This is a genomic window from Streptomyces sp. NPDC059695 (assembly GCF_042733785.1).
In the GTDB taxonomy this organism is placed as follows: domain Bacteria; phylum Actinomycetota; class Actinomycetes; order Streptomycetales; family Streptomycetaceae; genus Streptomyces.
The window spans coordinates 55,608-97,904 of record NZ_JBHWFF010000007.1; the positions used below are offsets into that span (position 1 = coordinate 55,608).

37 protein-coding genes, 1 tRNA gene and 1 pseudogene are annotated in these 42,297 nt (G+C 71.6%); 22 read left to right on the forward strand and 17 right to left on the reverse strand.

Annotated features, from left to right (window positions below):
* Window positions 1-107: 107 nt before the first annotated feature.
* Together fabI and ACFV2S_RS11030 are read right to left on the reverse strand one after the other, a co-directional pair.
* The gene (gene fabI / locus ACFV2S_RS11025; RefSeq protein WP_385556347.1) at window positions 108-887 is read right to left on the reverse strand and encodes an enoyl-ACP reductase FabI; all 780 of its coding nucleotides are present in this window, start codon (window positions 885-887) and stop codon (window positions 108-110) included.
* Window positions 884-1,774, reverse strand: a complete 891-nt coding sequence (locus ACFV2S_RS11030; protein ID WP_385556349.1) for an alpha/beta fold hydrolase — start codon at window positions 1,772-1,774, stop codon at window positions 884-886. Before ACFV2S_RS11030 ends, fabI begins: the two co-directional genes overlap by 4 nt.
* A 109-nt stretch (window positions 1,775-1,883) precedes the next feature.
* On the opposite strand from ACFV2S_RS11030, the gene ACFV2S_RS11035 reads away from it, so the two are divergent.
* The 14 genes from ACFV2S_RS11035 (at window position 1,884) to ACFV2S_RS11100 (ending at window position 12,503) form a co-directional block, all read left to right on the forward strand.
* On the forward strand, window positions 1,884-2,342 hold the full coding sequence (locus ACFV2S_RS11035) for a hypothetical protein (protein WP_385556351.1): 459 nt from the start codon (window positions 1,884-1,886) through the stop codon (window positions 2,340-2,342).
* Window positions 2,343-2,402: 60 nt separating this feature from the next.
* Window positions 2,403-2,588, forward strand: a complete 186-nt coding sequence (locus ACFV2S_RS11040; RefSeq protein ID WP_385556353.1) for a hypothetical protein — start codon at window positions 2,403-2,405, stop codon at window positions 2,586-2,588.
* Window positions 2,589-2,612: 24 nt separating this feature from the next.
* The gene (locus tag ACFV2S_RS11045; RefSeq protein ID WP_385556355.1) at window positions 2,613-3,251 is read left to right on the forward strand and encodes a TIGR03086 family metal-binding protein; all 639 of its coding nucleotides are present in this window, start codon (window positions 2,613-2,615) and stop codon (window positions 3,249-3,251) included.
* Entirely contained in the window at window positions 3,241-3,504 is a 264-nt protein-coding gene (locus tag ACFV2S_RS11050) for a hypothetical protein (protein WP_385556357.1), read from the forward strand. The genes ACFV2S_RS11045 and ACFV2S_RS11050 overlap by 11 nt, the downstream gene beginning before the upstream one ends.
* Before the next feature lie 17 nt (window positions 3,505-3,521).
* Complete coding sequence (locus tag ACFV2S_RS11055) at window positions 3,522-4,496, forward strand: ferritin-like domain-containing protein (protein ID WP_385556358.1); 975 nt, start codon at window positions 3,522-3,524, stop codon at window positions 4,494-4,496.
* Window positions 4,486-4,836, forward strand: a complete 351-nt coding sequence (locus ACFV2S_RS11060; protein ID WP_385556360.1) for a holo-ACP synthase — start codon at window positions 4,486-4,488, stop codon at window positions 4,834-4,836. Before ACFV2S_RS11055 ends, ACFV2S_RS11060 begins: the two co-directional genes overlap by 11 nt.
* Window positions 4,833-5,279 carry an acyl-CoA thioesterase gene (locus ACFV2S_RS11065; protein WP_385556362.1) on the forward strand — a complete coding sequence of 149 codons (447 nt, stop codon included), beginning with the start codon at window positions 4,833-4,835 and terminating at the stop codon, window positions 5,277-5,279. The genes ACFV2S_RS11060 and ACFV2S_RS11065 overlap by 4 nt, the downstream gene beginning before the upstream one ends.
* Window positions 5,276-6,787 (forward strand): AMP-binding protein, encoded by a 1,512-nt coding sequence (locus ACFV2S_RS11070; protein WP_385556364.1) that lies wholly within the window; start codon window positions 5,276-5,278, stop codon window positions 6,785-6,787. The genes ACFV2S_RS11065 and ACFV2S_RS11070 overlap by 4 nt, the downstream gene beginning before the upstream one ends.
* Window positions 6,784-7,701, forward strand: a complete 918-nt coding sequence (locus ACFV2S_RS11075; RefSeq protein WP_385556366.1) for a hypothetical protein — start codon at window positions 6,784-6,786, stop codon at window positions 7,699-7,701. The genes ACFV2S_RS11070 and ACFV2S_RS11075 overlap by 4 nt, the downstream gene beginning before the upstream one ends.
* 711 nt (window positions 7,702-8,412) lie before the next feature.
* Complete coding sequence (locus ACFV2S_RS11080; RefSeq protein ID WP_385556368.1) at window positions 8,413-10,434, forward strand: sensor histidine kinase; 2,022 nt, start codon at window positions 8,413-8,415, stop codon at window positions 10,432-10,434.
* Window positions 10,435-10,440: 6 nt separating this feature from the next.
* Window positions 10,441-10,875, forward strand: coding sequence for a roadblock/LC7 domain-containing protein (locus ACFV2S_RS11085; protein WP_041132185.1), 435 nt, complete (start codon window positions 10,441-10,443; stop codon window positions 10,873-10,875).
* A gap of 2 nt (window positions 10,876-10,877) precedes the next feature.
* Entirely contained in the window at window positions 10,878-11,249 is a 372-nt protein-coding gene (locus ACFV2S_RS11090; protein WP_385556369.1) for a DUF742 domain-containing protein, read from the forward strand.
* Window positions 11,227-11,850, forward strand: coding sequence for an ATP/GTP-binding protein (locus ACFV2S_RS11095; RefSeq protein ID WP_383797384.1), 624 nt, complete (start codon window positions 11,227-11,229; stop codon window positions 11,848-11,850). Before ACFV2S_RS11090 ends, ACFV2S_RS11095 begins: the two co-directional genes overlap by 23 nt.
* The gene (locus ACFV2S_RS11100; RefSeq protein ID WP_385556371.1) at window positions 11,847-12,503 is read left to right on the forward strand and encodes a GAF domain-containing protein; all 657 of its coding nucleotides are present in this window, start codon (window positions 11,847-11,849) and stop codon (window positions 12,501-12,503) included. The genes ACFV2S_RS11095 and ACFV2S_RS11100 overlap by 4 nt, the downstream gene beginning before the upstream one ends.
* On the opposite strand, the pseudogene ACFV2S_RS11105 reads toward ACFV2S_RS11100, so the two are convergent.
* Window positions 12,485-13,552: pseudogene (locus ACFV2S_RS11105) on the reverse strand (acyl-CoA dehydrogenase family protein); the annotation flags it as partial. The gene ACFV2S_RS11100 and the pseudogene ACFV2S_RS11105 overlap by 19 nt on opposite strands.
* 571 nt (window positions 13,553-14,123) lie before the next feature.
* On the opposite strand from ACFV2S_RS11105, the gene ACFV2S_RS11110 reads away from it, so the two are divergent.
* Window positions 14,124-14,200, forward strand: a tRNA-Pro gene (locus ACFV2S_RS11110).
* A gap of 125 nt (window positions 14,201-14,325) precedes the next feature.
* Window positions 14,326-15,984 carry a serine protease gene (locus ACFV2S_RS11115; protein ID WP_385556373.1) on the forward strand — a complete coding sequence of 553 codons (1,659 nt, stop codon included), beginning with the start codon at window positions 14,326-14,328 and terminating at the stop codon, window positions 15,982-15,984.
* A gap of 787 nt (window positions 15,985-16,771) precedes the next feature.
* Here ACFV2S_RS11115 and ACFV2S_RS11120 read toward each other — a convergent pair.
* From ACFV2S_RS11120 to ACFV2S_RS11145, 6 genes are all read right to left on the reverse strand, one after another.
* On the reverse strand, window positions 16,772-17,620 hold the full coding sequence (locus ACFV2S_RS11120; RefSeq protein WP_385556375.1) for an IS5 family transposase: 849 nt from the start codon (window positions 17,618-17,620) through the stop codon (window positions 16,772-16,774).
* A gap of 16 nt (window positions 17,621-17,636) precedes the next feature.
* Window positions 17,637-18,023, reverse strand: a complete 387-nt coding sequence (locus ACFV2S_RS11125) for a hypothetical protein (protein WP_385556377.1) — start codon at window positions 18,021-18,023, stop codon at window positions 17,637-17,639.
* A gap of 44 nt (window positions 18,024-18,067) precedes the next feature.
* Window positions 18,068-18,919: a DUF6192 family protein gene (locus ACFV2S_RS11130; RefSeq protein WP_385556379.1), complete on the reverse strand. Its 852-nt coding sequence runs from the start codon at window positions 18,917-18,919 to the stop codon at window positions 18,068-18,070.
* Window positions 18,920-19,706: 787 nt separating this feature from the next.
* Window positions 19,707-22,304, reverse strand: coding sequence for a class IV lanthionine synthetase LanL (lanL, locus tag ACFV2S_RS11135; protein WP_385556381.1), 2,598 nt, complete (start codon window positions 22,302-22,304; stop codon window positions 19,707-19,709).
* Between the two features lie 2 nt (window positions 22,305-22,306).
* Window positions 22,307-22,489 (reverse strand): SflA family class IV lanthipeptide, encoded by a 183-nt coding sequence (locus ACFV2S_RS11140; RefSeq protein ID WP_383797478.1) that lies wholly within the window; start codon window positions 22,487-22,489, stop codon window positions 22,307-22,309.
* A gap of 151 nt (window positions 22,490-22,640) precedes the next feature.
* Entirely contained in the window at window positions 22,641-23,588 is a 948-nt protein-coding gene (locus ACFV2S_RS11145; RefSeq protein ID WP_385556383.1) for a glycoside hydrolase family 16 protein, read from the reverse strand.
* Between the two features lie 351 nt (window positions 23,589-23,939).
* Between ACFV2S_RS11145 and ACFV2S_RS11150 the strand changes: the two genes are divergently transcribed.
* The 3 genes from ACFV2S_RS11150 to ACFV2S_RS11160 all read left to right on the forward strand — a co-directional run bounded on the left by ACFV2S_RS11150 (window position 23,940) and on the right by ACFV2S_RS11160 (window position 27,743).
* The gene (locus ACFV2S_RS11150; RefSeq protein ID WP_385556385.1) at window positions 23,940-24,176 is read left to right on the forward strand and encodes a hypothetical protein; all 237 of its coding nucleotides are present in this window, start codon (window positions 23,940-23,942) and stop codon (window positions 24,174-24,176) included.
* A gap of 235 nt (window positions 24,177-24,411) precedes the next feature.
* Entirely contained in the window at window positions 24,412-26,487 is a 2,076-nt protein-coding gene (locus tag ACFV2S_RS11155; protein WP_383797482.1) for a bifunctional polysaccharide deacetylase/glycosyltransferase family 2 protein, read from the forward strand.
* A gap of 2 nt (window positions 26,488-26,489) precedes the next feature.
* The gene (locus ACFV2S_RS11160) at window positions 26,490-27,743 is read left to right on the forward strand and encodes an acyltransferase (protein ID WP_385556387.1); all 1,254 of its coding nucleotides are present in this window, start codon (window positions 26,490-26,492) and stop codon (window positions 27,741-27,743) included.
* Between the two features lie 69 nt (window positions 27,744-27,812).
* On the opposite strand, the gene ACFV2S_RS11165 is transcribed toward ACFV2S_RS11160, so the two are convergent.
* Both ACFV2S_RS11165 and ACFV2S_RS11170 read right to left on the reverse strand, forming a co-directional pair.
* Entirely contained in the window at window positions 27,813-29,558 is a 1,746-nt protein-coding gene (locus ACFV2S_RS11165) for a glycoside hydrolase domain-containing protein (RefSeq protein ID WP_385556389.1), read from the reverse strand.
* A 142-nt stretch (window positions 29,559-29,700) separates the two neighbouring features.
* Window positions 29,701-30,435 carry a D-Ala-D-Ala carboxypeptidase family metallohydrolase gene (locus ACFV2S_RS11170; protein WP_385556391.1) on the reverse strand — a complete coding sequence of 245 codons (735 nt, stop codon included), beginning with the start codon at window positions 30,433-30,435 and terminating at the stop codon, window positions 29,701-29,703.
* A gap of 511 nt (window positions 30,436-30,946) precedes the next feature.
* Here ACFV2S_RS11170 and ACFV2S_RS11175 point away from each other — a divergent pair.
* A complete protein-coding gene (locus ACFV2S_RS11175; protein WP_385556392.1) occupies window positions 30,947-32,194 on the forward strand; it encodes an MFS transporter in 1,248 nt (415 codons plus the stop codon).
* Here ACFV2S_RS11175 and ACFV2S_RS11180 read toward each other — a convergent pair.
* Window positions 32,181-33,059 (reverse strand): EamA family transporter, encoded by an 879-nt coding sequence (locus tag ACFV2S_RS11180; protein WP_385556393.1) that lies wholly within the window; start codon window positions 33,057-33,059, stop codon window positions 32,181-32,183. The two genes, ACFV2S_RS11175 and ACFV2S_RS11180, sit on opposite strands and share 14 nt — an antisense overlap.
* Window positions 33,060-33,109: 50 nt before the next feature.
* Between ACFV2S_RS11180 and ACFV2S_RS11185 the strand changes: the two genes are divergently transcribed.
* Complete coding sequence (locus tag ACFV2S_RS11185) at window positions 33,110-33,958, forward strand: MurR/RpiR family transcriptional regulator (protein ID WP_385556395.1); 849 nt, start codon at window positions 33,110-33,112, stop codon at window positions 33,956-33,958.
* A 30-nt stretch (window positions 33,959-33,988) separates the two neighbouring features.
* On the opposite strand, the gene ACFV2S_RS11190 is transcribed toward ACFV2S_RS11185, so the two are convergent.
* The 4 genes from ACFV2S_RS11190 to ACFV2S_RS11205 form a co-directional block, all read right to left on the reverse strand.
* Window positions 33,989-35,686, reverse strand: a complete 1,698-nt coding sequence (locus tag ACFV2S_RS11190; protein ID WP_385556397.1) for an ABC transporter family substrate-binding protein — start codon at window positions 35,684-35,686, stop codon at window positions 33,989-33,991.
* Window positions 35,687-35,765: 79 nt separating this feature from the next.
* The gene (locus ACFV2S_RS11195; RefSeq protein WP_385556399.1) at window positions 35,766-37,856 is read right to left on the reverse strand and encodes a dipeptide ABC transporter ATP-binding protein; all 2,091 of its coding nucleotides are present in this window, start codon (window positions 37,854-37,856) and stop codon (window positions 35,766-35,768) included.
* Window positions 37,853-38,752: an ABC transporter permease gene (locus tag ACFV2S_RS11200; RefSeq protein ID WP_385556401.1), complete on the reverse strand. Its 900-nt coding sequence runs from the start codon at window positions 38,750-38,752 to the stop codon at window positions 37,853-37,855. Before ACFV2S_RS11200 ends, ACFV2S_RS11195 begins: the two co-directional genes overlap by 4 nt.
* A 1-nt stretch (window position 38,753) precedes the next feature.
* Complete coding sequence (locus tag ACFV2S_RS11205) at window positions 38,754-39,737, reverse strand: ABC transporter permease (protein WP_385556403.1); 984 nt, start codon at window positions 39,735-39,737, stop codon at window positions 38,754-38,756.
* Window positions 39,738-40,143: 406 nt separating this feature from the next.
* Here ACFV2S_RS11205 and ACFV2S_RS11210 point away from each other — a divergent pair, with 406 nt between their 5' ends.
* Window positions 40,144-41,313 carry an extracellular solute-binding protein gene (locus ACFV2S_RS11210; protein WP_385556405.1) on the forward strand — a complete coding sequence of 390 codons (1,170 nt, stop codon included), beginning with the start codon at window positions 40,144-40,146 and terminating at the stop codon, window positions 41,311-41,313.
* A gap of 30 nt (window positions 41,314-41,343) precedes the next feature.
* On the opposite strand, the gene ACFV2S_RS11215 is transcribed toward ACFV2S_RS11210, so the two are convergent.
* On the reverse strand, window positions 41,344-42,084 hold the full coding sequence (locus tag ACFV2S_RS11215; protein WP_385556407.1) for a FadR/GntR family transcriptional regulator: 741 nt from the start codon (window positions 42,082-42,084) through the stop codon (window positions 41,344-41,346).
* Window positions 42,085-42,297: the final 213 nt, after the last annotated feature.

The following is a 42,297-nucleotide window of genomic DNA, read 5'->3' on the forward strand; positions in this document are numbered from 1 at the left end:
CACCCCCCCGCAGGCCGTGGGGGCGGTTTTCTCCGCGGCGGGCTACGCCACGATGTTGGGCGGGGGCGCGGAGCCGCCCCCCTCCCCACTTCGCTCCTCGTCGTCGCTCAGGCGCCTATGGCGTGGACTCCGCCGTCGACGTGCACGATCTCTCCCGTGGTCTTGGGGAACCACGGCGAGAGCAGGGCGACCACCGCGCGCGCCGTGGGCTCGGGATCGGAGAGGTCCCAGCCCAGCGGGGCACGCTGGGTCCACACGTCGCGGAAGGTCTCGAAGCCGGGGATGGACTTGGCCGCCATCGTCTTGATCGGCCCGGCCGCGACCAGGTTGCAGCGGATGTCGTGCGGACCGAGGTCCCGGGCGAGGTAGCGCGAGGCGGACTCCAGCGCCGCCTTGGCCACCCCCATCCAGTCGTACGCGGGCCAGGCCACCTTGGCGTCGAAGTCCAGGCCGACGATGGAGCCGCCGTTCTCCTCCATGAGCGGAAGGCAGGCCATGGCGAGGGACTTGAGGGAGTACGCGGAGACCTCGACCGCGGTCGCCACGGACTCCCAGCCGGCCGTCAGGAAGTGACCGCCCAGGGCGTCCTGCGGAGCGAAGGCGATGGAGTGCACCACCCCGTCGAGCCGCGCGTCACCGCCGACCTCCTGCCTGATCCGGTCGGCGAGGCTCGCCAGCTGGTCCGGGTTCTGTACGTCGAGTTCGAGCACCGGAGCCTTCTCCGGCAGCCGCTTGGCGATCCGTTCCACCAGGCCGAGGCGGCCGTAGCCGGTGAGCACGACCTCGGCGCCCTGCTCCTGGGCGAGCCTGGCCGTGTGGAAGGCGATCGAGGACTCCATCAGGACTCCGGTCACCAGAATGCGCCGGCCCGCGAGGATGCCGCTCACTTCGCCGCCTCCGTCCCGAGCCCGTTCGCCTGCCGGCCGGCGTCGACGGACACGAAGTCCACGACCTCGCGGACGACCTGGGGCGCGCCGATGATCCGGCGGTGCCCCAGCCGCGCCGTGGTCACCAGCCGCGCGTGGTCGCCGAAGGCGGCCAGGACCCGGCGGGCGTGCGGGGGGTCGACCATGTCGTCGTCATCGTCGTGGATCACCAGGATCGGAACGCTCACCTCTTCGGCCCCGGCGAACACGGAGAACCGGTGCCAGATGTCCTCCTCGTCCGGGAACATCTCGCGCTCGATGCGCCCGCGCAGCTCGTCCTTGAGCTTGTCGCGCAGGCCCAGCTGCTCGCAGAACTTGTCGACCAGGTAGGCGAATTCCGGTACGGGACTGATCGCGGCGATCCGCCCCGTGCGCAGCCCGTGCTGCATCGAGAGGAACGTCGCGGTGACGCCGAGGGAATGGGCGACGACCGCCTCGAAGTCCCCGTGTTCCCGGTGCAGCCGGGTGAGGATCTTCAGGTACTCGGCGATGTTGGTGGTGCGGCCCGTGGAATCGCCGTGACCGGGCGCGTCGAAGCTGACCGGGCTGTACCCCAGCTCGACCAGTTCGCCGATGATCTTCGCGAAGCGCGAGGCGCGCGACTCCCAGCCGTGCACGACGAGTACCTTGCGCTTCCCGTCGCCCCACTCGTACGTCACCACGGCCGTGTCGTTGACCTGGATCTCACCGCGCCGGGCGGTGTCGAACACCGGGGCCTCGTCGGGCCTGGGCCTGCTGCGGCCCTTGGGCATCCGGAAGAGGTTGAACGCCCCTTTGCCGGCCAGCTTGCCCGAAGCGTAGGACGTGCTGTTCAGGGCTGCACGTACAACTGCCGTAGAGCGTTCCATGTCACGCGCCCTTCTGGTTCTGCCGGAGATGCGGGAGAATCTAGCACGATCGTTCGCGTATATTCATCCCGTGAAACCGTTCCAGGCCACGACCAGGAGGCATCGAGCCGTGTCCCGCCCCATCTGGAGCTCGCCCTGGCAGCCCGGTCCCGTGGTGGTGCCGTCCGACGGCGCGGGTCCGGTGACGGTGAACATCACCGAGTTCACGGCCCACCGCCCGCTGGACGCGGCCAAGGTCTTCGTCGCGGGGGTCATGCTCCGCCGGAGCTGGCCCCGGACCGGCGGCGCGATCGGCATGTGGCTCTGGATGGAGTCCGGTTCGCTGCGTCCGCGCTCGGGCTCGGTCTCCCTCTGGAGCGACCGCGCGCGGCTCCAGGACTTCGTCGTCCGCCCGGACCACCTGCGGATCGTGCGGGCCTTCCGGGGCAAGGGCGCGTTGCGCTCCGTCACCTGGAGTTCGTCCGAATCCCGCCCGGACGCGGTCTGGGGTCCGGTGCACCGGATCCTCTCCGGGCAGGATCCCTGGCCCCTCGGGCCGGACGCCCCGGAGGGGTCCGTCGGACCATGAAAGTAAACGTACGGTCGTGCTACTGTCTGATCGGTCTGTACTCCCGTTCTGGAGGATGACGTGTCTCTCTCGCCCGTGGCCGGAGCCGAAGACCGCTACCCCGGCCCCAACCAGCGATTCAAGGACGACCTCGACCGTCTGATCGACGAGTGCCTGATGCCGTCCGTCCCCGGCCCCGCGCAGGGCCCGTCCCATGGACCCGCCCCACTCTCCGCAGCCCAGGCCGACGAACAGGTCAACGGCTGAGGAAGCCGACCGAGAAGGAGTCGCATGGACATCCTGGACCTCGACCGCACGGCCGTCCTGGAGACGGTCCGTCTCCTGGAGCACGCACAGCCCGAGGACTGGGAACGCCCCACCCCGTGCGACGGCTGGAACCTCCGCCGGCTGGTGGCCCACATGGCGGGTCAGCACCACGGATTCGCGGCCGCTGCCTCCGGGGGCGGCGCGGACCTCGCCGTCTGGCAGGACCGGTCCCTCGGCCACGACGGCCTGGCCGTCTACCGGGAGTCGGCCGATCTGGTCCTCGGACAGTTCGCCGAACCGGGCATCCTGACGCGGGAGTTCTCCCTCCCGGAGATCAGCACCGACCTCAGGTTCCCCGCCACCGTCGCCATCGGATTCCACTTCCTGGACTACGTCGTCCACGCCTGGGACGTGGCCAGGACCCTCGGCATCGAGCCGGACCTCACCGAGGAGACCGCGGAGGCCGCCCTGCTCTTCGCGCTGAGGGTCCCCGACGACGAACGGCGCCTGCGCCCCGAGGCGCAGTTCGCACCCGCCCTGCCCACCGGCCCCGGGACGGGCTCGCTCGACCTCGTCCTCGCCACGCTCGGCAGATCACCCGACTGGCCCGCCGGGGCCGCACCGACCGACCGAACCCTCCAGGAGGATCTCCGTGACCGCTGACCTCAGGGCGAATATCGCCCGCCGGCTGGAACTGACCGAGGACGAGGTGTTCGACGGCCGTCCGCTGTCCGCCGTCCTCGTCGCCTCACCGGTGGCCATCAACTCCATCGACCTGCTCGACGCGTTCGCGGGCGCCCTCGCCGACGTCGGCCTCGACGACGACGTGGAGCTGCCGACGATGACGCTGGACCACACCGCCGGCGACGTCGTGGCAGCCCTGACCGGCCAGCTCGACTCCGCCACCTCGTCCTGAACGGAAGGCGTGAACCCGTGCTGATCATGACCGACATCGTCAGTGAGCTCCGCGCCGGAGCGACCATCAGCGATGTGCTGCGCGCCCAGCAGAGCTATCACGAGTACCGCCGCTGGTCGTCCGACGAGCTCTTCGACGGCCGCCGGCTCGACCGCCCGGCCCCCGAGGACAGGGCCGCCCTGTGGCACGCGGCCCGGGCCGAGCTGACCACCCAGCCCGCCGGGATCCGGCTGGCCGTCGACGGAGTGAAGCTCGCCCACGAGATCCGCGAGTCGAACCCGCTCGGCGCCGACGTCCTGCACATCGCCGCCGCCTGGTCGGCCCGCTACTGGCTGGAGGAGGAGGCCCACCACGAGGTCTCCTTCGGCCGCCTCATGGAGATGGCGGGGGTCGACCCCATAGGCCACGACGAGGTCGTCGACCACCGGGGACCGTTCCCCACCGACAACTACGCCCGGGTCTGCGTCCTCCAGGCCTGCGTGGAGATCGAGGCCTGCGTCTCGTACGGGTTCGTCTCCCGCACCACCGAGGACGGGCTGGTCCGAGACGTCTTCCACACGGTGATGAAGGACGAGGTGCAGCACCGGCAGTACTTCGTGTCCTTCGCCAAGGCCCTCGTGGAATCCGGGGTCTACCCCATCAAGGACGTCCTCTCGATGGCGTACACCTGGATCCGCCCCGACGGGGGCGAGACCTACGGCTCCTCCCGCGAGGCCCAGACCGACCGGCAGGGGTACGTCAACTGGTGGGAGCACCTGCGCGGCGGCGAGGAGGAGTTCGGTCTCGGCGACGTCGCGCTGCACGAGGGTTCGGTGCATTCCAGGAAGCTCAGCAGTGTCTTCGCGCTGGTGCGCGAGGCCACCGGGATCGCCGTCACATCGTATGAGGACCTCAAGCGTGCCTACTTCGCCAGCCTTCGGACGAACGATGTCGACAGGATTCGATCTGCAGTCCGTCGAGGAGCTGAGAAGGAAGCCGCACTTGCTCGATAGCGGTGCGCTGTTCACCGCCGCCGAACGGGCCTACGTCCGGGCCCGGCCCGACCCGTACGCCTCCCTGGCCGGGCTGTTCTCGGCCAAGGAGGCCTGCGTGAAGGCGCTGAGCGCCATGGGTGGAGCACCGGACCACACCTTTCCCGACATCGAAGTGGTGCACGGCCCCGCGGGCCAGCCCCGGATCCGGCCCCACGGCCGCCTCGCCGCGTGGGCGCGGGAGCGCCACCTCGCCGTCGAACTGTCGATCAGCCACACCGGCGGCATGGCGGGCGCCGTCGTCGTACTCCTCTCCGCTCCGCCGGAGGAGCGAGGGAGAGAAGGGAGGGCCGCGTCGTGACGAGTGACGCGACGGCGGGCACCGCCGCACCGCCCGGACCGGTGGAGCACACCGTCGAAGTGGGTCTGCGTCCCAACGACTTCGACTGGGCCGGGCACCTGAACAACAGCGTCTTCCCCCAGCTCCTGGAGACCGGACGCTGGGAGTGGGGACTCGCCAACAAGGTCGACCTGCGGGACAGCACCCTGGTCGCGGTGGTGCTCCAGCTCCGCCTCGACTACCTGAAGGCGGTCGACTGGGACCCGGTGGGCCGCCTCTTCGTGCGCACCTCGCTCGCCGGGCAGACCCCGTACAGCTTCACCCTCGCCCAGGACGTGCTCCTGGCCGACGGGACCGTGGCGGCCCGGGGCCAGGTGCGCCTCGGGCTGGTCGACCGGGTGACCAAGGCCATTCACCGGGTCGACCTGCGGGCCCTGCCGGACCTCGGGGGAGGGGCCTCATGACCGCGCGCACCCTGGGCGAGGCCGTCGCCGCACAGGCCGGCCGCTCGGACGCGCACGTCGTCTTCGGAACCTCCGTGAGACGGGAGACGATCGGCTACGCCGAGTTCGGCGAGCAGATCGCGGCGGCCGCGGGCGGCTTCGCCGAGCAGGGCGTACGGCCGTCGGACCGGGTGATGATCCGGATCGAGAGCACCCGCGAGGCGGTGGTCGCGCTCCTGGGCCTGGTCCACCTCGGGGCGGTGCCCGTCTCGGTGAAGCCGAAGGTCCCCGGCGCCATCACGCGTCAGTACCTGGCCATGGTGGCGCGGCAGCAGGGCATCCGGCACACGTTCAGGATCCCCGGACAGGGGCTGCGCGAACTGGACCTCGTCCTGCGCCGGGGCGTGGTCCGCGAGCCGGCCGCCGCGGCTCCGGAGGACCTCGCGTTCGTCCAGTACACCAGTGGCTCCACCGGCATGCCCCGGCCGATCCCGCTCAGCCACCGGGCGCTGCTCGGCAACATCGAGGCCATCCGCGGCGTCTCCGGGATGAAGCGCGGGCACGCCGGGCTCATCGCCCTGCCGCTCCACCACGACATGGGCCTGGTCGGCGTGCTGACCTCGCTGGTGTACGGCATCGACCTCGTCGTCGAGAGTTCCGGCACGTTCCTGCGCCGGCCCATGGCGGCGCTGCAGCTGCTGCGGGACACGGAGAGCGTCCACAGCGCCCTGCCCGACTTCATGCTGAGGTACCTCGCGGCACGGATCGGCGAGGCGGCCCGGCAGGGCGCCCCCGACCCGGAGCTGTTCGGCGCGTGGCGCACCGTGTTCTGCGGGGCGGAGCCGATCCGGAGGCGGACGGTCGACACCTTCCTGGACGCGGTCCGCCCCTGGGGGTTCGACCCGACCTCGCTGGTGTTCTGCTACGGGCTCGCCGAAGCGACACTGATGGCCACCTCGCACCGCTACGTGGACGCCTCCACCAGCTTCTCGGCCGTCGGGGCCGTCGACGCGGCCTGCCTCGGCGTGCCCGTCCCCGGCCTCGACCTGCGGATCGTCGACGAGTCGGGGCGGGGCTGCGCGCCGGGCGCGACCGGCGCGGTGCAGCTGCGCGGGCCCACCCTCTTCGACGGCTACGACGGGGCGACCGATCACCGCACCTCCTGGTTCGACACCGGCGACCTGGGACACGTGCGCTCCGGCCGGCTCTATCTGAGCGGCCGGCACGGTGACCGGATCTCCGTGAACGGCGTGAACGTGTTCGCGACCGACATCGAGCAGGTGGTGGCGGCCCTGGAACCGGTGGCCGAGGCCGTGGTCCTGCCGCACGGGGAGTCCTTCGCCGTCCTCGTCGTGCCCGAGCGGGCACGGGTCGTCGACACCGCGAGCGTCGCGGCCGGGATCGCCGCCGACTTCGGAGTCGCGCCCCACTCCGTGATCGAGGTCCCGCGGAGCGCCATCACCCGTACGGCCAGCGGCAAACCGGCCCGCACCCACATGACCGAACAGTTCGAGAAGGGACTGCTATGACCGCCACCGGCACGGGGGCGCGCATCGGAATCGCCATCGCCTCCGGAATGCTCAAGGGCGTGTTCGGGCACGGCGTGCTGTCCGCGTTCGAGGAGCGCGGACTGCGGGCCCAGGCGTACGGCACGGCCTCGTCCGCCGTTCTCTCCGGCGGGCTCGCCGCGGTGGGCCAGGCCCGTGCGACGGGCGTGGACTACTGGCACAAGGCCGCCGCGGGAGCCGCGGGCAAGGGCATGAGCCATGTCGTGTTGAGCAGCATCGAGGAGTACGGCCCGACGCTGCGGGCGGGTCTCTTCCGTGCGGGAGCCCCCGAGTTCCTCCTGGCCACCAGCAAGGTCACCACCCCCGAGGCGGCCGAGATCACCCAGGGGCCGGGGGCGAAGGAGCTGGGCAGGCAGTTGCTGCGGAACATCTTCACCGGGGACCGCGGCTGGGTCGTGGAGAACCTGTCGGCCGAGGTGTTCTCCTCGCACGCCGAAGGCCACGGAGGGCGGCCGAAGCTGACGCCGGAGAACTTCGACGCCGTGTCCTACGCCTCCACCCGCATGATGCATGCCTGGGCCGTACCGGCCGAAGTGGACGGCGAGGCCTACGTCGACGCCTCGTACACCTGCGCCTGCCCGGCACGCGAGGTCGCGGCCACGGGCGTCACGGAGCTGATCGTGATCGGAGCGGACCCCTTCCCGGTCTTCCGCGACATCTACGCCTCCGAGGAGATCGTCGACGGATCCGTCCTCGACGGGGCCACGGTGCACGTGGTCAAGCCGGACGAGGACCTCAAGGGCCTGGGCGTCGACTACGCGTCGGCCTCTCCCGAAGGCCTCAGCGGCGCCTACGAGCTCGGGCGTGCCGCGGGTCTCCGCTTCGTGGATCTGAACCCGGCCCTCCTCGACGCGGCCGGGATCCCGGGACGCTAGGACCGACCGGCCAGCAGCCCGGGAGCCCGCCGACACCGCAGTCGGCGGGCTCCCGGCCGTCGGCGGGCCTCCGGGGCCTCCGGCCGGAGGGAGGTGCCCCGGGCCGGCCGCCAGGGCTGTCGTCCCGGCTGGGGCGGAGCCGGCGCCGGCGACCCCGCCGCACCCACTTGTCCGCGCCCGGCGGCACCGTGAATCTCACGGAACGTCACCGGCCCGTTGCGGGTGCGATGGGCGGGGTGCCGGATCCGGCGGCCCGGGACGGTGCGGTTCGGTGGGGTGGAGCCGTAGGGGGCGGGCGCCGGCCGGGGTTCGCCCGGTACCGCACGCATCCCCCCCAGAAGCGAGTGGACCGGACGTTCCGCCCCTCCTTCGGGGATTCCGGTCAGGACGGTTTCCGCAGAGCGCGGGGGCGCGCAGGCGCCTCCGCCCTCTTCCGTTCCGCCCGCCACGGACCTTTCCGCGCCAGGAGATCGACTTTCGGCCGATCATTCTCGGCCTGTCGCGCGAGGGGAGATACCAGAGGGGCCCGGTCTGCGGGTAAGTTTGCCAACTGCGCACCGCACATGAACGGTTGACGACTACAGTGTGTGGTTGATGATCATCGATAGGCTGATCGAACGTCTGTAGAACACCTCCCCCGTAGGCCCCCGTAGACCCCCTGAAGAACACCCCCGCAGTACGCCGATTCCTGGGCACGTACCAAGGACACTCATGTCTCAACTTCGCGCACCCGCCTCGCGGTCCGATCGACGCGAGGGCGGGCGGCACGGCCGGCCAGGCGCCCGCTCCGCCACCGGTACCCACAGCGATCCCCCGGCGCAGGCCTCCGCGCCGCTCTCCACGGAAGCCCGCATACGCCCCCAACTCCTGCGCACCTCCGTGCTCCCCGCCGTCGCGGTGGCCCTCGGCGGCGCGGCCGCCGTCCTCTTCACCATCCGCTCCACGGGCGCCAGCCCCGGCCCCGGGCTCTGGGCCGCGCTCACCGGAGCCGCCGCCCTCACCGTCGCCTCCGTGACGGCCGCCGCGCTCGGCGCGGACCGGGCCTCCAAGGCCGTGCTCGACCGCTGCAACGCCCTGCGCCGCGCCAGCGCGCGCGACCAGAGCGAACTTCGCACGGTCGTCGAACAGTTGCGCAAGGGAGAAGGCCCCCCGCCTCGCCCCCCGCTGCCGACCACCACTGCCGCAGGTGACGAATTCGACCTGCTCTCGCAGGAACTGACGCGCTCCCACGAGGCCGCCGTGGCCGCCGTCGTGCAGGCCTCCCGGCTCTCCAGCAGCGTCGGCAACGAACAGAAGGTCGAGGTCTTCGTCAACCTCGCCCGGCGCCTGCAGTCCCTCGTCCACCGTGAGATCCAGCTCCTCGACGAGCTGGAGAACGAGGTCGAGGACCCGGAGCTGCTCAAGGGCCTGTTCCACGTCGACCACCTGGCCACCCGCATCCGCCGCCACGCCGAGAACCTCGCGGTGCTCGGCGGCGCCATCTCCCGCCGCCAGTGGTCGAACCCGGTCACCATGACCGAGGTGCTGCGCTCCTCCATCGCCGAGGTCGAGCAGTACCCGCGGGTGAAGCTCGTCCCCCCGATCGACGGTACCCTCCGGGGCCATGCCGTGGCCGACGTCATCCACCTCCTCGCCGAACTCGTCGAGAACGCGACGCTGTTCTCCGCGCCGCACACCACGGTGCTGCTGCGCGCCCAGTACGTCACGGCCGGACTCGCGATCGAGGTCGAGGACCGGGGCCTCGGCATGCCCGTCACCGAGCAGAACAAGATGAACGCCCTGCTCGCCGACCCCGACCAGGTCAACGTCGCCCACCTGCTCCAGGACGGCCGCATCGGACTCTTCGTCGTCTCGGCGCTCGCCCGCCGGCACGGCATCGCCGTACGCCTCCAGTCCAACATCTACGGCGGCGTCCAGGCCGTCCTGGTGCTCCCGCAGGGCCTCCTCGGCTCCGACCCCGAGGGCCTCGCCCAGCACGAGCGCCAGGCCGCCGCGACCGCCGGCTCCGCGGCGATCCCGCCCGGCCAGGTGCAGATGCAGCCCCAGCCCGCGGTCGCGCCCCCCATGACGACCCCGAGCCACGCCCCCGCCCCGGCCCCCGTGCCGAGCCAGGCACCGGCCCCGGTCGCGGCGCACACCCCGGGCCACCTCACCGGCCACCCGCAGCCGACCCCGCAGGCGCCCGCGCCGACGCCCCTCGGCGGAAGCGCCCTGGGCGGAACGGGCGCCATGGCCGGAGCGGGCGCCCTCGGCGGAACGAACTCCATGGCCGGAGCGGGCACCCTCGGCGGTGCGAACGCCATGAGCGGTCCGTCCGTCACCGCCCCCGTACCGCCGTCCGTGCCCTCGCCGTCCCCGGAGCGGGCCCCCGCCCGTCACGAGGACACGCAGGTGCTCGGCGTCTACAACGGCGGGTACGGGAACCCCGGCCACGCCCCCGCGGCACCGGCCCAGCCGTCCGGCGCCGCCCACGCGAGCCCGCCCGAGCACCTGCTCTCGCCGCTCCCCCCGGCCCCCCGTGCCGAGGCCGACGGCCGGCCCCTGCTCCCCAAGCGGCGCGCGCAGGAGCACATCGTCCCGCAGCTGCGCGACGAGCCCGCGACCCGCAAGACGGAGGAGCACGCCCTGCACGACCCGGGCCTGATGGCCGCGTTCCAGCGCGGTATCGGCCTCGCCGAATCCCAGCCCGCCCCCCATGAATCGCTGCGTCCCGGTGACGCGCACAAGGAGTAGATCACCATGGCGAGCAATGTGCCGACCGGCCATTCCTCGGACCTCGACTGGCTGCTCAGCGGCCTGGTCCAGCGGGTCCCGTACACCCGCAACGCCGTCCTGCTCTCCTCCGACGGTCTCGTGAAATCCGTCCACGGCCTCGACCCCGACGCCGCCGACCACATGGCGGCCCTCGCCTCCGGGCTCTACTCGCTCGGCCGCAGCGCGGGCGCCCGGTTCGGCGACGGCGGCGAGGTCCGCCAGGTGGTCGTGGAGCTCGACTCCACCCTCCTCTTCGTCTCCACCGCGGGCTCCGGCACCTGCCTGGCCGTCCTCGCGGGGCGCGAGGCGGACGCCGCCGTCCTCGGCTACGAGATGGCGATGCTCGTCAAGAGCGTCAGGCCCTATCTGGTCACCCCCGCCCGGCAGGCCGCCGGCGCGGTGGGCGGCCTCGGGCAGTAGACGTGACGTCTCATCAGGAAGGACCCTGGCTCGACGACGCGGCCGGGCGGCTGATCCGCCCGTACACCGTGAGCGGCGGCCGGACCAAGCCCACCACCGCGCTGGACCTGCTCTCCATGGTGATGGCGACCGGATCCACCCCCCAGGCGCACATGGGTCCCGAGCACAGCCTGGCCCTCGGGCTGTGCGACGGGCCGACCTCGGTGGCCGAGATCTCGGCGCACTTACGGCTCCCGGCCGTCGTCACCAAGGTCCTGCTCTCCGACCTCGTGGACTGCGGGGCGCTGACCGCCCGCGCACCCCGCTTCCACGCCAATCCCACCGACCGTTCCTTGCTGGAGGCAGTGCTCGATGGCCTACGACAACGGCTCTGAGCGCCACGACAGTTTCGCGTCCGACCCGTTCCCCACCGCGCTCAAGATCCTGGTGGCGGGCGGATTCGGCGTGGGCAAGACGACCCTCGTGGGCGCGGTCAGCGAGATCGAACCGCTGAGCACCGAGGAGCTCCTCACCTCGGTCAGCGCGGCCACCGACAGCCTGGAGGGCGTGGAGTCCAAGACCACGACCACCGTGGCCATGGACTTCGGCCGCATCACGCTCGACGACCGCCACGTCCTGTACCTCTTCGGAACCCCGGGCCAGGAGCGCTTCTGGTTCATGTGGGACGAGCTCTCCGAGGGAGCGCTCGGAGCGGTCGTCCTCGCCGACACCCGCAGGCTCCAGGAGTGCTTCTCCGCCGTCGACTTCTTCGAGCGGCGGGGCATCCAGTTCGTCGTGGCGGTCAACGAGTTCGACGGCGCCTACCGCTACGAACCGGACGAGATCCGCTCCGCCCTCGACCTCAGGCCGGAGGTGCCGGTCGTCCTCTGCGACGCCCGGATCTCCAGCTCCGGCATCCGCACCCTGCTGACCCTCGTCCAGCATCTGCTCACCACCATCCCGGACACCGTGCCGAGCTACGGAGCCACGCCATGACCTACGACCCGACCGGTCACCTCCTGCTGACCCCCATCGACAAGGAGGCGCCGGCCCGTGTGCAGCGGCTGCGCGAACTCGGTCTCGGGGAGCGGCCGGACCCGGCGTTCGACGACTTCGCCCACCGGCTCGCCGAGGTGACCGGCGCGCCGTTCTCGATGGTGAACTTCATCGACGAGAACCGGCAGTTCTTCGCGGGGCTGCACACTCCCGAGGGCACCCACTCCGGCAGCGACCTGGGCGCCACCGCCGCGGGCGCCGGCGGCGTCGGCCGCTTCATGGCCCGTGACCACGGCTACTGCCCGCACGTGGTCGTGCGGCGCAAGGCGCTCGTCCTGGAGGACGTCTGCGACTACCCGCGCTTCGCCGGGAACCCGGTGGTGGACGAGATCGGCATCCGCTCCTACATGGGGGCGCCGCTGATCGACCGTACCGGGGTCGCCCTGGGCACCATCTGCGTGGTCGACACCGACGTCCGGCCGTGGGGGTGGGGTCAGACGTGCGCGGGCACCGGCTCCGGCGTACGGACCAGCTCGGACAGCCGCTCCGACCAGCTGCCCTTGTCCTGGCCGAGAGCGACCTCCGCCAGCCGCAGGAGCTGGACGTCGGAGGTGCCGGCCGGGGCGAAGATGTGGTGGGCGTCCCGGAGGTAGCGCTCGATGGCCCGGTCCGTGAAGAGGCCGGCGGCGGCGTGGATCTCCATGGCGTTGCGGCCGGAGTCGATCGCCGACTCGACGTTGACGAGCTTGGCGTTCATCAGCTCGGTGTCGCAGGAGAGGCCCTGGTCGAGCAGGTGCACGGCGTGGTACGCGGCGAGCCGGGCGGTCATCAGCCGGGACTGCATCTGTCCGAGCTTCAGCTTCACCGTGGGTAGGTCGTGGAGCGGCTTTCCGTAGCGGATGCGCTCGGAGGCGAAGCGGGTGGTCTCCTCCAGGATCGCCTGGTGGATGCCGAGCGAGACGGCGGTGAGGTTGGCCCGTCCGTACAGCACGCTGGAGGAGTACGCGACGGCGAGGCCGTCGCCCTCGTCGCCGAGGCGGTTGGTGGCCGGAACCCGGCAGTTCTCGAAGATCAGCTCGCCGAAGCTGAAGCCGTGGAGGCCCATGGCCTCCTGCTGCGGACCGGTCCTGAAGCCCGGACGATCGGATTCGACCAGGAAGGCGGTGAGTCCCTTCGACCCCGGACCGGTCCTGACCACGACACCGTGCAGATCGCCGACGTGGCTGTTGCCGACGTAGACCTTGCTGCCGTTGAGGATGTAGTCGTCGCCGTCCCGGACCGCGCTGGCGCTCATGCCGAGGACGTGACCGCCGGACTCGGGCTCGGTGACCGCGATCGTCGGCAGGCAGGCGCCGGCGGCGATCTCCGGGAGCCAGGTCTTGCGCTGATCGTCGCTGCCGAAGTGGACGATCTTGGCGGTGCCCAGCTGGGAGGCCTGGACCATGGCGCCCATGGCGCCGCTGACGCGGGAGAGCTCCTCGATGATGATGGTCTTGGCCAGATGGCCGGCGCCCATACCGCCGTATTCCTGGCTGATTGTCGCGCCCAGCCAGCCCTGCTCGGCGATCCTGCGGGACAGCTCGTGGTGGACCGTCCGGGAGGCCTCCATCTCGGCTATCCGTGGCCGAACCTCACGCTCCGCGAAGTCGCGGACCGTTTCGCGGAGCTCATGATGCAGCCGGCTGCTGAAGTAGCTGTCCATGCGAGTCCTCACCTGCGAGACGCCTGTCCGGTGGGTTGTCCGGACAGGTGGTGCGTCGGCAGTGGTCCCGTCCCGAACAGGCCGACCACTTCATGGTGTTGATCTTTACGGAACGGATCAATATCGCCACCAAATTTGTCCGAAACCGGAATGGTTGACGTTTGTTTCCGACTGTGTTTCGCGAGGTCTTGGCCTGCTCGACCCGATTCGCAGTCCTTTCCCCATGGTCAACTTTCTGCCACATGCCAACGGCAAGAAAGCGATCGGCATATGGCGATGAGCTGCCCTGTATCGGCATATCAGGCCCTTCCTCCCCAGAAGGGCCGTATTCCCGAAGCCCGCCACCTGCCTTCCTGCCCGTACGGCACCCGCCTGCAGTCCCCGGAGGCACTCATTCCGGCCCGCTGGAGCGGGCGCGCGGGCGCACTCCGGGGCGCTGGGGCGCGTCACGGAGCGTGAGGGCGCGGGCACGGCGTACGGGTGCCAGGAAACGCGTGCGTGACCACCGGGGAAAGTGCGGTATTGTTCTCATGCGCGTTCGGCCAGGGGAAACCCCAGGTCAGACGGGTATCGGGACGTGGCGCAGCTTGGTAGCGCACTTGACTGGGGGTCAAGGGGTCGCAGGTTCAAATCCTGTCGTCCCGACCACGCGGAAACGCAGGTCGGAGGCCGTTCTCTCATCCATGAGAGGGCGGCCTTTCGTGCGTCCCGGGAGGCGCACGGGTGTGACCCGGCTCACGGGAACCCGGGGGCGGGCCGGTCCAGTGCTGATCATGAACCTCCACTCGAACCACGCTTCTTCGTCCGCCCCGTCCGACCCCGCTCGGACGACGACGCGCCGGTCCGTGCTGCGCGGGCTCGGCGCCGCCACGGCCGCGGGCACCGCCGCGGTCTGCCTCCCGGCCGCCACGGCCCACGCCGCGTCCGCCGGGCCGCGGACCTCCGCAGCCTCCGGCACGTACGCCCTGACCCTCGTCCACCTGGGACGCGACGGCGCACCGACCACCGACTACCGCACCCTGCTGACCGCGCTGTCCGGCCCCGACGCCGGCAGCGGCCGGGAAGTGAAGGGGTCACCCAGTACAGTCACCCTCCAGGTGCCCGGCGGGCGGTACATGCTCGACGCCACCCTCTCCACCAGGCCGGTGGGGGAGGGGAACTGGGGGAACGACTGGCTCGTCCAGCCCCGGCTGGACGTCGACCGCGACATGACCCTGGTCCTCGACGCCCGGGTCGCGCGCCCGGTCGACATCCGGCCGCCGGTCGACGACGCCGGGTACGAGCAGACCGGGGTGTTCGCCGAGGTGACGTACGAGGGGGTCACCGGGGTCGCGAACCTCCTGTCGATGTCGCTGGACCTGCGCACCGCGCACCTGGGGCCGGCCGCCGAGCCGGGCTCGGTGCGGACCTGGGTCGACACGTACTGGCGCCGTCCGTCCGGCGTCTGCGCCCTCGGCTACGCCTTCCGGGGCGAGCGCGCCCTGGACGGCCTGGTCCGGCACCCCGCCCTCGCCGACCTGGCCACCCTGGAGGTGCGCGCCGGGGCGCCCGCGTCCGGCGCCGGAACGGCCCTCGTCGAGTTCTCGCCCTCGGTGGGAGCCTCCCCGGCGCTGGGGTTGCCGGTGCCGTCGAGGGGCACCGGGACGTTCCTCCTCACGCCCGAGCGCGGCACCTGGGACCTCGTGTACGGCATGCACTCCGAGGCGGAGGGGCCCGCCAACCACTACTTCGTCCTCGGGCGCTCGTTCACGCCCGGCTCCACCACGGTGCACACCTTCGACCTCCCGGTCTTCGGCCCGGCCCTGGACTCCTCGCCCGGCGCCCGGCCCGTCGCGCAGCGCACCGGCGACACCATGGACCTGACGGTGCCTCTGCTCGCCGACGGCGACGGCCACGTGCCGTCCTCCCCCCTCTTCACCGCGTCGACCGTCACGCTCCACCGCAACGGCACGCTGATCGGGACCCGCCGAGGCGAGAAGCCGGGGCACGCCTCGTTCACGGTGCCCGCGGGGCGCGCCGCCTACCGGCTGACCGCGAGCGCGACGCGGCCGCGCGGGAGCGTCACGGCGGCGTGGACCTTCACCTCCGCCGCGACGGCCACCGCCACCGACCTGCCGCTGAGCGCCGTACGCTTCGGTCCCGACCTCGCGCTCGACGGCACCGCGCCGGCGCGCACCGCGAGCCGGGTGGCGGTGTCGGTGGAGGGTGCGGCCCGGCGGTCGGGAGTGCGGTCGCTGACCGTGTCCGTGTCGACGGACCGGGGCGTCACCTGGACGCCGGCGGCGGTGACCGGCGGACGGATCGCGGTGACGACACCGGAGCCCGGCAAGGCGGTGTCGCTGCGCGCGGAACTGACGGACGTGCACGGCAACACCCTCACCCAGACGCACATCGACGCGTACGTCACGCGCGCCGCCACCGGGGCGCGCTGAGTGCCTGATTGGAATCCCTGGTCGTAGGGCTTGAGGGTCGCGATGCTGGCTGTATGGGCTCGTGTGGGGCGGTGCGGCGGCATTGCCCGGAGTGCGGGGTGCCGCTGGCGACGACGAAGACGGCGGCGGCGGTGTTCTGTTCGGGTAGGTGCAGGTCAAGACGTTGGCGGGCCTTGCAGCACGCCCGCCGGCGGGTAGCGGAGATGCAGCGGGGGCGAAGAACCCTCTGGGTCTGAGGGCGCGAGTGGACGGTTGGGGTCCGGCTGGGCCGCTCGGCCGTGTTCTGCTCGTCGCTGCGCGGAAGCTTCTGGTCTGTATGCCTTTGCACCGAGGCAGGCATCACATCTGCTGGGCGGATCTTGAATCCCGTGCGGAGTCACTGATGGAATCGGGCATTCCACCGAGGGGGAGAGATGGGATATCTGATAGCGGCGATCGCCGCGGGCATACTGTGGGTCGTCATTCACCGAGCGAGCCGGGATGGTGCCGCGTGGGGCGCCGTGGCCGACTGGGCACGCGCCCAGCGATGAGTGGCTGTTTGAGGCCCGGCTCGTTGATGGTCCGTGGGTGTGCGGGGGCATGCTTTTGCGGGGGGGGGGGGGGGGCCGGATGGGGCCCCGCGCCGGGGGGCTGTGAGGGGGGGGGTGGTGGGGGGGGGGGAGGGGGTGGGGGGGGGTGTGGCGTGTGCGCGCGGGGCCGCCGGCGGCCCCCCCCCCCCCCCCCGCGCCGGGGATGAAGCTCAGGGTGAGGACTGCCGGGGGCTCAAGGTGAGGTGAGAGTCGGCCGGTCAGGTCTTCTTCGACCAGCTGGCGTGAGGGCTTTTGCGCGTGAGCCGGCGGGTCATCAAAGTGATAAGTGCCCAGGTCAGATGTGCCTCTGAGTGCTGTGGGAGGCGTTCGTAGTCGCGGACGTTTCGGCGGGCTTTCATGATCCAGCCCAGAGTTCGTTCGACTTTCCAGCGACGTGGCAGGACGACGAAGCCTTTGGCTCCGCGGGGGCGGGAGACCGTTTTGAGGGTCGTGTTGAGGAAAGCGCCCGACCAGTTGATGAGCTGGCCGCCGTAGGCGGAGTCGGCCCAGACCTGGGTGATCTGCGGTTGCATGACCCGCAGCCGCCAGAGGAGTTCGCGGGCCGCGTCGCGGTCGGTGGTATCGGCGGGCGTCACCGTGATCATCACTGGAAGCCCGAGGGTGTCGACGGCGATGTGTCTCTTGCGGCCGTTGACCTTCTTCCCCGCGTCGAACCCGCGGGTGGCCTTGGAGACCGTCTCGGCTCCCTTGACCGACTGCGAGTCGACGATCAACGTCACGGGCCAGGGGCATCGTCCCTGGCCCGTGCGGATCTGCCGCCTCAGTTGATCACGGAGAAAGCCGATGACGCCGCGGCGGTGCCAGGCGGCGAAGTGGTAGTAGACGGTCTGCCAGGGTGGATAGTCCGCGGGCAGGGCCCGCCACTTGACCCCGTTGTCGACGAGATAGCGGATGGCGTCGACGATGTCGCGCCGTGGCCACTTCTCCGGCCGGCCGCCCGTCTTGGTCTGGCAGGCCGGCCGGGGAAGCAGCGGTTCGATCACCGCCCATTCCGCAACCGTGGTGTCGGAGGGGTAGCGGCGCCGGCGGGTCGTTAAAGCTGGCATGGGAGGGGGTCCGGGGTCATTTGGAGAGCTGGGCGAGGGTGGCGCGGGCGCCGGTGAGCTGGGCGGATGCGAGCTGGGCCCACTCGTCGTCGGGGTGTCGCGTGAGGTGCGGGTCGAGCGTCCCCGTGATCAACCGGGTCAGGCGCCCCAGGACGAGGCGGAACTGCTTTTTCTCGTATTCGATCCAGTCGGCTGGCTCTTCGGAGAAGAGGTAGCCGTCCTTGCGTCGCCAGATGATCGGCGTCAGGTGCTCCGAGGCTCCGACATCGCGCAGGTGACGGACCCCGCGGGCGACCTGCGAGGGAGAGAGGCGGGTGGCGGCGACCAGCTGCTTGGCCTGGAGTCCTGCGGGTCTGGCTTCCATGAGCGCGACGCGGACCAGGTCGCCGTAGTGCTCGGACAACGGCCGGGCCTGGCCGGCGCCCCGGGGGCGGCGGGACACCGCTGTCACTCGCCCTTGAGGAGCTGGGCGAGCTGCTCGTCCAGGGTGAACGTGCCGGTCTCCAGCGCGGCCTCCAGCCAGTCGGCAGCTCCCCGGACCTTGGCGATCGAACGCCGGACCGTCTCGCATTCGTCGTCGCTGAACTCCTGGTCCCGCAGCCGCGGAACGAGCCGGCCCAGCGTCGCCACGTACTGGTGGGCGGAGCCGACCAGGTCGAGGTATTCCATGGTGTGCTCGATCCTGCGGACCGCTGGCATGCGCTCGCGGATCTGCTCGCGGGCCTGCTCGGAGTTGTCGAACTGGGCCCGGTTGACGGTGAAGCGGACGTCGTCGTTGCGCATCGCCTGCCGGGCGACGCGAGGACGTTGCAGCAGTACGGAGGTGACCGAGGTGGCGACGTCGTCGTCGCGGGTGAGTTCCTTGACGACCCTGATCCGCTCGGCGGCCGGCATGCTCTTTGCGGTCTCGGGACGGGAGAGCAGGGACGCGGCCACGTGGACGGCGACGTCATCATCGCGGGTCAGGTCCTTGACTGCCCGGACCTTCTCCTCGACCGAGACCGGATTGTCGACCTGGTGCCCGACCAGGCGTTTCGCTCCGTCCGTGGTCCACTGCTTGCGGCCCGCACGCGGGTTGAAGGGGGCGTCCTCGACCGACACCCACCGCTCTTCCTCGTCCGTGATGGAGGCGAGGATCTTGTGGACCGTGTGGGAGACGTCGTCCTTGCGCTTTTCCTTCGGCCAGCGCGAGGACACCCACCGCCAGTCCTCGACGGTCTTGCGTGAGACACCAATGTCGTCGGCGAACATCTGCAACGCCTCCTCGACCGTGAACAGGTCGTCCGTCCTCTTGGCCACCGACCCTCCCACCGGTCGCATTGGCTCGATGAGCAGGGCCTTGTCACCCAGTGCGAACTGGGCCTTCGTGACTTGAGCGATCAGCTCGCGCGCTTCCGCAACGAGCTCTTCGTAACGCGTCCGTGAGACGTTCCCGACCCGATCCGACATGACGTCACCGCCCTCGTGCCCCCGGGCCGGGCCGAACACCGGCGGTGTTCGGCTCAACGCCGTATCAGCCCAGGTCACGACCAGAATGAAGCCCCGCGACCTGCTCATGACAGGCGCGAACGGGGAGCGTGCGGGGCGCACCGACAGCCGTCCGCACCCCTCTGTGAAAGTCGTGCGACAGGCGGTTCACCTGCGGCGTTCGGCTATGGCGTCACCGTGACGGAATCCGGTGACGCCTTCGCCCGCCAAGCCCTCGTCCGACACCGCGACGAGCAGAACACCGCCGAGCGGCGCAGCTCGACCCCAACCGTCCACTGACGCCCGCAGACCGGGCAGAACGCTCTCTGCCCCCGCTGCATCTCCGCCACCCGCCGGCGGGCCTGTTGTAGGGCTCGCCAACGTCTTGACCTGCACCTACCCGAACAGAACACCGCTGCCGACGACTTCGTCGTCGCCAGCGGCACCCCACACTCCGGGCAATACCGCCGCACCACCCCACACGAGCCCATACAGCCAGCATCACGGCCCTCAAGCCCCACGACCAGGGATTCCAATCAGACACTGACGCCGCGGCAGGCCTCGGCCCGGCCGTCGAGGCGGCGGTGCCGTGTACGGGTCGGCGGCGGGGTGGCCGTGGTCAGGCGGGGAGTCCGAGGCGCGGGCCCCCGCGGGCGTGCAGGCGTCTGAAGAAGGACAGGACGCCCGCGGAGCCGCCGGCCCAGGTGGCGCTCGGGCGGGTGAGGCCGGTGTCCGGGAACACGGGGCGGGACCAGGTGCCGCCGCTGCGGCTCAGGACGAGCAGGGCGACGGTCTCGGCCGCGTCCCAGAACTCCTCGGACGCGGACGCCTCCGCGACGTCCACCATCAGGTCGCCCACGCCGGCCAGTCCGCAGCACTGGGTGACCAGGGGCATCCGCGGTGCCAGTGCGGCGCACGAGCGCGCGGCCCGCCGGGCGAGGTCCAGGTACCCGGGCTCGTCGAGGTCCCGGGCGGCCCGGACCAGCACGGTACCGATGCCGGCCAGCCCCCGGCACCACGAACCGTACCGGCGGGTCGCCCCGGGCCCGGCGGCCGCCGCGATGACGTCCGGTGTCACGGCGGCCAGGCGAGCGGCGGCCTTCTCGGCACGGCTGATCGCGTCCGGGTCACCGGTCGCCCCCGCGTGGGCGAGCAGGAAGCACACGACGCCTGCCTCGCCGTGCGCCATGCCCTCGCGAAGCGCCGCGCTGCCGTGCGTGTCCTGATCGGGGGTCAGGCGAGCGGTGCCCGAGGCCAGCATCCGGTCGCAGTCGGCGGCGACGGCGAGGTGCCGGTCCGCGACGCCTCGGTGACCGGACCGGAGGGCGTGCCGGGCGAGCAGCAGCCGGCCGAGGCCGATCCCGGCGGCGCCCGCGATCAGGTCCGCCTCCGGAGGACCGCCGTCCGGTGCGCGCTCCGGAAGGACGGGGTGACCGGGTGCCACGCCGGTGTCCCCGCCCGGTCCCGCGGCCGGCTTCCCGCCCGGCTTCCCGCTGGGTTCCGCGCCCTGGCCCGCTTCCGCGAGGAAGAGTTCGACACCGGTGCGCCCCGTGTAGAAGCCGGGCGGCAGGTTCCGGGACTGGGCCGCCGTCCACCGCGCCAGCGCGTCGACCGCGGAGCGCACGGGGGGCCGGTGCGCGTGGTGGAGGAGTTCGAGGCCGAGTCCCGAACTGCCGCCGTAGACGTCGATCGAGGTGGGGACGTTCAGCTGTGCGGCCCGGACCGGGTCCGCCATCGCGAGCGCCTCGCCGGCGCAGTACGCGGTCGTGTGCTCGATGATCTCGTCCAGCAGGTCGCGGTCGACGCGCGGCCGTGCCGGCCGGTGTGCGGGTCCGGTCCGGCCGGTGCGCAGGCGGTCCGCCGCGGCGGTCCGCTCGGCCGGGTCGAAGCTCATCAGACCGGCGATCGCCGCCCGGACCTCCCGGTGGGCACGCCCGGGCAGCGCCCACGCCAGGCAGGACAGCGTCCTGTCCCGGTGGATCCGGCGGTCGGTGCCGACGACCACGGGGTCCATGCCGGTGGAGGCGAAGAAGAGGGTCGCGCCGAGGGCGTAGTGGTCGTCGGCGGGGGAGGCCGGTCCGGTCGCTCGCAGGACCGGCTCGCTGTATCCCGGGGTCGCCCCTCCCGGGCCGGTGCCGTTCCGTTCGCTGATCCCGAAGTCGATCACGTGGCAGTGGCCGGGGCCCGAGCCGTCGAGTACGACGTTGTCGGGCTTGAGGTCGCGGACGACCACGTTCCGCTCGTGGACCGCGTCCAGGACGCTCAGGAGACGGGAGGCGAGCGCGGACAGCGCGCGCGGGGGCCGGGATGCGACGTCCCGGGAGTCGTCGTCCCGGTAGGGGCCGTGCCGCAGCACCTCTCCGCGCAGGTCCCGGTCGCCGCAGCTGCTCATCACCAGGTACTCGTCCGACCGGTGGGCGAAGTAGTCCAGGGCGCGGGGCACGCCCGTGACGCCGTCGAGCGCGGTGAGGACCGTGTGCTCGTTGCGGAGACGGTGGCGGGCGTCCGTACCGGAGTCGTCCTCGCCCACGAAGGCCCGTGCCTGTTTGACCACGACCGGCCGCCCGAGCGTGCGGTCGACCGCACGGTAGACGTTGCCCCGCGCCGAGCGCGCGATGCCCGCGGTGACGGCGTAGCGTCCGCCGCCGAAGCCGGGAGCGGACGGCTCTCCGGCGCGTGCGGATCCGGCCGCGAAGGGGTCCTCGGCCCAGGGCGGGCACCGGTAGCGGCCGACGGCCAGGCCGTCGAAGACCCGGCCGTCCGGCCCGGTCATGACGGATTCGAGGCGCCCGCTCCGGCCGGTCCGGTAGTCGCCCGTGAAGGGGCCGTAGCGGTAGTAGACGGGTGCCCTCGGGTCGACCCGCCGGTCGCTGACGACGGTCGGGCCCTCCCGGTCGCGCAGGACGGAGGCCAGCTCCAGGGCGACCTCGACCACGCTGCCGGCCGCGGGGTAGACGGTGATCGCCTTGCCGACGGCTCCGGCGCTCACCGCCCCGGAGTTGAGGCGGCGCAGCGTCTCCGCGTCACGGGCGAACTTCGCGTGACAGACGTGCCGTGACAGCACCGGCAGGACGAGCCGGGTCACCGTCCCGAGGTCGCCGGGGCGTGCCGAGACGTGCAGTTTCCAGCCGTGCTCCATCGCCGGCATCCGCGGATCGTTCAGATACGACCAGGTGCCGTCGGACCAGCCGCTGCGGCCGGCGATGGAGACGTCCACCGCTAGGAGTTCAGGTCACACGCGAAGCGGGTGGTGGCGGTCACCCAGGGGTCGGCGAGACACGCGGTGTGTTCGCGGTCGCTGCGGTCGTCGTCCTCGAACGCGATCGCCTCGTCGTCGATCTCCAGGGGACCCGCGTCGCGGATTCCGGCGGTTTCCAGCAGGTCCGGCACGGCTAACGGCATGTCACGCCTCCAGGTTGTGTCGTGCGCCGAGGAACAGGTGACGGCCCGGCCGGGCCGGTGGACCCGTGGGGCCGGTGACTCGCTGAACCAAGGTAGGGAGGGGGTGAACTCCCTGACAAGGGACGGGAGAGAAACGATTCTCCGTACGGGGTCAGGACTGCGGCACGGTGTTGACGTAGTCGGTGCCGGAGCTGTGGAAGCCGTCCACCGCCTTCTGGACGTCCGCCGCGGAGACCGCTTCGTCGGCCTTGTGGTAGACCCAGTCGACCTTCATGTCCCAGGTGCGCGCGCCACCGGCGAAGGGCAGGTCGATGAGCCAGTTGCTGAAGTGGATGTCCATCTTCTCGCGCGGGACGTACTTCCCGGAGCTGGTGAAGAGGACCTTGCCGTCCAGGGAGTAGGTGACCTTCCCGTCCATCGCGGTGATCACCATCGTGTGCCAGCCTCCGAGCTCGCGCTTGAGGCTGTGGGCGACCCGGTCCGGCGGATCGGCCTTGTACCAGCTGACGTTGTCCAGCTGCGGCCCCACCGAACCCCAGCCGCCGTTCGGCAGGTACTCGAAGTCGAGCTCGCTGTAGTTCTCCGAGGAGTCCGCGGGGGAGATCGGGAAGAAGGTCTGGACGACGTGGTCGCCGTCGCGGCCGCTCGTGGGCTCGTCGCTGAGGTGGATCCGGGCGGCGTAGGTCCCGGTGAAGTACTTCGTGCCGGTGGTCTGCACCTCGGCCTGCTCCGTGCCCTGCGCGGTGCCGTCGGTGGAGGACCGCAGCCGCAGGACCGTGCCTCCCTGGGCGGTCGTGTCGGACGGGAAGCCGACGCCGGCCGTGCCCCAGGTGTCCTTGATCCCCGGGCCGCCGCCACCGGTACGGATCTCCCAGCCGTGGGCGGCGAGCGCGGGGTCGTCGGCGCCGCTGTAGCGGAAGTCGTCGAACAGCGTTCCCGGCGGTCCGGACGGACTCGGCGATGCTTCCCGCGCCGGCGCGGCGTCGGAGCCACCGCCGGACGAGGGGCCGGCGGAACACGCGGCGAGGACGCACAGGGCGGCGGGCAGCGTGAGCACGGCCCACGCGCGGCGACGGGGGGTGCGGCGGGGCTGGCTCACACAGGCTCCTTGGGGTGCAGAGGCGGTATCCGGACACGCCCGTTGCATACGGATCACGCGCTGATCCCGTGAATCGAGGGGACATCCTAGCGAAGGGTTCAGGCCACCCGGCGCGCCCGACCGATTCGGTCACCAGCGTCTCGCAGTGCGGTCGTTCGACATACCGATCCGGTTACGGCGCTCGACCAGATCATGCCAAATCTGCACATCGCGCCCCAATCGATCGTCGTCGTGCGCTACGGTCCGCTCTACGCTTCAGCGGTCTCCATACCCTGCACAAAAAGGCCACACAAGATGCGCCAAGTCACCACACCCTTCGGGCACGGTCCGGCATACCCGGCGCACATCGGCATGTCCGAATCGCAGGGGGTGGAGCCCGCTCCGGCACCGGTGTTCGTCGACCAGTCGGGTCTGCGCAGCCGCCTGTTCCGACGCTTCGGATGGCCGGTCTCCGTGGTCGGCGCGATCCTGGCGGCCGCCATGGGCGGGAGCCTGATCGGTGTGCAGTCGGACGCCCCGGCGATGGGGATACCGCCGAAACCGTCGTACCTGCCCGCGACGGGACACCTGTCGCCCTCCCACCCCTAGAGGGCACGGTCCGCGACACCCCACCCCAGAAGTCCGGCCGTCACGCCGCAGGTCGTGACGCGCCAGGGCACGTCACGACCGCCGTGCCGCCCGGAGCGATGCCCGCGGGCCGGCCGGGCGTGCCTGATCGTCCGCACCACCCCATCTCCAGGAGCGCCCCTTGTCACGCCACCAGCGCCGCCGGCAGTCCCCGCTCAGGCCGCGCCGACTGGCCGCGCCGCCGCTGCGCTTCTTCATGCCGCTGTCCCTGCTGGCCTGCCTGCTCGCGCTCCTCGTCCTGCGCGGCCTCGCCACCAACGAGGCGTTCCACGACACCCGGATCGCGACCTCGGTCGACAAGACGACGGTGCCGCGCAACCTGCTCACGGGCGGCCCGATCATCGACGCGCGCGGCAGCCGCAACGAGCACCCGGTGAGCTATCAGGTCCCCGACCACACCGTGGTCCTGAGCTTCGACGACGGCCCCTCGCCGGAGTGGACCCCGAAGATCCTGGACGTGCTCGCCGCCCACCGCATCCACGCGGTCTTCTTCGTGACCGGCTCCATGGCCACGCGCCACCCGGAGCTGATCCGGCAGATCGTCGCGGGCGGCCACGAGCTCGGGGTGCACACCTTCACCCACCCCGACCTGGCGTACCAGTCCAAGGCCAGGATCAGCTGGGAGCTGGCGCAGACGCAGCTGGCACTGGCCGGCGTCGCGGGCGTCCACACCGCGCTCTTCCGCCCGCCCTACTCCTCCGACGCCTCCGCGCTCGACGACTGGAACTATCCGGTGATCAAGTACGTGGGCTCCCACGGCTACCTCACCGCCTTCATCGACCGCGACACCGACGACTGGAAGCGTCCGGGCGCCGACGAGATCGTCAAGGCGGCGATGCCGCGCAGGCCCGGCAAGGGCGAGCTGGTCCTGCTCCACGACGCGGGCGGCGACCGCAGCGAGACCGTCGAGGCGCTGGAGCGCATCATCACCGACCTGCAGGGCGAGGGCTACCGCTTCGCCACCATCTCCGAGGCCCTCGGCGCCACCGACGCCACGGTGCCGGTCGAGGGCTACCAGCTGTGGGCGGGCAAGGGATTCGTCTGGGCCAGCAAGGCCGCCGTGCTCACCCTCCCGGTCCTCGTCGCGCTGCTGGCCCTCGTCGGCTTCCTCAACTTCGGCCGCTTCGCGCTGATGCTCGTGCTCGCGCCGCTCCACGCCCGGCGCTCCCGGCGGCGGAACGCGTGGGGACCGCCCGTCACCGAGCCGGTCACCGTCCTCGTCCCCGCGTACAACGAGCGCGAGTGCATCGCGAACACCCTCAACTCCCTGGCCGCGAGCGACTACCCGATCGAGGTGATCGTCATCGACGACGGCTCGACGGACGGCACCGCGGACATCGTCGAGGAGATGCGGCTGCCCTTCGTCCGGCTGATCCGCAAGGCCAACGGCGGCAAGTCCAGCGCGCTCAACACCGGCGTGGCGGCCGCGTCGCACGACATCATCGTGATGATGGACGGCGACACCGTCTTCGAGCCGTCCACGGTCCGTGAGCTGGTCCAGCCCTTCGGAGACCGGTCGATCGGCGCGGTCGCGGGCAACGCCAAGGTCGGCAACCGCGAGAGCCTGATCGGCGCCTGGCAGCACATCGAGTACGTCCTCGGCCACAACCTGGACCGCCGGATGTACGACATGCTCAACGTCATCCCGACCATCCCCGGCGCGGTCGGCGCCTTCCGCAAGGAGGCCCTGCGGCGGGTCGGCGGCATGAGCGACGACACCCTCGCCGAGGACACCGACATCACCATGGCCGTGCTCTGCGACGGCTGGCGGATCGTCTACGCCGAGCGCGCCCGCGCCTGGACCGAGGCTCCCGCCAGCCTCCAGCAGCTGTGGTCGCAGCGGTACCGATGGAGCTACGGCAGCATGCAGGCGATGTGGAAGCACCGCCGCGCCGTGACGGCCCGCGGCCCGGCCGGGCGCTTCGGCCGCGTCGGGCTGCCGCTCGTCGTGCTGTTCGGCGTGGTCGCCCCCCTGCTCGCGCCGCTGGTCGACATGTTCCTGCTGTACGGCGTGCTGTTCGCGGACGCCCCGATCACGCTCGCCAGCTGGGGCGGCTTCATCCTGCTCCAGGCCGCGCTGTCCTGGTACGCCTTCCGCCTCGACGGCGAGAAGACCCTGCACCTGATCAGCCTGCCGATCCAGCAACTGGTCTACCGGCAGCTGATGTACATCGTCCTGTTGCAGTCCGCGATCACCGCGCTGACCGGTGGCCGACTGCGCTGGCAGAAGCTCCGGCGCACCGGCGAGGTCGCCGCACCGGTGGAGGCCTGACCATGACCGCGTCCTTCGAGTTCGGCGGTGTCCAGGACACCCTCCGGCTGAGAATTCCCCCCGTGCTGCGCCAGGCCCCGGAGCCGGAGCCGGCGGCACCGGCCCCGCGCAAGGGCGGCCGGGACCGCTACCTCGACCTGCTGCGCGCGCTGGCCCTCGGCCGTGTGGTGCTCTACCACAACTTCGGCTGGTTCTGGCTGCCCATCGTCTTCCCGTCCATGGGCGTGATGTTCGCGCTGGCCGGGTCGCTGATGACCCGCTCGCTCAGCCGGCCCGCCCTCGGTGTCATCCGGGGCCGGCTGCGCCGGCTGCTGCCGCCGATGTGGCTCTTCGGCGGGATCATGCTCGCCATCGAGGTCGCCGACGGCTGGGGGCCCGACGCCGAGGGCCACCCCGGCTGGTGGTGGGGCAAGCTGCTGTTCTGGATCGTGCCGCTGAGCACTCCGCCGTACGCCGACTCGCTGAACGGTTTCGACCATCTCGTGGGGCAGGGCTGGGCCGCGCAGGTCATCGTCCCGCTCTGGTACCTCCGCGCGTACCTCTGGTACGTCCTGCTCTCACCGCTGATGCTGTGGGCGCTGCGGCGGATGCCGGTGGTGACGCTCAGCGCGCCGATCGCGCTGGTGATCATCATGAACACGGTCTTCGTCGACCAGGAGTTCGTCTACGGCCGGGTCTGGGAGACCGCGAGCGACTTCGCCACCTTCGGCGCCTGCTGGATCCTCGGCATGGCGCACCAGGAGGGCCTGCTCAAGAAGATCCCGCAGTACGTCGTGCCGTCCGTCGCACCGCTGATCATGGTGGCCGGCTGGTGGTACCTGCAGACCCGCCCGGTCGATCCGACCGTGCCCACCGACATCGAGAGCTGGCCCATAGCCCAGGCCCTCTGGTCCTTCGGCTTCGTCGCCCTCCTGCTCCACGTCAGTCCCTCCTGGGACCAGTGGCCCAAGCCGCTGGAACGCTGGAACGGCCTGATCAGCCTGCTCAACGCACGCGCCGTCAGCGTCTACCTCTGGCACGAGACCGCCCTGGTGGCCGCCATCCCCCTGATCGACCCCCTCTGGTCCGTCGGCTTCTTCTACGAGCACGGCCAGTGGCTGCTCACCAGCCAGTGGTTCCCGCTGCTGGTGGCGATCCCGCTGATCGGCCTGCTGGTGCTGACCTTCGGCTGGGTCGAGGACGTGGCCGCCAAGCGCCGGCCCCGGCTCTTCCCGTACCCGCGGCGCGTCCGCGGCAGACGCCGGGCCGGCGTCTGATCCCGCACCCCCGCGGCGCGCGCCCGCCCGGGCGGCCCCCCCGCCTTCTCCCGCACGCCTGCGGTCGTGTCACATCCCGGACTGGAGGGCGCCCCACGTGCCGGAGCCCACGATGCCGTCCGCGTCCAGCCCGCGTGAGGACTGGTAGTCGCGCACGGCCACGTCCGTGTCCGGACCGAAGACGCTGTCGACGGACACGCTCCGGCCCAGCGCGGCGGTCAGGGCGCGCTGCAGCCGGGCGACGGACTCTCCCGTCGAGCCGTTCCGGACGGTCGGGGCCGATCCGTGGGACAGCAGCGCGGTCCACGTCCTCGGGCCGATCACACCGTCCGCGGCGAGTCCCCGGCTGTTCTGGAACTGCCCGGCGGCAGCGGTCGTGGAGGGGCCGTAGGCCCCGTCGGCGGCCCCCGGGTCGTAGCCGGCGGCCGTCAGCAGGCACTGGGCCGCCGCGACCTGCTCGCCGGTCGAGCCGCTCTGGACGGTGGGGTACTCGGCGAAGGCGAGGTTCGTCTCCGAGCAGCTGGACGCCTGGGCGCCGGCGCCCACGTCCAGGTAGTCGCGGTCGATGGTGATCGAGTACCCGCCGTAGGTCTCCTTGACCTCGCCCGCGTACTGGTGGATCCGACGGTGCCCGGCCCAGGAGGTGGAGGGGACGTAGGAACCGGTGTTGACGTCGGCGGCGCCGTTCCACCAGCCGAAGAAGATGTGGTCCACCCGCGTGTAGGCGCTGTTGTTGTACGCGCCGGCGGCGTCCTTGATGCCGGAGGAGGCGCTGGAGTAGAAGCCCGACAGGTAACTGCCGGTGTGCAGCCGCTCGGTCCAGCCCGACAGGTACGACAGCACGGCCGCCCTGCAGGAGGCCGTGGAGGTGTAGGACTCGATGTCGCTGTAGATCGTGCTGCCCGTGGGGATCCCGAGGTTCTTCGCGGCGGTGATGGCCGCGGCGGCCGCGCTGACGCCCTGGGACTTGGCCGTGGCGGGGTCGGCGGACATCCTCTGCGCGAAGTTCGTGCACGGGGCCTGGCGGCCGACGTCGAGGGGGATGAGCCGCCAGCCGTTGCCGGTCTGGTGGGTCACCCAGCCCGCGGTCAGGTTCGGCTGTGCGCAGGCGCGGAAGGAGCCGCTGATGTAGACGCCGACCGCCCTGTACGGAGAGCCGGTGCGCCAGGCGTCCATGGCGGCCTGGGAGGGCGCGGTGCAGGCGTCGAAGCCCTTGCCCAGATAGCTCCCCGGCTGCGGTCCCGGCGCGTACGACCGGGGAGCGTCGGGCTGCCGCTGACGCGGCAGTTCGGTGCGCTCGGCGCCCCCGGTCAGCTCGGCCGAGCCGAGAGCGGTGCGCACCAGGCTCTCGGTCTCCGGGGTGTGGACGGCGGTGACCAGCACCCCGGCGTCCTCGACCGCCACCTGGATCGTGTCGCCGCTGGACTTCGCGTCCGGCACGCCGGCCGCTCCGCGCAGGGTCCGCGCGGTCGCCGCCGTCGTACGCCCGGCGGAACCGGCCGTGATCGGCTCCACCACGATGCCCGCCGTACGGCCGACGAGGTGGGCGGGGCAGTCGTTCTCTTCGGCGGGCTCACCCAGGAAGACGGCGGGGCGGTCGAACCGGAGGCAGGCGCGGGGGTTCGCGGTCAGATCGACGACCCGCCAGTCGGCGGGCACCGCGATGCGGTAGCCGTGATAGCTGACGACCTGCCGGCCCGTCTCGGGCGGCGAGGCGGCCGCGGCGGAGCCGGGCGCCGTGGCCGCGCCGATACCGGCGAGCACTGCCAGTACGGCGGTCCCGGCGCGGGCGGACCAGGTGGTGCGTGACGACATCAGAGCACTCCTACTCGGGTGCGGAGGGGGGAAGGAGGAGGGGAGGGGAGAGGTGGGGAAGCGGGGTTGCGCGGGGAGCTGCCGGACTCCCCGCACGGCGGCGAGAGGCCCTCGTGCGGAGCAGTCCGGCCCTGCCCGACGTTCAGACGCCGCAGTCGGGCGCCGACCAGGAGCGCGCGGTGCGCCCGTCGACGTGGGTGTGGTCGTTGTGGTCGGGGTAACCGGGGCCGAAGATCCCGCCGAAGCCGTGGTACCGGGCCTGCTGGGCGAGCCGGCAGAGCGACGGGCTGCCGACCAGGTCGGCGGCGTCGCCGTACAGGTGGCGGCTGTTCGAGGCGCCGCCCACCGCGCTGTTGCAGGAGTACGAGCGGAACCCGCTGGTCACGGTGAGCGGCACGTCGCCCATGGCGTGCCGCAGGGCCTCCAGCTTCCACAGCGTGCGCAGACCGTTGGCCTTGGCCGTGGCGGCGCCGACCGCGCCGCCGGACCAGTCGGAGTTGCACGTGTTCAGCTCGGCGTAGGTGAAGTGCGCGGGGGTGCAGTCCGGGTCCTGCAGGGCGTAGATCCTGGCGAACGTCCGAGCGCCCGCGATCCCGTCGGCGGGCAGCCCGTACGCCTGCTGGAAACGGGTCACCGCGGCCTTCGTCGCCGGGCCGAAGGCACCGTCGACCGCCATGACCTCCCCGTACGCCGCGTGTCCCGCGACCCGGATCTGCAGCTCCGTCACGTCGGAGCCCGACATCCCCGCCGACAGGGTGCGGCCCCAGGTGTAGCACTCGTCGGCCCGGGCCGGTCCGGCCGTCGCCAGTAATCCGCCCGTCAGGGCCCCCATGACCATGGTCAAAGCGAGGGCGAGTCGGATCGTGCGTCGCAGCATCGCGTCTCCGTCCTGAGTTCTGATTCCCCATCAGGGGCCGAGCCGAGTGTGACGCCCGGACACGGTGCGTGTCCACATGGTCACCATCTGCCACAGGATCAGACCATCGGAACAACCCGCGGTCGAGCAGGGGCGCGACGACGGCGATGCCGGGCCGTGCGCTGTCGTGCCGGCTCCCGGGCACGGGGAGCAAAGTCGCCCGGTCGGGCGCGTCCTGACTTTCGGGTGTGCCGGACCGCGGAGCGCGGACGGCACGGTACCGACCGCCCCGAAAGGACCCTCATGTTCGACATCGCCCAGTGCGGTCGGGACTGACCACGGTCGTCGTCGAGGCCGACGCGGTCGGCGGGGCCCGCGAGGCGGTCACGGCGCCCTGCTGGCCTTCCTGGCGAAGGAGCCCGGGTCGGCCGAGGGCTGATCGTCGGCGTCGGAAACCTGCCGGAGATCGGCGCCCGTTCCTGCTGGACTGGTGGTCACGCCCCCATGCGCCGACCACCTCAGGACGGGATCCATGTCCGCAGCAACCACCCCATCCGTCCCGACGTCCGCACCGCCGGACCGGACGTCGCGGGCCTCCTGGCCCGCTGTCGTCACGGTGATGCTGGGGATCTTCTCCATCGTCACCACCGAGATCCTGCCGATCGGTCTGCTGACCTCCATCGGCGCGAGCTTCACCGTCTCGGACGGAATGGCCGGTCTCATGATGACCATGCCGGGATTCCTGGCCGCGGTCTCGGCACCCCTGGTCACGGTGGCCTGCCGGCGCGTCGACCGCAGGGTCGTGCTGGCTGCGCTCGTCCTCCTGCTGGCGCTGGCCGACTTCCTGGCCGCCGCGGCGCCGAGCTACTGGCTGGTCCTGGCCTCCCGCGTCCTCGTGGGGGTCACCATCGGCGGCTTCTGGTCCGTCGGAGCCGGAATCGCGGACCGGCTGGTGCCCGCAGGGTCCGTGGGCCGCGCGACCGCGGTGATCTTCTCCGCGGTACCGCTCGGCTCCGTACTCGGCGTGCCGCTGGGCACGTTCATCGGTGACGTCGCGGGCTGGCGGACCGCGTTCCTGGTCATGGGCGGCTTCACGCTGGCCGTCCTCGCCCTGCTGCTCCTGGTCGTCCCACCGCTCCCGTCCAGTAGGGCGGCAGGACCCGACCACCTCCGTGCCATGCTCCGCGGCGTCCACACCCGTTTCGCCCTGGCGATGACGTTCCTCGTGGTGCTCGCCCACTTCGGCACGTACACGTACGTCACCCCCTTCCTGGAGCAGGTGACCCGCATGGGCCCGGGGCTCGTCACGGTCTGTCTGCTCCTGTACGGCGCGGCCGGGATCGCCGGCACCTTCCTGGGCGGATCCGCGGTGGGGCGCTTTCCCCGGGCCGCCTTCGCCGCGGCGGCGGCCCTCATCGCCGCCGCGACCCTGCTCCTGCCCCTGCTGGGGCGGTCGGACGCCGGCGCGGTGGCGCTTCTGGTCGTCTGGGGCGTCGGGTACGGAGCCGTCCCGGTCTGCTCGCAGACCTGGTTCGCCAAGGCGTCGCCCGGCTCGCCCGAGGCGTCCTCGGTCCTCTTCACCGCCTCCTTCCAGGCCACGCTGTCCCTGGGTGCCCTGGCGGGGGGCGCCGTCCTCGACCGCTCCTCACCCTCGACGGTCATGGCGCTCGGCGGACTGACGGCCCTCCTGCTCGTGCTGGTCGCCGGTGCCCACCTGGCGACGGGCCGCCCCTGGCCCGCGGCCGCCCAGCGGGCGGGGGAGGCCCTCAGGGATGGGTGAGTTCCAGGACGGCGATGCCGGTCACCACCAGGGCACCGGCCGTGAGGCGGCGGCGGCCGAAGGGCTCGCGGAACATCACCAGACCGATCAGCGCGGCGAAGACGATGCTGGTCTCGCGCAGCGCCGCGACCGTGGCCAGGCTGCCGTGGTCCTGCGCCCACACCACGAGTCCGTACGCGAGCAGGGACAGCACCCCTCCCATCAGGCCGCGCCCGAGAACGGGCCTGAGCCGGGCGGTCAGGGAACGGCCCCGAAGCGCCCAGGCGAGCAGGGGCAGGACCGGCCCCTGGCACAGGAAGAGCCAGGCGACGTAGCCGGTGACCGCCGTCGACGACTGCCGCACTCCGCTGCCGTCGACGAGCGTGTAGGAGGCGATCATCACGCCGGTCCCCAGGGCCGCGGCCAGGGCCGGCAGCTGTGCGCGGCCGGGCAGGCCGTCGGCCAGCGCCAGGCCGAGGAGGCCGAGCGAGATCACCAGGACGCCGAGGGTCTCCGCCGTGGACAGGGGCTGGCCGAGTGCGGTGGCGGAGACCAGTGCCACGAGCAGGGGCGAGGTGCCCCGGGCGATCGGGTACATCTGGCCGAAGTCGCCGAGCCGGTACGCCTGCAGGAGCAGCGCCTGATAGGCGACCTGGAGGGCGGCCGAGGCGGCGAGGAACGGCCAGGCCCTCGCGTCCGGGAGGGGGGTGAAGCACGCCACGGCGGCGGCACACCCGGTCGTGGCGAGGTTCATCAGCACGAAGACCGCCAGCCGGTCCTCGGCACCGTGGGCCAGGGCGTTCCACACCGCGTGCAGCAGCGCCGCGGCGAGCACCACCACGGGCACGGCGGCCGCGCCCGTCAGGGGCGACAGGGCCAAGGACATCGACGTCCTCCTCATCCTCGTGGAATGTGATTCCGCGATACTATGTGGTTATGGAATCTCATTCCGCATCGGGTCCGCAGCTCGCCGCACACATCCGCGCCCGTCTTTCGGAACTGCGTGACGCCGAGGCCCGCGTCGCCCAGGTCCTCCTCGACCGGGGCGCCGAGCTGGTGCACCTCAGCGTCAGTGACGTCGCCGTCCTCGCCGGGACCGCGCCCTCGTCCGTCGTCCGCGCCTGCCAGCGCCTGGGCTTCCGCGGATACCAGGAGGTGAAGATCGCGGCGGTCCGACAGGCCCCGAGCCCCCGCCCCGCCCACGATCCGGACCCCGCCGCCCGGGCGCTCGCCGACACGGTGCGGGCCGCGAAGGAGGCCCTGGACGGACTGGCCTCCACGCTCTCCCCGGACGAACTGCGCACCGCGGCCGCGACACTCCACCGGGCGCCGCGCGTCCTGGTCGTGGGCGCGGGACTGTCCGGCGCCGTGGCCGCGGACGCCGCCTATCGCCTGCGCGCCCTGGGCTGCGCCGTCGACGCGCCCTCCGACGCGATCACCGCGCAGCTCTCCGCCGGCCTCCTGCCCGCGTCCGGCGCCTGCCTGGCCGTCAGCCACACCGGCGCCACCCGCAGCACGGTCGACGCCGCCCGCCGGGCCCGTGCCGCAGGAGCCGAGGTCATCGCCCTGACCAGCTACGCCAACTCCCCGCTGAGCAACACCAGCACCTGCACGCTGGTCGCGGGCGGCCAGGACCTCATCTTCGGGCTGGAGACCGTCGCCTCCCGCCTGGCCCATCTCGCCGTCGTCGACGCCCTGACCCAGACCCTGATGACGCTGCGGGGCGCCGACGCGGAGAAGGCCCTGGACCTGTCGGCCGACGTCACCGCCGACCACACGTACTGACACGGCGAGAGAGGCGGGCGCGCCACGGGGCTACTTCTGCCAGCCCACCGTCTCCGGCAGCGGCGTGCCGAAGAGGGTGGCGCCCACGTTGGCCAGCCGCTTCTTGACCCCGTAGAGGGACGGGCCGCTGAACAGCGGCAGGTAGCCGTACTCGGCCAGGGCCTTGCGCTCGACGGCGTTGGCGCGGGCGGTCTGCTCGGCCGGGTCGGAGATCGCGGAGACGGCGCGGATCTCCCGGTCGAGCCCGGGGCCGCCGATGCCCACGATGTTGGAGCCGCTCTCGGAGCAGTAGAACTCGCACAGGTAGCGGGCGCCGAACGGGTCGGGCGAGCGGTTGCCGACCAGGAAGATGTCGAAGCTGCGCTCCGTGAGGATCCTGGCGAAGTCGGCCTCGGTGGAGGTCTTGAGCTCCACCTGGATGCCGACCGGCTTGAGCATCTGCGCGAGGGCGCCGGCGGTGGCCTTCTCCAGCGGGTCACCGCCGCGCAGGGTGTACGTGACGGTCAGCTTCCTGCCGTCCTTCTCGCGGACGCCGTCGGCACCCGGGGTCCAGCCGGCCGCGTCCAGGGTCTTCCTGGCGCTCTCCGGGTCGTGCTTGATCACGGCACCGACGTTGTCGGAGTACCCCTTCTGGAAGCTGAAGAGGAGCAGGGAGCCGGGCAGGGGCTCGCTGTAGTCGCCCAGGCCCTGGAACTGGATCCTGGCGATCTGGGTCCGGTCGATGCTCTCCAGGAGCGCCTTGCGCACCTGGACGTCCCGCAGGTTGGGCGACTTGGCGTTGACGTAGAAGGAGTACGCGAACGGGCTCCCGCCCTGGCGCATCTCGGTGCCCTGGACGCCGGAGAGGCGCTTCAGTCCCTCGGCGTCGCCGGCGGAGGTGTAGTCGATCTGGCCGTTCTTGAAGGCGTTGGCCGCGGCGTCCGACTCCAGGTTGACGTAGACGCGCTTGTCCAGCCTGCCCTTCTTCCCCCACCACTTGGGGTTGCGTACGAAGGTGAGGTCACCGGCCTTGGCGTCGAACGCGCCGACGGTGTACGGCCCGGCGCCCCACTCGGGGTGGACCTTCTTGACGTAGGCGTCGTTGTATCCGGCGACGGTGGCGGCCTTCGGGTGCAGGAACGTGACGAACAGGCTCGACCACCAGGGAGCCGTGCCCTTGAAGTCGATGACGGCCTGCTTGTCGTCCTTGCCGCGGGTCACCGAGGTGATGTGGCTGTAGCCCTCGGTGTCGGTCGCGTTGTACTTCTTGTCCGTGCCGTTGTTCGCCTGCCAGGTCGCCCTGACGGCCCTCCAGTCGACCGGGGTGCCGTCGTTGTACGTCGCCTTCGGGTTGAGGGTGAGCACCACGCGCTGGTTCCCGCCCGTGACGCGGACCTTCACGTCGCTCAGGTAGTCCGGGTTGTACTGGACCTCACCGGTGGGGGAGTAGGTGATGACGTCCGGGTTGTACCAGAACCAGACGCGCTTGGCGGTGAGCGTCGCGTTGGCGTTGAAGGGGTTGCCCTGGTCGTCGATGGTGCCGGCGGTGGTGTAGGTGCCGCCGTCCCTGACGTTGTCGTAGGGCTGCGGGTTGTAGTCGACCTTCGCGGAGGCCGCGGCGGGGGTCGCCCCCTTCCCGGAGGCCTTGCCGGAATCCGCGGAGCCGGAACCGGAGGCGCTGCACGCGGTGGCGGTGAGCGCGAGGGCCGCGGTGAGCGCGGCGGCGGGGAGGGCGATTCTCGATCGCATGGCGGGGTGGATCCTCATTCCTTCATGGGGGGTGCGACGGCGCCGAGGGGTTGCGGCACCGCCGGGGCGGAGCCCGATGTCAGCGGGCGTGGCAGGCGTGCAGGTGCCCGGAGCCGGGCGCCGCGGGGCCGAGCGAGGGCCGCTCCGTGCGGCAGCGGTCCCGGGCCGTGTCGTCGAGCAGGCGGAACAGCGGGCAGCGGTCGACGAAGACACAGCCCTGAGGGAGGTTCGACGCGCTCGGCTGCTCGCCTTCGAGGACGATGCGCTCGCGGGACCGCTCGCGCCCGGGGTCGGGCACGGGGATCGCGGACAGCAGGGCCTCGGTGTACGGATGGCGGGGGTTCGCGAAGAGCTCTTCGGTGCCGCCGGTCTCGACGACGTGCCCGAGGTACATGACCGCGATGCGGTCGGCGAAGTGCCGCATCACGGCCAGGTCGTGCGCCACGACCAGGTACGCCAGGCCGAGCTCGCGCTTGAGCCGGGCGAGCAGGTTGACGACCCCCGCCTGCACGGACACGTCCAGCGCCGAGACCGGCTCGTCCAGGACCACGATCCGGGGCCGGGTCGCCAGGGCGCGGGCGATCCCGACACGCTGACGCTGGCCGCCCGAGAGGGCGTCCGGGAACCGGTCCGCGAGCGAGGCGTCCAGGCCCACCAGGCCAAGGAGTTCGGACACCCGGTCCCGGATCGCCGGCCGGTCGGCACCCACGGCCGTCAGCGGTTCCGCGAGCAGCTGGAACACCGGGAGCCGCGGGTCCAGGGAGCCCATGGGGTCCTGCATGACGATCTGCACCGCGCCGCGGAGCTCCCGCAGCCGCTCGGCGGAGCCGGGGTCGGCGACGTCCGTGCCGGCCACCTCGATCCGGCCGCCCTCCGGCGGCCGGAGCCGCAGGATCTCCAGGAGCGTCGTGGTCTTGCCGCTGCCCGACTCGCCCACCAGACCGAGGGTCTCACCGGCCCGCAGCTCGAACCCGACGCCGCTGACCGCGTGGAGCGTGCCGACGCGGCGCCTGAGGAACGCGCCCTTGGTGACGGGGAAGGTCTTGGTCAGGCCCTCCACCCTCAGCACCACGTCGCCGGGGGCGGTGTCGGTGAGGACGTCCGGCTCCTCAGGCGCGGGGAAGAGCGTGTCCGCGCCGAGGCGGCCGTCGGCGATCTCTTCCGCGCGCAGGCAGGTGACGTCCCCGTGCCCGGCGACGGGGGTCGCCGCGGGCTCCCACGTACGGCAGGCGTCGAGCACGGCGGGGCACCGGTCCGCGAAGGCGCATCCGGCCGGGAGCGCCGCCGGCGACGGGGGTTCGCCGCCGATCGGCACCAGCGGGTGGTCCTTCGGGGCGTCGGGGCGGGGCACGGCGCCCAGCAGGCCGATCGTGTACGGCATGGTGGGACGCCGGAACAGCGCGTCCGCGCCCGCCCGTTCCACGATCCGCCCGGCGTACATCACGGCGACGTCGTCGGCGTACCCGGCGACGACCCCGAGGTCGTGCGTGATGAGCACGACGCCCGCACCGGTCTCGGACTGCGCGGTCCGCAGCACGTCCAGGATCTGCGCCTGCACGGTCACGTCGAGGGCGGTGGTGGGCTCGTCGGCCACGATGACGGAGGGGGCGTTCGCCATGGCCAGGGCGATGACCACCCGTTGGCGCATCCCGCCGGAGAACTCGTGCGGGAACGACCGTGCCCTGCGGTGCGGTTCGGGGATGCCGACCAGGTCGAGGAGCTCCACCGCGCGCTTCCACGCGGCCTGCCTCGTCAGGTCCTGATGGACCCGCAGCGCGTCGGACAGCAGCCGGCCGACCGAGAAGATCGGGGTCAGCGCGGACAGCGGGTCCTGGAAGACCATGCCGATGTCCTTGCCGCGGATCCGGGACAGCCGGCTGTCGCTCAGGCCGACCAGGTCACGGCCGCCGAGCAGCACCTCGCCCGACACGCGGGCGGTCGGCGGCAGAAGCCCCATGATGCCCATCGCCGTCGCGGACTTGCCCGACCCGGACTCGCCGACGATGCCCAGCGTCCGGCCGGGCAGCAGGTCGAAGCCGATGCCGCGCACGGCCTCGACGGCACCGGCCTCGGACGGGAAGGAGATCCGCAGGTCCCGCACGGACAGGACGGGCGCGGGCCCGGTGGTCCCCGCCGGCGACCCGGCGGCGGGCAGGAGGGTGAACGTCATCGCGTGCCTCCCGAGGCCGCCGATACGGAGGTGGGGTCGAGGGCGTCGCGCAGACCGTCGCCGACGAGTGTCATCGACACCGTCAGCAGCACGACGAGGCCCGCGGGGAACGCGAACAGCCAGGGAGCGCTGGTGATGCTGCCGGAACCGTCGGCGAGCATGGTGCCCAGCGACACGTCCGGGGGCTGGACCCCGAAACCGAGGAACGACAGCGCCGTCTCACCGAGCACGGTGGCGACGACCCCGAGGGTCAGGTTGACCACGAGCAGGGAACCCAGGTTCGGGATGATGTGCCGCAGCACGATCTGCCACGGCCGCACCCCCATGAACTCGGCGGCCAGCACGTAGTCGCGCTCGCGCAGCGACGTGGACAGCGACCAGACGACCCGGGCGGTCGTCATCCAGCCGAAGACGGTGAGGACGAGGATCAGGACGCGCCAGTCGCCGGCGAGCCGGTGCGAGACCAGGGCGAGGATCAGGAACGACGGGACCACCAGCAGGAAGTGGATGACCGCGAGGGTCAGCTTCTCCACCCGGCCGCCGAGGTACGCGGCGCCCGCGCCGATCACCGCGGCCAGCACGATCGTCAGCACCGAGACGCTCACCGCGATCACCAGGGAACGCCGGAGGCCGTGCACCGCCTCGGCGTACACGTCGTTCCCGCCCTGGTTCGTACCGAACCAGTGGGTCCCGTCCGGGGGCCGGGTGAGCGCGGCGAAGTCCGCGTCGGTGTACGCGAACGGGCTGAGGAGACCGCCGAGCACGCTGAACAGCACCAGGAGCACGAAGAGCGCCACACCGAGCAGGGCCGCGCGGTTGCGGCCGAACCGGCGCACGTACAGCCGCCCGGCACCGGGCGCGCGTGTCGCGGGCGCAGAGGTTGCGAGAGTCGTCATGTCAGCTCACCCGGACCCGGGGGTCGAGGAGGACGACGGCGATGTCGGCGAGGACGGCGCCGACCGCGGTCATGGCCGCGCCGAACGCCGCCACCGCGACCGTTCCGTGCACGTCGTTCTTGGCGATGGTCTGGATGAAGTACTGCCCCATCCCGTTCCAGCCGAAGACGGTCTCGGTGATGACCGCACCCGTGAAGATCGCGGGGATGCCGAACGCCACGGAGGTGGCGGTCGGGATCAGCGAAGCCCGCAGGGCGTGGCGTCGGATCGCCCGGGCGCGGGTGAGGCCGGTGGCGCGGGCGGTGCGCACGTAGTCCGAGCCGATGGCGTCAAGGAGCAGCGTGCGCTGGGTCAGGTGATAGCCCACGTACCCCAGCAGGGTCAGGCTCAGGGTCGGCAGGATGAGGTGCTGCGCCCGGTCTGCCACCGTCGGCAGCAGGCCCTCGACGCCCGGGGACTTCTCCCCGGCGACGTACAGGAAGCGCAGTCCGAGGCTCTGGTTGAGCCAGATCCCGAGGAGCACCACGCCCAACGCGGCCACGGCGGTCGGGATGTTGAACAGGAACACCGACACCAGCTGGGTGATCCGGTCCCACCAGCCGTACTGGCGTGTCGCGGTGGACACGCTCAGAGCGACACCGAGCAGCACCGAGAGGAGCGTGGCGGCGGTGACCAGCTGGCCGCTGACCAGCACCCGGAATCCGATCTCGCCGTTCACGGAGGCCCCGACCGGGGACCTCCCCCAGTCGAAGTGCAGCACCACGTCACTGAACCAGTGCCACCACCGCTCCGCGAGCGGCACCCGCGGGTCCAGGTTGTAGGGCGCGAGTGCCTGGTCGATCTCCGCCTCGGAGCGGACCGGGCGGGTGTCCTTGTAGTTGGACCTCGGATCGAGGAACCAGGCGGCGAGTACGTAGGTGACGTTGGTGGCGAGCACGATCATGGCCAGCCAGCCGGCCGTCCTGCGTGTCACATGGCGGAGCATGACCCCGCCTTCCCACGAGCCGCGGGGGCGGTCCGGGCACGAGGTGACGCGGTGGGGGCCGTACGGGAGGCCGGCGGGGGTGGGCCGGTTCTGGACATGCTCAACGTGACTTTCTGAGGGGATGGAAGCACGCGGCCCGATCCGGGCGATGGTGTGCTCGTGGTGCGGGATGCCGGGCGCGGACCCTCTGATCCAAAGGAAGTTGCGCGCCGTCGACACATCATTCTGTGGTCATGATCCACAGGGTGGGAACCATTCGCAGGTGACTGTCATATGACTGCAAGACGCACGTCACAAACGATCAACGGGGGAGGTATGTGCCCTTTGACCGTTTTCATCGAACCAATCAAGTGGAAGGTACTATCCTCAGGCCATTAGACCTTTTGTTGTTCGTCAGGAGTTCCTCATGTCCACTGACCGGCGAAGGCACGTCCTCACCGCCGTCCCGGCCTGTACGGCCCTGCTCGCGACCTTCTCCCTGACGGGCTGCGGCTTACTGGAGAGCGGACCCGAGATCCCCGACCGGGCGACGCTGAGCAGGGCGAGCTCCGTGGACGAGGCCGGAGGAATGGAGGCGCTCGTCGAGGCCGCCCGACAGGAGGGTAGGCTGAACGCCGTCGCGATGTCCGCCACTTGGGCCAACTACAGCGACATCATCGCCGGGTTCGAGAAGCGCTACGGGATCGACGTGAGCGTGGAGAACCCGGACGGAACGAGTCAGGACGCCATCAGGGCGGTCCAGGAGGACCGGGCCGAGGGCAAGGCCGTGGACGTGGTGGAAGTCGGAGTGGCCCAGGCGCAGTCCGCGGCGGACGAGGCCCTCTTCGCCCGGTACCGCATCGAGCGGGACCAGGACGTCCCCTCCGGGCGCAGGGATCCCGGCTCCGCGTGGTACGCGAACTACGGCGGCTACATCTCCATCGGCTGCGCGGTCCAGTACATGAGGATCTGCCCCGACACCTTCGAAGACCTGCTCAAGCCCGAGTACAAGGGCAAGGTCGCGCTCAGCGGCGACCCCACCAAGTCGAACTCCGCCCTCTCCGGCGTCTTCGCGGCCGCCCTGTCCGACGGCGGCTCCTTCGACGACATCACCCCCGGTGTGGAGTTCTTCGCCAAGCTGACGGACCAGGGCAACTACATACCCGTCAAGCCGACCACGGAGTCGATCAAGAACGGCAAGACTCCCATCGTCATCAACTGGGACTTCAAGAACTCCACGTCCTGGCGGGCGCTGCTCCACACCAACGCGCAGTGGGCGGTCGCCATCCCCGACGACGGGGTCTTCGCCGGCTACTACGCCACGGCGATCAACCGCAGGGCCGCTCACCCCGCCGCCGCGCGGCTGTGGCAGGAGTACCTGTTCAGCGACGAGGCGCAGAACCTCAGGCTGAAGGGCTTCGCCCGGCCCGTGCTGATGAAGCCGATGCAGAAGGCGGGAACCCTCGACGTGATCGCGGCGGGCTGGCTCCCGCGGCTCCCGCACGACCAGCCGGTCGTCCCGTCGAGCGCTCAGATGGCCAAGGCCAGCAAGGTCGTGGGCGACGGATGGGGCCGGGCGACGGACCGGACGCCGTGAGGGCCGCGTGAGGCGCCGCCGCGCGGCGCGTCAGCCGAGGAAGCCGCGGAGCAGAGCCGCCGTGCCGGCGACGTGATCCTCCATGACCGAGCGGGCGGCCGCCGCGTCACCGCGGAGGATGGCCATCAGGAGGTCGCTGTGCTGCTCGTGCGAATGCTCGATGTTGCGCTGGAGCAGCGGTATGGCGTTGAGGAGGTCGTTGAGCCGGAGCCGGGTCTCGGCGATGCTCGCGTAGAGGGACGGTGAACCGCACATCCCGGCGATCGCGAGATGGAAGCGCGAGTCCATCAGCCGGTACGTCGACCCGTCGGCGGCCAGGACGTCCTCGAGGCGCGCCTGGAGGAGCCGGCGTTCCTCCGCCGTGAGGGCGCGCTGCGCGGTCAGGGCGGCGGCGCCGGGCTCGATGACCTGCCGGAACGCGAGAGCGTCCGTGAGTTCGTCGCCCATGGTCTCCGCGATGCGGCGGACGTCGCCCTCACTCGGGGCCGACGGGCTGTAGGTCACGAACGTGCCGCCGTACCGGCCGCGGCGCGGCTCGACGTACCCGGCCTGCTGGAGCGCCCGGATCGCCTCGCGCAGGGTGACCCGGCTGATGTCGAGCTGCACGGCGAGCTCACGTTCCGGGGGCAGGGTCTCGCCCTGGGAGATGAAGCCGAGCTTGATGGCACACAGCAGGCGTTCGACGGTCTCCTCGAACGCGTTGCCTGCCCGCACGGGGCGGAAGACGACGTCCTCGGACGTTCTGCCGCCTTCGCTGAGCGCCTGGCCCATCTTGGCTCCTCTTCACCCGAACGGTGCCGGACACGGGCATGCTCCCGCGTCCCCACAGTAACGCCTATGGACTGGACAAGGCGCCTATATGGGGACCACATGCGGGCGGGGGGGGCGGGGGCCCCCCCCGCCCCCCCCCCCCCCCCCCCGGCGAATCGGGTTGGGGCCGGGTCACAAAATGCGAGCCGCCCCGGTGGGGAGTGAATAGGCGAG

Excerpts from the sequence above, each read along its gene's own strand:
- ACFV2S_RS11030 (WP_385556349.1), bottom strand. The coding sequence starts at position 1,774 with ATGGAACGCTCTACGGCAGTTGTACGTGCAGCCCTGAACAGCACGTCC.
- ACFV2S_RS11045 (WP_385556355.1), top strand. The coding sequence starts at position 2,613 with ATGGACATCCTGGACCTCGACCGCACGGCCGTCCTGGAGACGGTCCGT.
- ACFV2S_RS11070 (WP_385556364.1), top strand. The coding sequence starts at position 5,276 with ATGACCGCGCGCACCCTGGGCGAGGCCGTCGCCGCACAGGCCGGCCGC.
- ACFV2S_RS11075 (WP_385556366.1), top strand. The coding sequence starts at position 6,784 with ATGACCGCCACCGGCACGGGGGCGCGCATCGGAATCGCCATCGCCTCC.
- ACFV2S_RS11080 (WP_385556368.1), top strand. The coding sequence starts at position 8,413 with ATGTCTCAACTTCGCGCACCCGCCTCGCGGTCCGATCGACGCGAGGGC.
- ACFV2S_RS11085 (WP_041132185.1), top strand. The coding sequence starts at position 10,441 with ATGGCGAGCAATGTGCCGACCGGCCATTCCTCGGACCTCGACTGGCTG.
- ACFV2S_RS11095 (WP_383797384.1), top strand. The coding sequence starts at position 11,227 with ATGGCCTACGACAACGGCTCTGAGCGCCACGACAGTTTCGCGTCCGAC.
- ACFV2S_RS11100 (WP_385556371.1), top strand. The coding sequence starts at position 11,847 with ATGACCTACGACCCGACCGGTCACCTCCTGCTGACCCCCATCGACAAG.
- ACFV2S_RS11115 (WP_385556373.1), top strand. The coding sequence starts at position 14,326 with ATGAACCTCCACTCGAACCACGCTTCTTCGTCCGCCCCGTCCGACCCC.
- ACFV2S_RS11120 (WP_385556375.1), bottom strand. The coding sequence starts at position 17,620 with ATGCCAGCTTTAACGACCCGCCGGCGCCGCTACCCCTCCGACACCACG.
- ACFV2S_RS11140 (WP_383797478.1), bottom strand. The coding sequence starts at position 22,489 with ATGCCGTTAGCCGTGCCGGACCTGCTGGAAACCGCCGGAATCCGCGAC.
- ACFV2S_RS11150 (WP_385556385.1), top strand. The coding sequence starts at position 23,940 with ATGTCCGAATCGCAGGGGGTGGAGCCCGCTCCGGCACCGGTGTTCGTC.
- ACFV2S_RS11155 (WP_383797482.1), top strand. The coding sequence starts at position 24,412 with ATGCCGCTGTCCCTGCTGGCCTGCCTGCTCGCGCTCCTCGTCCTGCGC.
- ACFV2S_RS11160 (WP_385556387.1), top strand. The coding sequence starts at position 26,490 with ATGACCGCGTCCTTCGAGTTCGGCGGTGTCCAGGACACCCTCCGGCTG.
- ACFV2S_RS11165 (WP_385556389.1), bottom strand. The coding sequence starts at position 29,558 with ATGTCGTCACGCACCACCTGGTCCGCCCGCGCCGGGACCGCCGTACTG.
- ACFV2S_RS11170 (WP_385556391.1), bottom strand. The coding sequence starts at position 30,435 with ATGCTGCGACGCACGATCCGACTCGCCCTCGCTTTGACCATGGTCATG.
- ACFV2S_RS11175 (WP_385556392.1), top strand. The coding sequence starts at position 30,947 with ATGTCCGCAGCAACCACCCCATCCGTCCCGACGTCCGCACCGCCGGAC.
- ACFV2S_RS11180 (WP_385556393.1), bottom strand. The coding sequence starts at position 33,059 with ATGTCCTTGGCCCTGTCGCCCCTGACGGGCGCGGCCGCCGTGCCCGTG.
- ACFV2S_RS11185 (WP_385556395.1), top strand. The coding sequence starts at position 33,110 with ATGGAATCTCATTCCGCATCGGGTCCGCAGCTCGCCGCACACATCCGC.
- ACFV2S_RS11190 (WP_385556397.1), bottom strand. The coding sequence starts at position 35,686 with ATGCGATCGAGAATCGCCCTCCCCGCCGCCGCGCTCACCGCGGCCCTC.
- ACFV2S_RS11195 (WP_385556399.1), bottom strand. The coding sequence starts at position 37,856 with ATGACGTTCACCCTCCTGCCCGCCGCCGGGTCGCCGGCGGGGACCACC.
- ACFV2S_RS11200 (WP_385556401.1), bottom strand. The coding sequence starts at position 38,752 with ATGACGACTCTCGCAACCTCTGCGCCCGCGACACGCGCGCCCGGTGCC.
- ACFV2S_RS11205 (WP_385556403.1), bottom strand. The coding sequence starts at position 39,737 with ATGCTCCGCCATGTGACACGCAGGACGGCCGGCTGGCTGGCCATGATC.
- ACFV2S_RS11210 (WP_385556405.1), top strand. The coding sequence starts at position 40,144 with ATGTCCACTGACCGGCGAAGGCACGTCCTCACCGCCGTCCCGGCCTGT.
- ACFV2S_RS11215 (WP_385556407.1), bottom strand. The coding sequence starts at position 42,084 with ATGGGCCAGGCGCTCAGCGAAGGCGGCAGAACGTCCGAGGACGTCGTC.